This is a genomic window from Streptomyces sp. NPDC030021 (assembly GCF_055574035.1).
In genome coordinates this window covers 421,322-478,992 of the sequence record NZ_JBVIAH010000001.1, presented here as the reverse complement: position 1 = coordinate 478,992, position 57,671 = coordinate 421,322, and the positions used below count along the sequence as shown (strand labels likewise).

Annotated in this window: 44 protein-coding genes and 1 pseudogene (1 of these 45 cut by a window edge); 32 read left to right on the top strand and 13 right to left on the bottom strand. The window is 70.6% G+C overall.

Going from position 1 to position 57,671, the window contains the following annotated elements; genetic code table 11:
• Nucleotides 1-680 carry the 3' portion of an ABC transporter permease gene (locus ACZ4YL_RS02045; RefSeq protein WP_468113286.1) on the top strand. Its footprint begins 409 nt before the window's first position, so only the last 680 of its 1,089 coding nucleotides appear in the window; its start codon lies beyond the left edge, outside the window; its stop codon occupies nucleotides 678-680.
• Nucleotides 677-1,369 carry an ABC transporter ATP-binding protein gene (locus ACZ4YL_RS02040; protein WP_468113285.1) on the top strand — a complete coding sequence of 231 codons (693 nt, stop codon included), beginning with the start codon at nucleotides 677-679 and terminating at the stop codon, nucleotides 1,367-1,369. The genes ACZ4YL_RS02045 and ACZ4YL_RS02040 overlap by 4 nt, the downstream gene beginning before the upstream one ends.
• 140 nt (nucleotides 1,370-1,509) lie before the next feature.
• Here ACZ4YL_RS02040 and ACZ4YL_RS02035 read toward each other — a convergent pair whose 3' ends face one another.
• A complete protein-coding gene (locus ACZ4YL_RS02035; RefSeq protein WP_468113284.1) occupies nucleotides 1,510-2,313 on the bottom strand; it encodes an IclR family transcriptional regulator in 804 nt (267 codons plus the stop codon).
• A gap of 336 nt (nucleotides 2,314-2,649) precedes the next feature.
• Here ACZ4YL_RS02035 and allB point away from each other — a divergent pair, with 336 nt between their 5' ends.
• A complete protein-coding gene (gene allB, locus ACZ4YL_RS02030; RefSeq protein ID WP_468113474.1) occupies nucleotides 2,650-3,984 on the top strand; it encodes an allantoinase AllB in 1,335 nt (444 codons plus the stop codon).
• Between the two features lie 3 nt (nucleotides 3,985-3,987).
• A complete protein-coding gene (gene alc / locus ACZ4YL_RS02025) occupies nucleotides 3,988-5,106 on the top strand; it encodes an allantoicase (RefSeq protein WP_468113283.1) in 1,119 nt (372 codons plus the stop codon).
• Between the two features lie 207 nt (nucleotides 5,107-5,313).
• Here the strand turns inward: alc and ACZ4YL_RS02020 are convergent, their stop codons facing one another.
• Nucleotides 5,314-6,051: a 3-oxoacyl-ACP reductase family protein gene (locus ACZ4YL_RS02020; RefSeq protein ID WP_468113282.1), complete on the bottom strand. Its 738-nt coding sequence runs from the start codon at nucleotides 6,049-6,051 to the stop codon at nucleotides 5,314-5,316.
• Nucleotides 6,052-6,220: 169 nt separating this feature from the next.
• Nucleotides 6,221-9,319: a DNRLRE domain-containing protein gene (locus tag ACZ4YL_RS02015; RefSeq protein ID WP_468113281.1), complete on the bottom strand. Its 3,099-nt coding sequence runs from the start codon at nucleotides 9,317-9,319 to the stop codon at nucleotides 6,221-6,223.
• A 575-nt stretch (nucleotides 9,320-9,894) separates the two neighbouring features.
• On the opposite strand from ACZ4YL_RS02015, the gene ACZ4YL_RS02010 reads away from it, so the two are divergent.
• Nucleotides 9,895-17,196 (top strand): polymorphic toxin-type HINT domain-containing protein, encoded by a 7,302-nt coding sequence (locus ACZ4YL_RS02010; protein WP_468113280.1) that lies wholly within the window; start codon nucleotides 9,895-9,897, stop codon nucleotides 17,194-17,196.
• 39 nt (nucleotides 17,197-17,235) lie between these two features.
• Nucleotides 17,236-17,997 (top strand): barstar family protein, encoded by a 762-nt coding sequence (locus ACZ4YL_RS02005; protein ID WP_468113279.1) that lies wholly within the window; start codon nucleotides 17,236-17,238, stop codon nucleotides 17,995-17,997.
• A 195-nt stretch (nucleotides 17,998-18,192) separates the two neighbouring features.
• Here ACZ4YL_RS02005 and ACZ4YL_RS02000 read toward each other — a convergent pair.
• Nucleotides 18,193-18,480 (bottom strand): annotated as a pseudogene (locus tag ACZ4YL_RS02000) (tyrosine-type recombinase/integrase); the annotation flags it as partial.
• Between the two features lie 108 nt (nucleotides 18,481-18,588).
• Between ACZ4YL_RS02000 and ACZ4YL_RS01995 the strand changes: the two are divergent.
• Nucleotides 18,589-19,206 (top strand): dihydrofolate reductase family protein, encoded by a 618-nt coding sequence (locus tag ACZ4YL_RS01995; protein ID WP_468113278.1) that lies wholly within the window; start codon nucleotides 18,589-18,591, stop codon nucleotides 19,204-19,206.
• Nucleotides 19,207-19,214: 8 nt separating this feature from the next.
• On the opposite strand, the gene ACZ4YL_RS01990 is transcribed toward ACZ4YL_RS01995, so the two are convergent.
• Together ACZ4YL_RS01990 and ACZ4YL_RS01985 are read right to left on the bottom strand one after the other, a co-directional pair.
• Nucleotides 19,215-19,598: a hypothetical protein gene (locus ACZ4YL_RS01990; RefSeq protein ID WP_468113277.1), complete on the bottom strand. Its 384-nt coding sequence runs from the start codon at nucleotides 19,596-19,598 to the stop codon at nucleotides 19,215-19,217.
• Between the two features lie 135 nt (nucleotides 19,599-19,733).
• A complete protein-coding gene (locus ACZ4YL_RS01985) occupies nucleotides 19,734-20,105 on the bottom strand; it encodes a hypothetical protein (protein WP_468113276.1) in 372 nt (123 codons plus the stop codon).
• Nucleotides 20,106-20,237: 132 nt separating this feature from the next.
• On the opposite strand from ACZ4YL_RS01985, the gene ACZ4YL_RS01980 reads away from it, so the two are divergent.
• Nucleotides 20,238-21,155 carry a DMT family transporter gene (locus ACZ4YL_RS01980; RefSeq protein ID WP_468113275.1) on the top strand — a complete coding sequence of 306 codons (918 nt, stop codon included), beginning with the start codon at nucleotides 20,238-20,240 and terminating at the stop codon, nucleotides 21,153-21,155.
• Nucleotides 21,156-21,218: 63 nt separating this feature from the next.
• Here the strand turns inward: ACZ4YL_RS01980 and ACZ4YL_RS01975 are convergent, their stop codons facing one another.
• Complete coding sequence (locus ACZ4YL_RS01975; protein WP_468113274.1) at nucleotides 21,219-22,232, bottom strand: Gfo/Idh/MocA family protein; 1,014 nt, start codon at nucleotides 22,230-22,232, stop codon at nucleotides 21,219-21,221.
• A 195-nt stretch (nucleotides 22,233-22,427) separates the two neighbouring features.
• Between ACZ4YL_RS01975 and ACZ4YL_RS01970 the strand changes: the two genes are divergently transcribed.
• The 9 genes from ACZ4YL_RS01970 (at nucleotide 22,428) to ACZ4YL_RS01930 (ending at nucleotide 30,086) form a co-directional block, all read left to right on the top strand.
• On the top strand, nucleotides 22,428-23,438 hold the full coding sequence (locus ACZ4YL_RS01970; protein ID WP_468113273.1) for a sugar ABC transporter substrate-binding protein: 1,011 nt from the start codon (nucleotides 22,428-22,430) through the stop codon (nucleotides 23,436-23,438).
• Nucleotides 23,435-24,481 (top strand): ABC transporter permease, encoded by a 1,047-nt coding sequence (locus tag ACZ4YL_RS01965; RefSeq protein WP_468113272.1) that lies wholly within the window; start codon nucleotides 23,435-23,437, stop codon nucleotides 24,479-24,481. The genes ACZ4YL_RS01970 and ACZ4YL_RS01965 overlap by 4 nt, the downstream gene beginning before the upstream one ends.
• A complete protein-coding gene (locus tag ACZ4YL_RS01960) occupies nucleotides 24,448-25,419 on the top strand; it encodes an ATP-binding cassette domain-containing protein (protein ID WP_468113271.1) in 972 nt (323 codons plus the stop codon). Before ACZ4YL_RS01965 ends, ACZ4YL_RS01960 begins: the two co-directional genes overlap by 34 nt.
• Complete coding sequence (locus tag ACZ4YL_RS01955; protein WP_468113270.1) at nucleotides 25,416-26,588, top strand: ROK family glucokinase; 1,173 nt, start codon at nucleotides 25,416-25,418, stop codon at nucleotides 26,586-26,588. The genes ACZ4YL_RS01960 and ACZ4YL_RS01955 overlap by 4 nt, the downstream gene beginning before the upstream one ends.
• Nucleotides 26,585-27,175, top strand: a complete 591-nt coding sequence (locus ACZ4YL_RS01950; RefSeq protein WP_468113269.1) for a hypothetical protein — start codon at nucleotides 26,585-26,587, stop codon at nucleotides 27,173-27,175. Before ACZ4YL_RS01955 ends, ACZ4YL_RS01950 begins: the two co-directional genes overlap by 4 nt.
• A 21-nt stretch (nucleotides 27,176-27,196) precedes the next feature.
• On the top strand, nucleotides 27,197-27,829 hold the full coding sequence (locus tag ACZ4YL_RS01945) for an MBL fold metallo-hydrolase (protein WP_468113268.1): 633 nt from the start codon (nucleotides 27,197-27,199) through the stop codon (nucleotides 27,827-27,829).
• A 30-nt stretch (nucleotides 27,830-27,859) separates the two neighbouring features.
• The gene (locus ACZ4YL_RS01940) at nucleotides 27,860-28,645 is read left to right on the top strand and encodes an exodeoxyribonuclease III (RefSeq protein ID WP_468113267.1); all 786 of its coding nucleotides are present in this window, start codon (nucleotides 27,860-27,862) and stop codon (nucleotides 28,643-28,645) included.
• 102 nt (nucleotides 28,646-28,747) lie between these two features.
• Entirely contained in the window at nucleotides 28,748-29,188 is a 441-nt protein-coding gene (locus tag ACZ4YL_RS01935; protein ID WP_468113266.1) for a DUF6278 family protein, read from the top strand.
• Nucleotides 29,189-29,342: 154 nt separating this feature from the next.
• Nucleotides 29,343-30,086 carry an amino acid ABC transporter ATP-binding protein gene (locus ACZ4YL_RS01930; RefSeq protein ID WP_468113265.1) on the top strand — a complete coding sequence of 248 codons (744 nt, stop codon included), beginning with the start codon at nucleotides 29,343-29,345 and terminating at the stop codon, nucleotides 30,084-30,086.
• A 73-nt stretch (nucleotides 30,087-30,159) separates the two neighbouring features.
• On the opposite strand, the gene ACZ4YL_RS01925 is transcribed toward ACZ4YL_RS01930, so the two are convergent.
• Together ACZ4YL_RS01925 and ACZ4YL_RS01920 are read right to left on the bottom strand one after the other, a co-directional pair.
• Nucleotides 30,160-31,746, bottom strand: a complete 1,587-nt coding sequence (locus ACZ4YL_RS01925; protein ID WP_468113264.1) for a CocE/NonD family hydrolase — start codon at nucleotides 31,744-31,746, stop codon at nucleotides 30,160-30,162.
• A 137-nt stretch (nucleotides 31,747-31,883) separates the two neighbouring features.
• Nucleotides 31,884-33,053 carry a L,D-transpeptidase gene (locus ACZ4YL_RS01920; protein WP_468113473.1) on the bottom strand — a complete coding sequence of 390 codons (1,170 nt, stop codon included), beginning with the start codon at nucleotides 33,051-33,053 and terminating at the stop codon, nucleotides 31,884-31,886.
• A gap of 306 nt (nucleotides 33,054-33,359) precedes the next feature.
• On the opposite strand from ACZ4YL_RS01920, the gene ACZ4YL_RS01915 reads away from it, so the two are divergent.
• The 6 genes from ACZ4YL_RS01915 (at nucleotide 33,360) to ACZ4YL_RS01890 (ending at nucleotide 40,217) form a co-directional block, all read left to right on the top strand.
• Complete coding sequence (locus ACZ4YL_RS01915) at nucleotides 33,360-34,469, top strand: lipid II:glycine glycyltransferase FemX (RefSeq protein ID WP_468113472.1); 1,110 nt, start codon at nucleotides 33,360-33,362, stop codon at nucleotides 34,467-34,469.
• Complete coding sequence (murJ, locus tag ACZ4YL_RS01910; protein WP_468113263.1) at nucleotides 34,466-36,172, top strand: murein biosynthesis integral membrane protein MurJ; 1,707 nt, start codon at nucleotides 34,466-34,468, stop codon at nucleotides 36,170-36,172. Before ACZ4YL_RS01915 ends, murJ begins: the two co-directional genes overlap by 4 nt.
• A gap of 41 nt (nucleotides 36,173-36,213) precedes the next feature.
• Nucleotides 36,214-36,897 carry a response regulator gene (locus ACZ4YL_RS01905; protein WP_468113262.1) on the top strand — a complete coding sequence of 228 codons (684 nt, stop codon included), beginning with the start codon at nucleotides 36,214-36,216 and terminating at the stop codon, nucleotides 36,895-36,897.
• 6 nt (nucleotides 36,898-36,903) lie between these two features.
• The gene (locus ACZ4YL_RS01900) at nucleotides 36,904-38,349 is read left to right on the top strand and encodes an ATP-binding protein (RefSeq protein WP_468113261.1); all 1,446 of its coding nucleotides are present in this window, start codon (nucleotides 36,904-36,906) and stop codon (nucleotides 38,347-38,349) included.
• Nucleotides 38,346-38,888: a hypothetical protein gene (locus ACZ4YL_RS01895; RefSeq protein WP_468113260.1), complete on the top strand. Its 543-nt coding sequence runs from the start codon at nucleotides 38,346-38,348 to the stop codon at nucleotides 38,886-38,888. The genes ACZ4YL_RS01900 and ACZ4YL_RS01895 overlap by 4 nt, the downstream gene beginning before the upstream one ends.
• Nucleotides 38,889-38,957: 69 nt before the next feature.
• Complete coding sequence (locus ACZ4YL_RS01890; RefSeq protein ID WP_468113259.1) at nucleotides 38,958-40,217, top strand: cytochrome P450; 1,260 nt, start codon at nucleotides 38,958-38,960, stop codon at nucleotides 40,215-40,217.
• Here the strand turns inward: ACZ4YL_RS01890 and ACZ4YL_RS01885 are convergent.
• Nucleotides 40,177-40,902, bottom strand: a complete 726-nt coding sequence (locus ACZ4YL_RS01885) for a hypothetical protein (RefSeq protein WP_468113258.1) — start codon at nucleotides 40,900-40,902, stop codon at nucleotides 40,177-40,179. The two genes, ACZ4YL_RS01890 and ACZ4YL_RS01885, sit on opposite strands and share 41 nt — an antisense overlap.
• Nucleotides 40,903-41,003: 101 nt before the next feature.
• On the opposite strand from ACZ4YL_RS01885, the gene ggt reads away from it, so the two are divergent.
• The gene (gene ggt, locus ACZ4YL_RS01880) at nucleotides 41,004-42,803 is read left to right on the top strand and encodes a gamma-glutamyltransferase (RefSeq protein WP_468113257.1); all 1,800 of its coding nucleotides are present in this window, start codon (nucleotides 41,004-41,006) and stop codon (nucleotides 42,801-42,803) included.
• A 9-nt stretch (nucleotides 42,804-42,812) separates the two neighbouring features.
• Here ggt and map read toward each other — a convergent pair whose 3' ends face one another.
• Entirely contained in the window at nucleotides 42,813-43,580 is a 768-nt protein-coding gene (gene map / locus ACZ4YL_RS01875; RefSeq protein WP_468113256.1) for a type I methionyl aminopeptidase, read from the bottom strand.
• 64 nt (nucleotides 43,581-43,644) lie between these two features.
• On the opposite strand from map, the gene ACZ4YL_RS01870 reads away from it, so the two are divergent.
• The 8 genes from ACZ4YL_RS01870 (at nucleotide 43,645) to ACZ4YL_RS01835 (ending at nucleotide 51,956) form a co-directional block, all read left to right on the top strand.
• On the top strand, nucleotides 43,645-43,896 hold the full coding sequence (locus tag ACZ4YL_RS01870) for a helix-turn-helix domain-containing protein (protein WP_468113255.1): 252 nt from the start codon (nucleotides 43,645-43,647) through the stop codon (nucleotides 43,894-43,896).
• 106 nt (nucleotides 43,897-44,002) lie between these two features.
• Nucleotides 44,003-45,202, top strand: a complete 1,200-nt coding sequence (locus ACZ4YL_RS01865; protein ID WP_468113254.1) for an alginate lyase family protein — start codon at nucleotides 44,003-44,005, stop codon at nucleotides 45,200-45,202.
• An 82-nt stretch (nucleotides 45,203-45,284) separates the two neighbouring features.
• Complete coding sequence (locus ACZ4YL_RS01860; protein ID WP_468113253.1) at nucleotides 45,285-45,665, top strand: PPOX class F420-dependent oxidoreductase; 381 nt, start codon at nucleotides 45,285-45,287, stop codon at nucleotides 45,663-45,665.
• A gap of 99 nt (nucleotides 45,666-45,764) precedes the next feature.
• On the top strand, nucleotides 45,765-47,213 hold the full coding sequence (locus ACZ4YL_RS01855; protein WP_468113252.1) for a hypothetical protein: 1,449 nt from the start codon (nucleotides 45,765-45,767) through the stop codon (nucleotides 47,211-47,213).
• Between the two features lie 177 nt (nucleotides 47,214-47,390).
• Nucleotides 47,391-48,233, top strand: a complete 843-nt coding sequence (locus tag ACZ4YL_RS01850) for a nitrilase-related carbon-nitrogen hydrolase (RefSeq protein WP_468113251.1) — start codon at nucleotides 47,391-47,393, stop codon at nucleotides 48,231-48,233.
• Nucleotides 48,230-49,525: an aspartate aminotransferase family protein gene (locus ACZ4YL_RS01845; RefSeq protein WP_468113250.1), complete on the top strand. Its 1,296-nt coding sequence runs from the start codon at nucleotides 48,230-48,232 to the stop codon at nucleotides 49,523-49,525. Before ACZ4YL_RS01850 ends, ACZ4YL_RS01845 begins: the two co-directional genes overlap by 4 nt.
• Before the next feature lie 9 nt (nucleotides 49,526-49,534).
• Nucleotides 49,535-50,935, top strand: a complete 1,401-nt coding sequence (hydA, locus tag ACZ4YL_RS01840) for a dihydropyrimidinase (RefSeq protein ID WP_373041576.1) — start codon at nucleotides 49,535-49,537, stop codon at nucleotides 50,933-50,935.
• 19 nt (nucleotides 50,936-50,954) lie between these two features.
• Nucleotides 50,955-51,956: a TIGR03842 family LLM class F420-dependent oxidoreductase gene (locus ACZ4YL_RS01835; RefSeq protein WP_468113249.1), complete on the top strand. Its 1,002-nt coding sequence runs from the start codon at nucleotides 50,955-50,957 to the stop codon at nucleotides 51,954-51,956.
• Between the two features lie 115 nt (nucleotides 51,957-52,071).
• Here ACZ4YL_RS01835 and ACZ4YL_RS01830 read toward each other — a convergent pair whose 3' ends face one another.
• Together ACZ4YL_RS01830 and ACZ4YL_RS01825 are read right to left on the bottom strand one after the other, a co-directional pair.
• The gene (locus ACZ4YL_RS01830; RefSeq protein ID WP_468113248.1) at nucleotides 52,072-53,493 is read right to left on the bottom strand and encodes an NAD(P)/FAD-dependent oxidoreductase; all 1,422 of its coding nucleotides are present in this window, start codon (nucleotides 53,491-53,493) and stop codon (nucleotides 52,072-52,074) included.
• Between the two features lie 305 nt (nucleotides 53,494-53,798).
• The coding region (locus ACZ4YL_RS01825; RefSeq protein ID WP_468113247.1) for a beta strand repeat-containing protein at nucleotides 53,799-57,671 on the bottom strand (3,873 nt) is incomplete at its 5' end.

Sequence of the window (57,671 nt, the reverse complement as noted above, 5' to 3'; positions counted from 1 at the left end):
AGGCCGCGAAGGAGCTGGGCGGCCTGACCGCCGGGGCCAAGCTCAAGATCGGCCCGCTGGAACTGACCGTGGCGGGCGTGTCCGGGACCGCCGCCTACAGCCACACCCCGGTCGTCTGGACGGACCTCAACGACTGGCAGCGCGTCGGCAACCCCGGCACCTCCATCGACACCCTCGCCACCGTCGTCGCCGTCTCCGGTGGCGGCGGCGTGGACCTCGGCGCGGCGGACAAAGCCGCCGGGACCAAGGCGCAGACCGTGGACGAGGCCCTGGGCGCCATAGGCTCCTACCAGGCCGAGAACGGCTCGCTGCAGCTGATGCGCGGCTTCCTGTTCGTCATCTCCGCCCTCGTGATAGGCGCCTTCTTCACGGTGTGGACGATCCAGCGCAGCGGGGACATCGCCGTTCTGAAGGCACTGGGTGCCTCCACCCCGTACCTCCTGAAGGACGCCCTCGGCCAGGCAGTCGTGATGCTCGCCATCGGTACCGGGCTGGGCACCGCGCTCGCGGCCGGCTTCGGCGCGGTGATCAGCGGCGGCCCCGTGCCCTTCGTCCTCGACGCCGCCACCGTGCTCGTCCCCGCCGCGATCATGATCCTGCTCGGCGCACTGGGCGCTGCCCTGTCCATCCGGCGGATCACGGCCGTCGACCCGCTGACCGCCCTCGGGAGCGCCCGATGACCCTCCTCGTCCACGACGTCACGCTGACCTACCCCGACGGCGAGAGCCGGCTCACCGCCCTCGACGCGGTCGGCCTGGAGGTGCCCGCCGGCACGCTGACGGCCGTCATCGGCCCTTCCGGCTCCGGCAAGTCCAGCCTGCTCGCGGTCGCCGCCACCCTCGTTACCCCGGATTCCGGCCGGGTCGTCGTCGCGGGTCAGGACACCACGAAGCTCGGCCCCGCCGAGAAGTCGGCCCTGCGCCGGGAGAAGATCGGCATCGTCTTCCAGCAGCCGAACCTGCTGGCCTCGCTGACCGCCGCCGAACAGCTCCAGGTCATGGCGCACCTCTCCGGCCGCTCCTCGCGGGCCGTGCGCCGACGGGCGCTGGAGCTGCTGGACGCGGTGGGCCTGGCCGACAAGGCCGACAAGCGCCCCCACCAGCTCTCCGGCGGCCAGCGGCAGCGGATCAACATCGCCCGCGCCCTGATGAACGAGCCCGCCGTGCTGCTGGTCGACGAGCCGACCAGCGCGCTGGACCACGAGCGCGGCGCGGCCGTGCTCGACCTGCTGGTCACCCTGACCCGGGAGCGCTCCACGGCCACGGTGCTGGTCACGCACGACCACGCCCACCTGGAGCGGATGGACCGTACGGCGACGATGACGGACGGCAGCCTGACGCTGAGCCCGACCCCGGTGCCCGCGCCCTGAGCGGCGCCTGAGCGGCGTACGGAAAGGCGTACGGAAGGCGTACGGAAGGCGTACGGAAGGCGTACGGAAGGCGTACGGAAAGGCCCCGGCCGCCCCTTCGATGCGAGGGGGCGGCCGGGGCCTTCTGCGCCTGCGTGAACCTACGCGGGGCTCTGGTTGGCCAGGGCCACCGAGAGCTCGGCGGCCACACCCTGCAGGATCGGCACGAAGGACTCGGCCACGGCCTCCGTGACCCGGCCCGCCGGACCGGAGATGGAGATCGCGGCGGCGGTCGGCGAGTTCGGCACCGACACGGCGAGGCAGCGGACTCCTATCTCCTGCTCGTTGTCGTCGACCGCGTAGCCCACCTTGCGGACGTGCTCCAGCGCGTCGAGGAAGCCCTCGGGCGTGGTGATGGTCTTCTCGGTCGCCGCCGGCATCCCGGTGCGGGCCAGCAGGGCCCGTACCTCGTCGGCCGGGGTGTGGGCGAGGAGCGCCTTGCCCACGCCGGTGGAGTGCGGCAGGACCCGGCGGCCGACCTCGGTGAACATGCGCATGGAGTGCTTGGACGGCACCTGGGCGACGTAGACGATCTCGTCGCCGTCGAGGAGGGCCATGTTCGCCGTCTCCCCGGTCTCCTCGACCAGGCGGGCGAGGTAGGGGCGGGCCCAGGTACCCAGCAGGCGCGACGCGGACTCGCCGAGGCGGATCAGACGGGGGCCGAGGGAGTACCGTCGGTTGGGCTGCTGGCGTACGTAGCCGCACGCCACCAGCGTGCGCATCAGGCGGTGGATCGTGGGCAGAGGCAGACCGCTGGCGGCGGAGAGCTCGCTGAGGCCGACCTCGCCCCCGGCATCGGCCATGCGTTCGAGCAGGTCGAAGGCGCGCTCAAGAGACTGGACGCCACCGCTGGCGGCGGGGGTCTTCGAGGAAGCGTCGGTGGTGCTGGCGCTGGACGTCGGCACGGCGCGGTCCTTTCGGTGCTGGCAGGCAAGGGAGCAGCCTACCCGGCGGTCGGCGTCGGCCCCAGTGTTGGGGTCGAGGTCGTCTCCGCCGGTCAGAGAGGGTTTGTCCGGGTGGCGGACGTCCTCGGGAAGTTATCCGCCCGGTTCCCGGTGGTGGTAGCTACATTCTGTATAGCGAAATCTTAATTCCATCCTGTGGAAACATCCAATTGCGGTCCTGGTGTGTCAGTGGTCCGTCCGGACGCTCTTGACTGGGTACCGATCGCCGGGAAGACTCCGTCAACAGAACGTTGAATTTCGCTCTGTGGAAGTAGATGGGGAGGTTCGGTGGCCGACGTGGCTGTGGAACTGGTACTGCGCTCGACGCGCGTCATCACCCCCGAGGGGACGCGCGCCGCCTCGGTGGCCGTCGCCGGCGGGAAGATCGCGGCCGTGCTGGCGTACGAGGCCGAGGTACCGGCCGGAGCCCGGCTGGAGGACTTCGGTGACGACGTCCTGCTCCCCGGCCTGGTCGACACCCACGTCCACGTGAACGACCCGGGCCGCACCGAGTGGGAAGGCTTCTGGACGGCCACCCGCGCCGCGGCGGCCGGCGGCATCACCACGATCCTCGACATGCCGCTGAACTCCCTGCCGCCCACCACGACGACCGACAACCTGCGCGTCAAGCAGGAGGTCGCCCGTGCCAAGGCGCACGTGGACGTCGGCTTCTGGGGCGGCGCGCTGCCGGACAACGTCAAGGACCTGCGCCCGCTGCACGACGCCGGCGTCTACGGCTTCAAGTGCTTCCTGTCGCCCTCGGGCGTGGACGAGTTCCCCGAGCTCGACCAGGAGCAGCTGGCCACCTCCCTCGCCGAGATCACCGGCTTCGGCGGCCTGCTGATCGTGCACGCCGAGGACCCGCACCACCTGGACGCCGCTCCCGTCGTCCCGGGCCCCAAGTACGCCGACTTCCTCGCCTCCCGGCCGCGCGACGCCGAGAACACCGCGATCGGCAACCTGATCGCCCAGGCCAAGCGGCTGAACGCCCGCGTGCACGTCCTGCACCTGTCGTCCTCCGACGCGCTGCCGCTGATCGCCGCCGCCAAGGCCGAGGGCGTCCGCATCACCGTCGAGTCCTGCCCGCACTACCTCACCCTCACGGCCGAGGAAGTGCCGGACGGGGCCAGCGAGTTCAAGTGCTGCCCGCCCATCCGCGAGGCCGCCAACCAGGACCTCCTGTGGGACGCGCTCGCCGACGGCACGATCGACTGCATCGTCTCCGACCACTCGCCTTCCACCGCGGACCTGAAGACCAGCGACTTCTCCACCGCGTGGGGCGGCATCTCCTCCCTCCAGCTGGGCCTGCCCGCCATCTGGACCGAGGCGCGCCGCCGCGGCCGGACCCTGGAGGACGTCGTCCGCTGGATGTCCGCCGCCCCGGCGAACCTCGCGGGCCTCACCCGGAAGGGCGCCATCGAGGCCGGCCGCGACGCCGACTTCGCCGTCCTGGCCCCTGAAGAAACGTTCACTGTGGACCCGGCCGAGCTCCACCACCGCAACCAGGTCACGGCGTACGCGGGCAAGACCCTGCACGGCGTCGTGAAGTCCACCTGGCTGCGCGGCACGCAGATCGCCGACCACGGCACCCCGACCGAGCCCACGGGCCTCCTCCTCGAAAGGCAGAACTGACCAGTGGCGATTGAATCCTTCACCGGCAACGCGAACCCGTACGGAGGCGGCGACCCGTACGCGGACTACCGCACCGCGGACTTCCCGTTCACCCAGTACGCGAACCTCGCCGCCCGTGAGCTGGGCGCCGGTGTCATCGCCGCCAACGACGAGTTCTTCGCCCAGCGCGAGAACCTGCTGATCTCCGAGGCCGCGCACTTCGACCCCGAGGACTTCGGCCACAAGGGCAAGGTCATGGACGGCTGGGAGACCCGCCGCCGCCGTGGCGTCTCCGCCACCCAGCCCTGGCCGACCCCCGAGGACCACGACTGGGCGCTCGTACGCCTGGGCGCCCCCGGCGTCATCCGCGGCATCGTCGTCGACACCGCCCACTTCCGCGGCAACATGCCACAGGCCGTCTCCGTCGAGGCCACCAACTGGGCGGGCGCCCTCGCGCCGACCCCGGAGGAGCTCCAGGGCGACGACGTGAAGTGGACGACCCTCGTCGCCCGCACCCCGGTCGGCGGCCACGCGGCCAACGGCTTCGAGGTGGACGCCCCGCAGCGCTTCACCCACCTGCGCGTCAACCAGCACCCGGACGGCGGCATCGCCCGCCTGCGCGTCTACGGCGAGGTCCTGCCCGACCCGAAGTGGCTCGACGCGCTCGGCTCCTTCGACGTGGCGGCCCTGGAGAACGGCGGCTCCGTCCAGGACGCCTCCAACCGCTTCTACTCCCCGCCGGCCAACACCATCAACCCGGGCCGCTCCCGCAAGATGGACGACGGCTGGGAGACGGCGCGCCGCCGCGACAACGGCAACGACTGGATCCGCTACCAGCTCGTCGCCGAATCCGAGATCCGCGCCGTCGAGATCGACACCGCGTACCTCAAGGGCAACTCGGCCGGCTGGGCCTCCCTGTCGGTGAAGACGGGCGAGGAGGGCGAGTGGACGGAGTTCCTGCCGCGCACCCGCCTGCAGCCCGACACCAACCACCGCTTCGTCCTGGACGCCCCGGCGGTCGGCACGCACGTCCGGATCGACATCTTCCCGGACGGCGGCTTCTCCCGCCTGCGCCTGTACGGCTCCCTGACGGAGGCCGGCGCGGCGGCGCTGACCGCCCGCCACCAGGAGCTGGGCGGCTAGTCACGCAGCACGTGAAGCCCGCCCCGGGGGCCGACACCCCCGGGGCGGGTTTCGCCGTTCCGGCCCCCGTATTCCAGCCCCGCCGGCGTTTGAGGCGCGGGGTCCGGGGCGGAGCCCCGTGCAGCGGACCCGCACCGGCCCGCCGGGGTGTCGCGCCCCCGATCCCCGCCCGCACGCCCGGCGAGGGCACCGCACGCCCGGTGAGGGCTACGCGGCGTGCCCGCCGTCGACGGCGAACTCGGCTCCCGTCACGTACGCCGCCTCCTCACCCGCGAGGAAGGACACGACGGCCGCCACCTCCCGCGGTGCGCCGAACCGCCCGAGCGCCGTCATCGCCGCCTGCGGCCCCGCGTACGGTCCGTCGGCCGGGTTCATGTCCGTGTCCACCGGCCCCGGGTGCACGATGTTCGCGGTGATCCCGCGCCCGCCCAGCTCCCGGGCGAGCGCCTTGGTCAGTCCGGTCAGCGCCGACTTGCTCATGGCGTAGAGCGTCCCGCCCGGCCCCGGCACCCGCTGGGTCATGCAGCTGCCGATGGTGATGATCCGCCCGCCGGACCCGAGGTGCCCGGCCGCGGCCTGCGTCGTGAGGAACACCCCGCGCACGTTGACCGCGAGTACGCGCTCCACGTCGGCCGGGGCCAGCTCCGCCAGCGGCCCGAGCACGCCCACGCCGGCGTTGTTCACCAGCACGTCGAGCCGCCCGAACCGCCGTACGGTCTCCCCGACGGCATTCGCGACCTGGGCTGCGTCCCCCGCATCGGCCCGCAGCGCGACGGCCCGCCGCCCGAGCGCCTCCACCTTCCCGACGACCTCGGCCGCGGCCTCCGCGTCGCTGACGTAGGTGATCGCGACGTCGGCCCCGTCCTCGGCGAGCCGCAGGGCGACGGCCGCCCCGATCCCCCGGCTTCCCCCGGTCACCAGGGCCACGGTGTTGTTGCTGTCCATGCCGTTCCTCCCGCATCAGTTGGTTGCGAGTTCAATCAAATCCTCCCGGGACCCACCCCGCTGGCAGGAATCCGACCTCGCGTTCCGAGTGGGGGAGCGGGGACAGCAGAGCGCCCTGCCAGGAGTGATCTCCCGGCAGGGCGCTCGCGGTCACGGCTGTTCGTCCCGGCTACCCGATCGTCAGGAAGGTGTTCCAGCCGTCCTCGTCACGGCCGATGGGATTGCCGACGGTATTGGTCCCGCCTTGGAAGAGCCATTGGTTTCCGTTGTCCCCGACGGCCCAGATGTCGGGGATGCCGTCACCGTTGGCGTCGGGGGTGCCGAGGATCTTGGGGTAGGTGGCCCTGCCCCAGCCGGTGGTGGCGTAGGTGTAGTCCTCGCCGCCTTCGGAGTTCGCCTTGGACTCCAGGGACGTGAGGTCGACTCCGCCGTTGACTCCCGGCTTGCCCTTGCGCAGGGCCAGGCCGCGGTTGGCGTTGGTGTTGTCCCGGAAGATCAGATCCGGGACCTTGTCCCCGGAGACGTCGCGGACGCCGACGATGTCGCGGCCGGCCCAGCCGGTGGCCATCTTCTTGTAGGAGGCGAAGCTGGATCCGGTATAGCCGGAGAACGCCCAGAAGCCGTCGGCATCCAAGGCGAACATGTCGCCCAGGCCGTCGCCGTCGATGTCCTCGGTGACGACGAGCTGCCGGAAGATGGACGGATCGGGGGCGCTGAGGGGCAGTTGCATCTGCATGCGGCGGCCGACGTCGAACTGGCCGGTGCCGGTGCCGGGGTAGATGTAGAGCTTGCCGTCGGGCATCCGTGCGATCAGGTCCGTAAGTCCGTCGCCGGGGTACCAGTCGGTGGCGTGACCGATGAGCGCGGACTGGCCGGTGGCCGGATCCTTCCAGTAGCCGGGGGCCACTGGCTTGCCGTTGTCGACCGCGCCGGGGATGTAGGCGTCGGTGTCACCGACGCTGTCTCCCGCGTAGGTACGCAGATTGCCGTCCTTGTCGATGGCCAGGAGATCGGGGTGGCCGTCTCCGGTGACATCGCCGGGCGTGTCCTGGCCGGGCCTCGGCCGGACGAGGAAGCCGTAGGCGCTCTGGGTGGAGATGTTGCCGGACTTGCCGACGGTGCGGACGTAGAGGACGTTCGGACCGGAGGTGTCCACCTGGAGCGGAACGGAGACCTCGTCACCACCAGGGTTCGGCACGGCCTTCTGGTCGAAGAGGGGCCGGTTCAGGCTCCACTGGTACTCGCGGATGTCCTCCGCCTTGGCGCCGTTGCCCTTGATGGTGAAGGTCTGCCCGGGTGTGCTGGCAGGCTCCGTGCTCCACTCGTTGAAGTCGTCGCCTTGCGGCGGGAAGGCGGCGGAGGAGACGGCCGGGTTGGGCGGGACGGTGTGGCTGACGGTGAAGGTGCACCAGGCCCCGCTCCCGGATTCGTGCGGCCCGCTGCCCGACCCTGCGCCGTCCTTGTCCGTGGCGCGGGAGAGCCAGTAGTAGGTCTGCCCATCGGTGAAGGTGTTCCAGGGCACCTCGGCGGTGACGACGCCATCGCTGTTGGGTGAAAGCCACTGGTCGAAGACCGTCCCACCGTTGCCCCACACCTCGATCTGGACCTTGTCGAGGTTGCCGTCGCGGTCGGTGCCCTTCACCTGGAAGGTGACGTTGGTCTTGCCGATGCCGGTCCCCGGCCAACCGGTGAGGCACGGGCCGCCGGGGAAGGTCTGCATGTTCGCCGCGATCGGGGTGTCCGGGCGCGAGTTGTAGACGACCTCGATGTACGGAGCGGTCTCGCCGTTGGCGATGAACTTCTTCCAGTAGTACGAGTCCGACTCGTTCGGGGCGGCGAACCCCAGGGACAGCGCCCCCCAGCCGCTGGTGGCGGCTTCGGCGACGAGGCCCTTGATGTCGGGCGCGATCCAGTTGTCGGGGCACGAGCTGTTGTAGCCGTATCCCGCGTACTCCGAGGCGACCACTCTGCCCCAGTGGGCCGCGTTGTCGGTGTTCCTCCAGGTACTCGACGACGTGATGTAGGGGGTCGAGAAGACGAGCATCTGCTTGCTGTCACAGGACCACGAATAGGTCTGCAGTGCCCGGACGCTGGCCGAGACGATTTCGGAGCCGTGGAGCTGACTGCCGAAGTCGAAGTTGAAAATGGAACGAGAGGTGCCACCACTTGTGGACTCGTATCCGACGCGGGCTTCGTTCGTGCCGCTCGCGTTGTAATTCTGTCCGTTGTAGAAGCTTGAATTCTCTGCCGTCTTGTAAAGAAGGGTCCAGGCGTGCTTGTGCCCCTTGAAAGAGGGGTCGATGAAGACCGGATAGACCGTTTCCGGAGCATTGAGCAGCGCATTGTCCGGGGTGAGGGACAGCGCGTTGTCGGCAAGCGCCGCCGCGACGGGCTTCAGGCGCGCGCCCTCCGCGCCGGCCAGGCCGGACAGGGCCAGCGTCGGGTGCTGCTTGGCGACGGCGGTTGGCTTCCACGCCGGCTTGTTGTCAGTGGTGGCGACCTTGCCGCTGGAGTCCCACATCATCGGGGTCGGTGAGCCCGCGACCTCCTCGCCCTTGGCGTCACGGGCACTCAGCGCGTCCGACTCGTCATCCAGGTGGAACGTCATGTCGGGGCTGGCCAGACGGTACTTGAGCTGCCCCAGCAGCGGATCGGCCGCAGCCTGCTTGTCCTTGACGACGAGCAGGTGCGAGTAGCCGCCGTCCTGAGCGGTCATCACCAGGTCGATCCCGGGGCGGACGTTCTCGTACAGGGCGCGAGGGCCGTCGATGACGGGCGCGGGCAGGACACCGGGCCAGCTGACGGTCATGTCGTGGCCATCGGTGTTCAACCGGACCAGCTCCGTCCACACTTCACCGGGCGCGTCCCGCTGCAGCGCCACCCGGTTCACGCCACGCGCAGCACGCCCGTCGCCGCCCGCCTGCTCCTTCGAACCCCCGCCGAAGAAGACTCGGCCGTTGACCGCCTTGGCCGCGTAACCGCCCTCCACCCGCTCCAGGTTGGTGTCGATCGGCTTCCACTGCCCGTCCACGTTGGCCCGGAAGGCCGCACTGTGGATCTGCTTGCGGAACGACCCGTCAGGCCGCGCCCATGTCGTGGTGTTGGCGCTGCGCGCGGCCGTGACCTCGACCTCTTTGCCGCTCTCCTCCGCCATCCGTCGAGCCTGCGGCTCGGCGACCGGAGCATCCTCGCCGGGCCGGCTGTGCGACTTCCCGTCGCCGACCACGTGCACACCGACCGGCACCGCGACAGCAGCGGCGAGCAGCACGGCCAGACCCCCCAGGGCGCGGCGGCGCCTGAACCACCTGCGCGCGGGTACGGGGGCTTCTGCCGATCCAGCCCCTGTTAGCGGACTTTGGCCCGCGGAATCACTGACAGACACGACGTACTTCTCCCCCCTCGGGCGCCCGACTTCGCAGCCCTCGGCACTCACCAAATGATTTCGGTCATTGGCCTGAAAAACCTCAACGGCCGGCCCCGCCCGGCCGTTGAGGCGCAGGGCGTGCGAGCTGAGCATGAACCATCCCGCCGACTTCTTCATCCTTGGAATTCACCGCAGGGCGTGCCGTTAGTAGCCGATTTGCGCCGATTACCCCAAGGTATACACCTGGCAAAGTGACAAAGCCCACACCGATTATCGGAACTGTGGCTTTTCTGGTCCACTGGCCACAGAATCAGTGGCTAATTGTCAGTTTCCTGCCAGCCGTGTGCCATTGCCGTGGCGGCAGATCGTGGGGGGTCCGCATGTCGCCGTTCTCGGCGAATTTCCGCCTGCCCGGAAACAGAAAGGCGCGCGCAGTACGCGCGCGCCTTGCCGGGCGCACCGGCATCACACTCTCCGTGGTGCTGGTCGCAACTCTTCTACCCGCCCAGGCCTGGGCGGCACCACCGGGCGACCGCAGCGGCGTCGGGCTGCCGGGGCTCCAGAAAGACGTCAAGGTCAAGCCCGACGAGGCCGCCATGGACGCGCTCGGTCGATGGGTCGGTGATCCGCCCAAACCGCTCGAGGACTACACGCCGACCGCCGTGGCGCCGCCCGCGGAAGCCTCGGCCACCATCCCGCTGGCGCCTGTCCCCACTGCCGACTTCGTCCAGGTCGGCTCGCTCCCCGTCAGCATCGGCAAGGTTCCCGGGACGGGTGCCGCGCCGACGGGCACCTGGTCGGCGGCCGTCGAAGGCCGCACAAAGACCGAAGCCGCCGGCGTGGACGGCGCGATCATCAAGATCACGCCGCCCGTCGACGCCGTGAACCCGGTCGACGTCGCTCTGGACTACTCGAAGTTCCAGGACCTGTACGGCACCGAGTGGTCCTCACGCCTGAAGCTGCGGCAGTACCCCGCGTGCTTCCTCGATCATCCCGAACTGCCCGAATGCTCGGTCTCCGTAGACGTCCCGAGCTCGAACGACGCCGGCGGCAAGAAGGTCATCGCGACCCTCGACCCGGCTGCGACCCCCGTCCAGGGCATGCAGACCATGAGCGTTGGCGGCGCCGCCGGCGCCATGGCGGTCGTCGCCTCCGACGGAGCGGCGGGTGCGGGTGGCTCGTACAAGGCCACCTCCCTCTCGCCCTCGGGCAAATGGACCGCAGGCGGCAGCGGGGGCGGTTTCTCCTGGACCTACCCGCTGACGGTGCCCCGGGCGCCGGCGGGCCCCACCCCGTCCATCGCGTTCTCGTACTCCTCGCAGGCGGTGGACGGCAGGACGTCCGTGACGAACGGTCAGGCGTCCTGGGTCGGTGACGGCTGGGACTACAACCCGGGCTTCGTCGAACGCCGTTACCGCTCCTGCTCCGACGACCTGAAGGCTTCGTCGAGCGGCAAGCCGAACAACGACAACTCCGCGGACAAGAAGAAGGGCGACCTGTGCTGGGCCGGCGACAACGTCGTGCTGTCCCTCAACGGGTCGACGACCGAGCTCGTCCACGACGCCGCGAGCGGTGCCTGGGTCCCCGCCACGGACGACGGCTCCAAGGTCGAGCTCAAGACCGGCAGCGGCAACGGCGCGAAGGACGGCGAATACTGGGTCGTCACCACGCGTGACGGCATGCGCTACCACTACGGGCGCCACAGCGTCGGCACCCACGGGGACGGCTCGTCACCCATGACCGTGACCGACTCCGTCTTCACCGTCCCGGTCTTCGGCAACCACCCTGGCGAGCCCTGCTATCAGGCGGCCTACGCGAATTCCTCCTGCACCCAGGCATGGCGCTGGAACCTCGACTACGTCGAGGACATCCACGGCAACGCCATGATCATCGACTGGGCGAAGGAAGAGAACCGCTACGCCAAGAACGAGAAGGTCAACGAGAAGGACCGCGCCAAGGTCGGATACATCCGCGGCGGATACCCGACCCGCATCCTCTACGGACTCCGCGCCGACAACCTCGCCGGTGCCCCTGCGGGCCGAGTCGAGTTCGGTGTGGCGCAGCGGTGCTTCGAGGAGAGGAACGTCTCCTGCGCCGAGTCCTTGTTCGGTTCCAAGAATGGAATCGGATGGTATGACACCCCCGCCTCGCTGAACTGCAAGATGGACGCGGCGGCGTGCGAATCCTTCTCTCCCACGTTCTGGTCGCGCATGCGCCTGGACCGTGTCACCACCTATGGCCAGCGGACCGAGGGATCCACGGCGCTCACCAAGGTCGACCAGTGGGCCCTCAAGCAGTCGCTCCCCAAGCACCGCACGGACACGAGCCCTCCACTGTGGCTGGAGTCCATCACCCGGACCGCCTACGGCGCCAAGAACGACACCATCGGTGTCTCGCTGCCTCCGGTCTCCTTCAAGGCCAACGTAGTGGACATGCCCAACCGTGTCCTGAAGGCGGACACCAACGGGAAGCCCGACGCCGCACCGGACTTCGACAGGCTCCGGGTGGGGACCATCCTCACCGAGACCGGTGGCGAGATCGAGGTCAGGTACTCGGCCCCGTGCGCGAAGGGGACGACCGTCCCCGACCTGGCGAAGAACACCACGCGCTGTTTCCCCGTTCACTGGTCCGCGGACACGGGACTGGACCCGGACAAGGTCCCGCCGATCGAGCTGTTCAACAAGTACGTCGTGGACAGCGTGATCGAGAAGGACCGGGTGGCACAGCGCCCCGACCTCAAGACCAGCTACACGTACGAGGACGCCGCCTGGGCCAAGGAGGACGACGAGTTCAGCAAGCCCGATCGGCGTACCTACAGTCAGTGGCGCGGCTACGCCAGCGTCCTTACCACGACGGGTGCGACCGAGAACGCGGGCAAGGCCACCGCGACCGAGCAGGGCCAGACCCGCACCAGGTACTTCCGCGGCCTGTCCACCGACACCGCCAAGGTCACCGTCAAGGATTCCTCGGGAACGGAAGACCTGGGCGAGGACCTGCGCCAGTACCAGGGGCAGGTCGCCGAGACCATCACCTACAGCAAGGCCGGCGGCAGCGTCGAGAGCCGCGAGCTGACCTGGCCTCGGAGCATGGAGACGGCGAGGCGCAAGAGGACCGATACCAGCGACCTGGTTGCGTACCAGACGGGAACAGCCCGGACCGATGACATCGAGTCCATCGGTGGCGGCAAGTTCCGTATGCAGCGAACCCTCAACACTTATGAGGGGAAGGAGGCGTACGGTCTCCTCAAGATGACGCAAGCGGATGTCCTGGAAAACAAGGGCACCGGGTGGACCACCGTCAAGCAGTCCTGCACCAAGCCCAAGTACGTCCACAACCCCGCAAGCAACCTGATCGGTCTCAAGTCCGAAGTCATCGAGACGACAGGTGACTGCGCCGGCGGTGGTGTCGAGGCCGGCACGCGTCTCAGTGCCGCCCGCATCTCCTACGACGCGGTGAACGCTTTTGGCGCAGCGCCCACCAAGGGCCGCCCGTACCAGGTCGACAGCACTGACGCGGCAGGCACCGGCTGGACGACGTCCGGCCGCACCGAGTACGACGCGCTCGGCCGCGCGGTCAAGACCTACGACGCCGCGGGCAACCCGTCGAGCGTGGCCTTCAGCCCCGCGACGGGACCGGCGTTCTCCACCACGGCGACAAACGCCCTCGGGCACACCGTGACCACCAAGGTGGACCCGGGCCGCGGCAGCGTCCTTGAATCGACCGACGCGAACGGCCGCAAGGTCACCACCGTGTACGACGAGCTCGGCCGGAGCACCGAGGTCCGGACGCCTTCGCAGAAGCCCACCGACCCGGCGGCCTACACCTTCGAGTACCAGATCGCGGAACTCAAGACGCCGGCCGTCATCTCCCGCGCCCTCAAGGACAACGGTACCTACAGCACTTCCATCGCGATCTACGACGGACTGCTGCGTCCCCGCCAGAGCCAGACCGAGGGCCCGGGCGGCGCACGCCTGATCACGGACACTCTGCACAGTGCGAACGGAACCGTCAGCCAGACCAACAGCGGCTACCTTGCCGAAGGCAAGGTGAGCACGGAGCTCTACGTCCCCAAGTCAGTTACCGAGGTGCCCAGCTCCGCCCAGACCGCCTACGACGGCCTCGGCCGTGCCGTGCGCGTCACCAGACTGGAGAAGGGCGAAGCCCGGCAGTCCGCCATCACGCAGTACGGCGGCGAGTGGACCCTGACGCGCAGCGCCCTGTCGCCCACCGGGTCTGCCCCGCTGCCCGGCAGCCGCGCCGTCAAGACGTGGACCGACGCCCTGGGCCGCACCTCCGAGATCGAGCACTACACCGCCACCGACCTCAGCACTTCGACCAAGACCGGCTACACCTACGACATTCGCGGCAAGCTCGCCAAGGTCACCGACACGGCCGGCAACAACTGGACCTACACCCAGGACGCCCGGGGACGGATGACCTCGTCCGACGACCCCGACACGGGCCGGTCGACGTTCACCTACAACAACCTCGACCAGCAGGTCTCGACGACCAACGTCTACAACGTCACCCAGTACACCTCCTACGACGTACTCGGACGTAAGACCGCGGTGCGCGACGACTCCGAAACCGCCGACCCCATCGCCACCTGGACCTACGACACCCTCCCGGGCGGCAAGGGCCAGCCTGTCGCCTCCACCCGCAAGTGGGGCGCCGGCTCGTACAAGACCGAGGTCACCGGCTACGACAGCGAGTACCGGCCGACCGGATCGCGGATCACCATCCCAGACGTTCCTGCCACGAAGGGTCTGGCCGGCAGCTACGCCTACAGCACCACGTACACCCCCACGGGCAAGGTCCAGTCGACGACCCTCCCGGCCACGATCGGCGGCCTCGCCGCCGAGAAGTTGATCACCCGCTACAACGCCGACGGCATGGTGCAGACCATGTCGGGCCTGTCCTGGTACACCGCGGAAACGGTCTACAGCCCCTACGGCGAGATCCTGCGTACCGCCTCCGGCAGCGCACCAAACCGTGTATGGACCACGAACACCTACGACCCCCACACCGGACGGGTCGCCTCGGCGACCAGCCACAAGGAGACGCGCGACCCCGCGTCCGGCTCGAACCTCCTCTCATCTCTCAGCTACACGTACGACTCGGTCGGTAACCCGACCGCCATCAAGGACACCTACCCCGGCACCACCGCGCAGTCACCGGCCCTCGTCGACCGTCAGTGCTACAGCTACGACGCCATGGGCCAGCTCGTACGCGCCTGGACGGGCAAGACGGAAGGCTGCCCCACCAGTCCCACGGGCCCGGACCGCACGGAGGTGGGATCGGGTACGCCGAGTGATGCCTACTGGCAGGACTACCAATTCGACGCCATAGGCAACCGCACCAAGCTCACCGATCGCGACCCCGCCAACAGCGCCCTCGACGATGAGGCGACGTACACCTACGGCGTCGAGATCACGGGCGGCGCCCTGCCGAACCCGAAGAAGCAGCCCCACGCCCTGACCAAGGTCAACAAGACCACCAGGACGCCCGGCTCCACGGTCGACTCCCTGTCCACCTACACCTACAGCGCGGCGGGAAGCACCAAGACCCGCACCATCGACGGTGACACCCAGACCCTGAACTGGGACCGCCGCAGCAAGCTCCTCTCGGCGACCAGCCCCGGCATCGGTTCCGTCGCGGTCACGGGCCTCTCCGGCAAGTGCCTCGACGTCCAGGACGGCAACACCGCCGACGGCACTCCCGTCCAGCTGCTGTCCTGCAACGAGACCAAGCCCCAGCAGTGGCGCATCACCGGCGACACCGTCCAGGCCCTCGGCAAGTGCCTCACCGCCGAAAACGGCAAGGCCGTCCTGAAGGCCTGCACGCCGGGCGCGCAGAGCCAGAAGTTCACCTACCGCGAGACGGACAAGGCCCTCGTCACCGGCACCAACCAGTGCCTCACCGTCCCCAACGACAATGACGCCGATGGCAACGACCTGCACACTCTCACGTGCGCCAGTCCTGCCCCGACGGCGGCCCAGCAGTGGAGCTTCGGCAACCTCACCAGCTACCTCTACGACGCGTCCGGTAACCGGGTCATCCAGGAAACCGGAAGCGCCCGCACCCTCTATCTCGGTGAAACCGAGATCACCGTCGACAAGGCCGGCAAGGCCATGGACGCCGTCCGCTACTACAGCGGCCCCGGCGCCCCGACCACGGTCCGCCGCACCAACGGCAAGACCACCGGCCACACCCTGTCGCACCTGCTCACCGACCACCACAACACCGCGACCATCAGCGTCGACCAGAAGGCCGGCCAGCCGGTCACCCGGCGCAAGTCCGACCCCTACGGCAACCCCCGCGGAAGCCAACCCTCCAGCTGGCCGGGCAGCCGCACCTTCCTCGGCACCGGCAACGACGACAACACCACGGGCCTGACCCACATCGGCGCCCGTGAATACGAAGCCAGCACCGGCCGCTTCATCACCGTCGACCCGGTCATCGACATCACCGATCCGCTCCAGATGAACGGGTACACGTACGCCAATGGCAACCCGATCACCAATCTGGACCCGGACGGCCTGAAGTACTTCGAGGGTGACAGCGACGGCGGCTTCCAGGCCGAGGCCAGCAAGGTGGTGGAGGTCGCGCAGAGGCGCATCACGCAGCGTGCGGCTCGGGAATCCAACTATCGCCTCTGCTCACGCGATTCCGAATGTCGGGGGAGCAGTGGCAGGGGTGGTGTGACCACGCTGACGGCGAAGAAGAAGCCCTCGACCTGGACCAACATCTGGACGGGTCTGGGCCGGGGCTACGCCGGCCTAGTGGACATGACCACGCCGATGCAGAACCCCTATGTTGCGGATTTTTACGGTTATTCCAGGCGCAACCAGTTTAATCTGCTGCTCAAGTACCTCGGTGTTGAATCCGACGAAAACGCCACTGAGTCCATACTCGCAGAGGTTTTTGCTCCCATGCCGCCGGTGGCAGCGGGGCCCTCGGCCGCGCGAGCGGCGGGGCGAGCGGTGGGGCCGGCGATGACGCGAAGGGCGGCAGGATTCCTTGCGAGGCTGTTCGCCAAGAGCTGTACCAGAAACAGCTTTGTGGCGGGCACGAAGGTGCAACTCGCAGACGGAACCAGCAAGCCGATCGAGCAGCTAGCCACCGGCGACGAGGTGCGAGCTACCAACCCTGAAACCGGCGAAACGGGGGCAAGGCCTGTCACTGCCACCATCTTCACCGAGGACGACAAGAAGTATATTGACCTCAGTATCCAGACCAGCGATGGTGTCAAGACCATCACTACAACGGGCCATCACCCGTTCTGGTCTGAATCCGACCATGTCTGGAAGAACGCCGGAGACCTCAAGCCGGGCGAGAACCTCCGTACCGACGATGGCGAATCCGTTGCTGTAAGCGCGATCCGCACATACGAGACGTTCAACGAGACATACAACCTCACTGTCGCCGACCTTCACACGTACTATGTGCTCGCCGGCACAACGCCGGTGCTGGTGCACAACGACAACAATGTTCCTCGGTGGGCTGCAGACGAGGTTGCCAGGATTCAGGCCGGGCAGGGGATCCCACGCACGGAAAGCGTCACGGATCCTACTCAAAGGATTTATCGAGGGGAAGAATCGTCGAGGCACCTGGCCAAGTGGGGTCCTCACGAGCAGTCGGGTTTCCCGGGCTCGCCCGAATGGGAGGTTCGCGGGAAGGGTAATACGTACAGGATCGTCGGTCCGAACCGCTTTGGGGAGTATGGCTACACGGACCCGGTAGTCAAGTACGCGAAGATCACCGTTGTCACTCCCTGTTGATTCGACGTGTTCTCGGTGGAAGGCGGGTGACCGTTGTCGGTGAAATATTCTGTCCGGTTCGAGGAAAGTGACGCATTCGTATTCGCTTGCGATCTGGAAGGGTTTTTTGTCGGGCGCTACAGCGACGACGACTTCGGCGCGTTCCTTGAAGCCGAGAACGCCCGAGTCACCTTCAGGCTTGTGCGGCCGACCCTAGACGCGCCGATCGAGACGCTTAGGGGTGACATCGAGGTCCTTGTCCTCGACGCCGAAGGTCGGCCCATGGGGCGCTACCCGATGTGGGGCGCCAAGCTAGTAGTCGGAGATACGCCGGAATATCTAGTCGTCACGGCACAAACGGGGTTGCCTCCGCATGCCGAGGCCTGCAGGTTGTGGGACAGGTTTCGCGTTTCCCAACCGCGGCGTGGTGAATGGTGCACGCTTCAGGTCGGATCCCGTGAAGCGTGGCTAGAAGTAGCCGGGCTCAGGTACGCCGAATCTGCTTCTAAGGAGGAGTATTCGGTTCCCCCTCGAGAGATCGTTATGGGGGGTGATGAAATCAAGGATGTCGCGAGTTTCTTCTGCGCGATCGGCGAGGTTTTCCGTGGCCCAGGAGGGTATATCGGGCAGAGTTTTACCGAATTGGGAGAGTCTCTCGAGGATCATCTCCAAGGTGCCCCGGTTCGGCTGATTTGGCGGAACATTTCCGTCGCGCGTTCTTCCTTGTCTGCGGTAATGGATATTGCCGGCGGGCCGATTTCCAAATTCGATCTGCTTCTTGGGATTCTGTCGCGGAATAATGTTGACGTCATTCCTGGATAGTGCACGTGCCTCCTGGGGGCATTCGCCGGACTTCGTCTGGCGCGTTGCCTTAGAAACTCACGTCAAGATCGGAACGGGTCGAAGGGCGAGCGCACAAAGTCCCAGCTCACAACTCTGATGGCCACAAGGAGCCCCACCGAATTTCTTCTCGGTGGGGCTCCTTGCGTGCCTTGACGGCAGTAGTTGACGGCAACGTCAGCGGACGGGTGCTGCACAAAGCGGCGGGTCGTCGCCGTCGTCGGGGTCGGTGGCGGTCCCGGAGGCCCCACCGAGGGTGCGGCCGAGGAAATCGATGGCGTGGCGCTGGAGGCGGAGGCGGACGTGTGCGTAGACGGTGGCGGTGACGCCGTTGTGGGTGTGGCCGAGGAGTTCGTTGATGACGACGAGTTCGACACCCTGTTCCAGGAGCAGGGCGGCGGTCGAGTGCCGGAGGTCGTGAAAGCGGATGCGCCGGAGTCCGGCCCGGTCGAGGGCGCTGCGGAAGCGGTGGTGTTCGGCTGATCGGGCGGTCGGTTGCGTGGCGTGCCGATGACTTTTCGGGTGGGCGGGAGTCTGAACCCGTAGAGGCCATCGATCGAGGAGCGCAGAGCTATGGGGAAGCTGACACTGACCACCTTCGTGACGCTGGACGGCGTGATGCAGGCGCCCGGGGGGCCCGATGAGGATCAGAGCGGGGGGTTCGAGTACGGGGGGTGGGTCGCGCCGTTCGCCGACGAGGGGATGGGGGAGTTCATCACCGAGGTGTTCGGGCGGGCCGAGGCGTTCCTGCTCGGGCGGAAGACGTACGAGATCTTCGCCTCGTACTGGCCGGAGCACGACGACCCCGCCGACCCCGTCGCGGGCAAGCTGAACCGGCTGCCCAAGTACGTGGCCTCGACCACCCTCACGGAGCCGGCCTGGGGGCCGGTCACCGTGCTCGACGGGGAGCACCTGCAGGGCGAGATCGTGCGGGCCAAGGACGAGCTGGACGGGGAGCTCCAGGTGCACGGCAGCGGGCAGCTCGCGCAGTGGCTGCTGGCCCGGGACCTCGTGGAAGAGATCAACCTGCTGGTGTTCCCCGTGGTTCTCGGCGGGGGGCAGAGGCTGTTCCCCACCGGCGGGCTGCCGACCGCTTACGAGCTGGCGGCCTCCCGCACGACGTCGTCCGGGACGGCCATCCACACCTACCGGCCGACGGGCCGGGCTGCCTTCGGCACGATCGGCGACTGAGCGCGCCGTCAGACGAAGAGGAGTTCGACGTCCTTGTCCGCGCAGAAACGCAGCACGACGGCCAGCTGTCGGGCGTCCTCGATGAGCTGTTGGAGGAGCGGTTCGGCGGCCTCCTCCAGCCATGCGCCGGTGATCGCTTCCAGGCGGGGCAGCATCGCGGCGCAGTCGGCGGCCGAGAGGCTGTCACCGCCGGCATCCGGGTGATCGAGGAGCGGCTCCAGAGTGGTGGAGACGTCCCTCCAGGGCCGGTCGCCCCCGAAGCCCCACATCTCGGAGAGGTCGAACCCCTCGGCCCGTGCGAGCCGTTCCCGGAAGGCGTCGAAGCGGACGCAGGACCAGCTGACGTCCGGGCTGCTGTTGTCTCCGTCGCCCGGGCACAGGATCAAGCCCACGTACTCCCCCTTGCCTGCGAAGTGGACAGGATCGCCCGGACCGTGAGACGTCGGCAACTGAAATGACCGCCGGGCGGCTGGTGTGATCACGGCATCGGAGCCGTCCAGGACGGCCCCGGCGCGAGCCCGGACGGCCTACCGCGGGTCCAGCGCCAGCTGGACCACGCGGCCCTCGCGCAGGACCAGCAGGTCCGGGGCCTCGTGTTCGTAGAAGCGGATGCGGCCGACCGGGCCCGGCGGGCGGATGTGGGGGGCCAGGAGCAGCAGGAGGTCCTCCACCTCCGGGAGCTGTTCCTCGTGGATCTCCTGGCGGGCGGTCAGGGCCCACCCGCCGCGCTCGCCCGGCCCGAACTCGCCGACGAGCATGCCGCCGACGCGCCACGCCGGGCCCCGGGTCGAGAGGAGGCCGTCCGGCGATGTCAGCTGGCGCCGCACTTCCGCGAGCACGTCGTCGGGCGTGGTGTCGAGCAGGTCGAACGCCAGGTCCAGGGCGTAGAGATCAGCCATGGGCCCGATGCTACGGGTCCGGGGTCGCGGGCCCGGAAAGGGGTCGCCCGGCATGATCGGCTCCGGTACGGTGTGCCCGCACCCGTGCGAGCCGCCGACGTCTCCACCCCGATGAGCCGTTGGAGACCTCCGTTGACCGTGATCTCGCCCGCCCTCGAAGCCGCCCCGCGCCGGGCCTGGCTCGCCGATCTGCCCGTGCTGGCCGTCGCCGTCGTCTGGGGCGGCAGCTATCTCGCGGCCAAGGGCATCACCACCACCCACACCGTCATCGCCGTGCTCGTGCTCCGGTTCGCGCTCGTGCTGCCCGTGCTCGTCGTCGCCGGGTGGGCGCGGCTGCGCGCCCTGCGCCCCGCCCAGCTGCGCGGCGCCGGGCTGCTGGGCCTCGTACTCGGCGGGATCTTCCTCCTGGAGACCTACGGGGTCGTCCACACCTCCGCCACCAACGCCGGGCTGATCATCAGCCTGACGATGATCTTCACCCCGCTCGCCGAAGCGGCCGTCAGGAAGCAGAGGCCCTCCCTCGGATTCCTCGGCGCCGCCGCCGTCTCCGTCGCCGGGGTCGTGCTCCTCACCCAGGGCGCCGGCTTCACCGCGCCCAGCCTCGGTGACCTGCTCATCCTCGGCGCCGCCCTCGCCCGGACCCTGCACGTCCTGCTCATGGCCCGCATCGAGGCCGTCCAGGACGCCGACTCGCTGTCCCTGACCACCGTGCAGCTCGGCGCCGCCGTGCTCGTCTTCGCGCTGCTGGCCGCCGTGCCCGGGACCGGCGACAGTCCCTGGGCCGCCGCGGCCGACTTCGGGGCCGCCGAGTGGGCCGGGCTCGCCTTCCTCTCCGTCTTCTGCACCCTCTTCGCCTTCTTCGTGCAGATGTGGGCCGTACGCCGCACCTCGCCCTCCCGGGTCAGCCTGCTGCTGGGCACCGAACCCCTGTGGGCCGCCGTCGCCGGCATCGCCCTCGGCGGCGACCACCTCGGCCCCCTGGGCCTGGCCGGGGCCCTCCTGGTCCTCGTCGGCACCGCCTGGGGGCGGCGCGCCGTGACGACGCCCTGAGCGTGTCCGGAAACCGCCGCAGCCACAGGTGATCACCCGCCGTACTGTGGCCCCGTGCCCCCCTTACAGAGCCGGCAGGTCCGGGAGCTCCTCCAGCCGCACCCGGCGCCGCTCCCGGCGCGAGAGTTCGCAGGCCTCCGCGATCCGGAACGCCGCCAGCGCCTCCCGGCCGTCGCACGGGTTGTCGCCCGCGCCCCGCACCAGCTGGACGAAGGCCGCGAGCTCGGCCTCGTAGGCCGGGGCGAAACGTTCCAGGAAGCCCGTCCACGGCTTGCTCGCCGGGGGCGGGCCGTGCGGTTCGGTGGAGGCGATCGGCGTCCGGTCGTCCAGCCCGACGGAGACCTGGTCCAGCTCCCCGGCCAGCTCCATCCGCACGTCGTACCCGGCGCCGTTGCACCGGGTACCGGTCGCCGTGACCAGGGTCCCGTCGTCCAGCGTCAGCACGGCGGCCGCCGTGTCGATGTCGCCCGTCTCCCGGAACAGCGCCGGCCCCGCGTCCGACCCGGCCGCGTACACCTCGACCACCTCGTGCCCGGTCACCCAGCGGACCATGTCGAAGTCGTGGACCAGGCAGTCCCGGTACAGCCCGCCCGAGGTCGCCAGGTACGCGGCCGCCGGCGGCGCCGGGTCGGCCGTCATCGTCCGGACGGTGTGCAGCCGCCCCAGGGCGCCCGAACGGACCAGGTCCCGGGCCGTGCCGTAGCCCGCGTCGAAGCGGCGCATGAAGCCCACCTGGAGCAGCCCGCCCGAGGCCGTGACCTCCCGCAGTGCCGCAAGGGTCCGGTGCAGGTCCGGGGCCAGCGGCTTCTCGCAGAACACCGGCAGCCCGCCGCGGACCGCCCGTACGACGAGGTCCGCGTGTGCCTCGGTCGCGGACGCCACCACCACCGCGTCCACGCCCCAGGTGAAGACCTGCTCCACGGAGGGCGCGGCGGTGGCCCCGAGCCGGTCGGCCAGGCGCGCCGCCCGCGCGGGGTCGGCGTCCGCGAGCAGGAGCGAGCCCGCCTCCGGGTGGCGGGCCAGTGCCGCCGCGTGGAAGGACCCGATCCGGCCCGTTCCGATCAAGCCGATGCGCATGCACTCAACCTGACCCTGTCGGCGGAACCTGTCAATCCGCCCGCGCATGTCAACCTGACCGTGCGTGCCCCGATGACCCTTCATGGTCGACTGTGGCGGATACTGAGCGGCTGGACCGGAATGGAGCCGGAATGACCGGATTGGTGACCGGCTCGACGACGGACCGAATTGGTGACGAGGGAAGGGCGCGGCGACGTGGCTAGGGTTCGGACAGGGGTACGCGTCGTGGGCGCCGTGCTCGCGGCGGTACTGGGGGCCTCGCTCGCGGGCTGCAGCAGTACGGGCGGCAAGCGCGCCGAGGAGCGCGCGAGGGCCGCCGAGGCGGGCCGGCCGGCCGTCTCCACGCCGCGCTGGACCTTCGCGATGGTCACGCACGCGGGCGACGGCGACACCTTCTGGGACATCGTCCAGAAGGGCGCCAAGGAGGCCGCGGCCAAGGACAACATCAACTTCGTCTACGCCCACGACGACCAGGCCCAGCAGCAGGCACAGTTCGTGCAGAACGCCATCGACCAGAAGGTCGACGGGATCGTCGTCAGCCTGGCCAAGCCCGAGGCCCTCAAGGACGTCCTCGCCAAGGCCGTCAAGGCCGGCATCCCGGTGATCACGGTCAACTCCGGCTCCGCCCAGTCCGCCGCGTACGGGGCGCTGACCCACATCGGCCAGGACGAGGTGATCGCGGGCGAGGCCGTCGGCACCGAGCTGAACAAGCGCGGGAAGAAGCGGGCCGTCTGCGTCCTGCACGAGCAGGGCAACGTCGGCCACGAGCAGCGCTGCGCCGGGGCCAAGAAGACCTTCTCCGGGACCATGGAGAACCTGTACGTCGAGGGCACCAACATGCCCTCCGTCCAGGCGTCCCTCCAGGCCAAGCTCCAGGCGGACCCCTCGATCGACGCGATCGTCACCCTCGGCGCGCCCTTCGCGCCCACCGCCGTCAAGGCGAAGGACGCGGCGGGCAGCAAGGCCGAGGTCGACACCTTCGACCTCAACGCCTCGGTCGCCCGCGACCTGAAGTCCGGCGCCCTCGGCTTCGCCGTCGACCAGCAGCCCTACCTGCAGGGCTACGAGGCCATCGACCTGCTCTGGCTCTACCGCTACAACGCGAACGTGCTCGGCGGCGGCCGCCCGGTGCTCACCGGACCGCAGATCGTCACCGCCGCCGAGGCAGCCGAGCTGGAGGAGTACATCAAGCGGGGCAGCCGATGAGCACGGCGACCACCCCCGTCGGCGGGCGCGACGAACGGCTCGCCCCGACCTCCACCCTGCGCAAGCTGCTCGCCCGCCCGGAGCTGGGCTCGGTGGTCGGCGCCGTCGCCGTCTTCGTCTTCTTCTCCATCGTCGCCCCCAGCTTCCTGCAGGCCTCCAGCCTCAGCACGATCCTCTACTCGGCCTCCACCATCGGGATCATGGCCGCCCCGGTGGCCCTGCTGATGATCGGCGGCGAGTTCGACCTCTCCGCGGGCGTCATGGTCACGACCTCGGCACTGGTGAGCTCGATGTTCAGCTACCAGATGACCGCCAACGTCTGGGTCGGCGTCGGCGTGTCCCTGCTGGTCACCCTGGCCATCGGCTTCTTCAACGGGTTCATGCTGACCCGCACGAAGCTGCCCAGCTTCATCATCACGCTCGGCACCTTCCTGATGCTGACCGGCCTGAACCTCGGCTTCACCAAGCTGATCACCGGCACGGTCTCCACCAAGACCATCGCCGACATGGAGGGCTTCTCCTCCGCCCGCGCCCTCTTCGCCTCGCAGTGGAACATCGGCTCGGTCACCCTCAAGGTCACCATCCTGTGGTGGTTCGCCATCGTGGCCGTCGCCACCTGGATCCTGCTGCGCACCCGCGCCGGGAACTGGATCTTCGCCGTGGGCGGCGGGGCCGACGCGGCCCGCGCCACCGGCGTGCCCGTCGTGAAGACCCGTATCGGGCTCTACATGGGCGTCGCCCTGTGCGCCTGGATCTCCGGACAGCACATCCTCTTCTCGTTCGACGTGGTCCAGTCGGGCGAGGGCGTGGGCAACGAGTTCCTCTACATCATCGCGGCCGTGATCGGCGGCTGTCTGATGACCGGCGGCTACGGTTCCGCCATCGGCTCGGCGGTCGGCGCCTTCATCTTCGGCATGACCAGCAACGGCATCGTGTACGCCCAGTGGAATCCGGACTGGTTCAAGTTCTTCCTCGGCGCGATGCTCCTGCTGGCCACGCTGCTCAACGCATGGGTCCGCAAGCGGGCGGAGGCAACCAAGTGAACGCGACCGAAAAGACCGCGACCGGGCCCGGAGCGGCCACCGCCCTGGTGAAGCTGACCGACGTCAGCAAGTTCTACGGGAACATCCGCGCCCTCCAGGGGGTCTCCCTGGAGGTCTCGGCGGGCGAGATCACCTGTGTCCTCGGCGACAACGGCGCGGGCAAGTCCACCCTCATCAAGATCATCGCAGGGCTGCACCGGCACGACGCCGGCACCTTCGAGATCGAGGGGGAGGAGACCGTCCTCGCCAACCCCCGCGCGGCCCTCGACCACGGCATCGCCACCGTCTACCAGGACCTCGCCGTCGTCCCGCTCATGCCCGTCTGGCGGAACTTCTTCCTCGGCTCCGAGCCCACCAAGGGCCGGGGCCCCCTCCGCCGCCTCGACGTGGACCTCATGCGCGAGACCACCCGCACCGAGCTGCTGCGCATGGGCATCGACCTGCGCGACGTGGACCAGCCCATCGGCACGCTGTCCGGCGGCGAGCGGCAGTGCGTGGCCATCGCCCGCGCCGTGTACTTCGGGGCGAAGGTCCTCGTACTCGACGAGCCGACCGCGGCCCTCGGCGTCAAGCAGTCCGGAGTGGTCCTCAAGTACGTCGCCGCCGCCCGGGACGCGGGTCTCGGCGTGGTCCTGATCACCCACAACCCGCACCATGCGTACCTGGTCGGAGACCGTTTCGTCCTCCTCAAGCGCGGCACCATGGCGGGCAGCCACACCCGCGACTCGATCACGCTCGACGAGCTCACCCGGCAGATGGCGGGCGGCTCCGAGCTGGACGAGCTGAGCCACGAACTGGAGCGAGTGGCAGAATCAGGGGCAGGCGCCCCACACGCCACGGCCGCGACGGACGGCACAGCCGGCCGCAGCGGCCCGGCCGACGAGGCCGGCCGGACCCCCCGAACCACCGCACCGAAGAGGGACGACACGACTCGATGAGCACGTACCGGGACTTCACGCTCACCCACCGGGGGTCGGCGCGAGGCACCGTCCTGCGGACCATCGGGACCCGGGAGCGCCGGTCGCACCTGACGGCCCCGCGCGTCCCCACGGTCGGCATCGACATCGGCGGCACCAAGGTGATGGCCGGCGTCGTCGACGCCGACGGGATCATCCTGGAGAAGATCCGCACGGAGACCCCGGACAAGTCCAAGAGCCCCAAGGTCGTCGAGGACACCATCGTCGAGCTGGTGCTGGACCTCTCCGACCGGCACGACGTGCACGCGGTCGGCATCGGGGCGGCCGGCTGGGTCGACGCCGACCGCTCCCGCGTGCTGTTCGCACCCCACCTGGCCTGGCGCGACGAGCCCCTGCGCGACGCGCTCCAGTCCCGGCTCGCGGTCCCGGTCATGGTCGACAACGATGCCAACACCGCCGCCTGGGCGGAATGGCGCTTCGGCGCCGGACGCGGCGAGGACCACCTCGTCATGATCACGCTCGGCACCGGCATCGGCGGGGCCATCCTCGAAGGCGGCCAGGTCAAGCGCGGCCGGTACGGGGTCGCGGGCGAATTCGGCCATATGCAGGTCGTCCCCGGCGGCCACCGCTGCCCCTGCGGCAACCGCGGCTGCTGGGAGCAGTACAGCTCCGGGAACGCCCTGGTCCGCGAGGCCCGCGAGCTGGCCGCCGCCGACTCGCCGGTCGCGTACAACATCATCGCCCGGGTCGGCGGCAACGTCTCCGAGATCACCGGACCGCTGATCACCGAGCTGGCCCGCGAGGGCGACGCCATGTGCATCGAGCTGCTCCAGGACATCGGCCAGTGGCTGGGCGTCGGCATCGCCAACCTCGCCGCCGCCCTCGACCCGTCCTGCTTCGTCATCGGCGGCGGCGTCAGCGCCGCCGACGACCTGCTGATCGGTCCGGCCCGGGACGCCTTCCGCCGCCACCTCACCGGTCGCGGCTACCGCCCCGAAGCCCGTATCGCCAAGGCCCAGCTCGGACCCGAGGCGGGCATGGTCGGCGCCGCCGACCTCGCCAGGCTCGTCGCCCGCCGCTTCCGCCGCGCCACCCGCCGCCGGGTCGAGCGCTACGAGCGGTACGAGCGCTACGCGCAGCAGCTGGGGCGGCGCGACCCCGCCGCCCCCAAGGACCAGGACGAACAGTGAACCCGCCCACCCTGCCCCACCAGGCCTCCGCCCCCGACGCCGAAAGCACCCCGGCGCCCACCGCCGAGGACCGCAGGCACGTCGTCAAGCGCCGCTGGATCACCGCGATCATCATCCTGCTGCTGGTCGGCGTACCCGCGGGCTACCTGGCGATCTCCACCCAGCAGAGCCGCGAGAGCGGCCGCGACAAGGCCGCCAAGGTCGGCGCGTCCAAGGTGCGCCCCGGCTGGCCCTCCAAGGTGCAGCGCAGCATCTACGAGGTCCCGGTCCCGGACAAGGCCTGGCGCGTCGGCTTCCTGGAGACCAACAACTGGCGCACCAGCCGGCTGTACGTCCAGTTCGCCGTCACCCCTGCGGAACTGGACGGCTTCCTGTCCTCCCTCGGCATCAGCCGGGAGGACCTGACCCCCGGGGTCTCGGTCTCCGCGCACGACACCTCGATCGCCGGCTGGCACTGGAAGCCGGAGACCTCATGGCTGGGCACCACCCTCGAACAGGACGACCCCAGGCCCACCCGGGACGTCACCGTCGACCTCACCGATCCCAAGGTCTCCAAGGTCTACGTCGTCTCCTCCACCACCCCGTGACCACCCCCTAACCTTGGGATCATGAAGCTCACCAAGCGGCTGCATTCCTGCGTCCAGTTGGAGAAGGGCGGGCGCACGCTCGTCATCGACCCGGGCGCCTTCAGCGAACCGGACGCGGGACTGGGGGCGGACGCCCTGCTGGTCACGCACGAACACCCCGACCACTTCGAGGAGGGCCGGCTGCGGGCCGCCCTCGACGCCGATCCGGCGGTCGAGCTGTGGACCCTGCGCAGCGTCGCCGAGAAGCTCGCCCCCGCCTATCCGGGCCGGGTGCACACCGTCGGCCACGGCGACGCCTTCACCGCGGCCGGGTTCGAGGTCCAGGTCCACGGGGAGCTGCACGCGGTGGTCCACCCGGACATCCCGCGCGTCACGAACGTGGGCTACCTCGTGGAAGGTTCCCTCTTCCACCCCGGGGACGCGCTGACCGTGCCCGGTGTGCCCGTCGAGACCCTGATGCTCCCGGTGCACGCACCCTGGAGCAAGGTCTCCGAGGTGATCGACTACCTCCGCGAGGTCAAGCCGCGCCGGGCCCTGGACATCCATGACGCCTACCTCTCCGACATCGCCCGGCCGATCTACGACCACGCCCTGGACGCCCTCGGGGGCACCGACCACGGGCGACTCACCGCGGGGGACTCCGCCGAACTGTGACTGTCGGTGCCGGGCGGTAGGTTGGCAGGTATGCGTATCGCCACCTTCAACGTCAACTCCATCACCGCCCGGCTGCCGCGCCTGCTGGCCTGGCTGGAGAGCTCCGGTACGGATGTGCTGTGCATCCAGGAGACCAAGTGCTCGGCGGAGCAGTTCCCCTACGACGAGCTGCGTGAGCTGGGCTACGAATCGGCGGTCAACGCCACCGGCCGCTGGAACGGCGTGGCCCTGCTCTCCAAGGTCGGCCTGGAGGACGTGGTCCTCGGGCTGCCCGGCGGGCCCGACTACGAGGACGTCCAGGAACCCCGCGCGATCTCCGCCACCTGCGGCGGGGTCCGGGTCTGGTCGGTGTACGTGCCCAACGGGCGCGAGGTCGAGCACGACCACTACGGCTACAAGCTGGACTGGTTCCGCGCCCTGGCCACGGCCGTCGCCGAGGACGCGGCCGGTCCGCGGCCGTTCGCCGTGCTCGGCGACTTCAATGTGGCCCCGACCGACGAGGACGTCTACGACCCGGCCGTCTTCGCGGGCCTCACCCATGTCACCCCCGCCGAGCGGGCCGCCCTGGAGGCGCTGCGCGCCGCTGGGCTCTCGGACGTGTTCCCGCGCGCCCTGAAGTACGACCGTCCCTACACCTTCTGGGACTACCGGATGCTCGCCTTCCCCAAGAACAAGGGCATGCGCATCGACCTGGTCTACGGGAACGAGTCCTTCACCAAGGCCGTGACCGATTCCTACGTCGACCGCGAGGAGCGCAAGGGCAAGGGCGCGTCCGACCACGCGCCCGTCGTCGTAGACCTGGACCTCGCCCGGTAGCCGGTCACCGGTCACCGATAGTCGGTGGCCGGTGCCATCCGGGCCGACGGATCCAGGCGCGCCCTGTGGTCAGCGGGGGATCCTGGTGCGACGCTGGGCGGTATGAACATCCCTTTCCTGGGCAACTGGCTGAACCGACGCCAAACGGAACAGGGTGCGGGACTCGCCGCCGCCCTCGCGGACGACCCCGAGGGCGTCGCCGAGTTGTTCTCGGAGTGCGAGATGCTGCGCGTCCAGGCGCGGGCGGCCGGGCTCGAACTCGACGAGAGCCAGGCTTCGTTGGAGGCCCTGGACCAGCTGATGCCGCGCTGGCGGCGGGATCCCGAGGCGGTGCCCTGGCTCGGCAACGACGCCGGCTTCTACCTCGGGACCGTGATCATCCGGACGGTTCCGGGGGCCGCCTGGCGGGTGTGGCCCAACGGCCAGCCGGTGATCCGGCTGGCCTCGGGCCGGGAACTGAACGTGATCGAGTCGGGCCTGTCCTGGGCGATGACCGGATCCCCCGAGCTCAGCCAGGCGTACGCCGAGGCCTCCGAGGGCTGACGCCCCGGCGTGTCGCAGTCCCCCTCCCGTGCGAAGTGCCCTTCCGTGGCCGGATAGTTTGCGCTGACCCCGGCACACCGAGACCGGGACCGGCACCGGGACCGGCACCCGGGCCGTCACCGAGACCGACTCCGACAAGTGGGCAGGGCAGCACATGGCCGTCGAACCGTTGATCGAGCTGCGGGACGTCAACAAGCACTTCGGTGCGCTGCACGTACTGCGGGACATCAGCCTCACCGTCGGCCGCGGGGAGGTGGTGGTGGTCATCGGCCCCTCCGGTTCCGGGAAATCCACCCTGTGCCGGGCGATCAACCGGCTGGAGACCGTCGAGTCGGGCACGATCCTCATCGACGGGGAGGCACTGCCCGCCGAGGGCAAGGAGCTGGCCCGGCTGCGTGCCGAGGTGGGGATGGTCTTCCAGTCCTTCAACCTGTTCGCGCACAAGACCGTCGTCGCCAACGTCTCGCTCGCGCAGGTCAAGGTCCGCGGCCGCAAGCGGGGCGAGGCGGACCGGCGCTCCCGGGAGCTCCTGGAGCGGGTCGGCCTGGCCGACCAGGCCGAGAAGTTCCCGGCCCAGCTCTCCGGCGGTCAGCAGCAGCGCGTGGCGATCGCCCGCGCCCTCGCCATGGACCCCAAGGCCCTGCTCTTCGACGAGCCCACCTCCGCGCTCGACCCGGAGATGATCAACGAGGTGCTGGAGGTCATGCGGCAGCTCGCCCGCGAGGGCATGACCATGGTGGTGGTCACCCACGAGATGGGCTTCGCCCGCTCCGCCGCGAACCGCGTGCTCTTCATGGCCGACGGGCAGATCATCGAGGACCGCACCCCGGAGCAGTTCTTCACCGCCCCCGAGAGCGACCGGGCCAAGGACTTCCTCTCGAAGATCCTCAAGCACTGACGGCGCCGGCCGCCGTGTGCCGGGCGCCCGGCGGGCTGCTGCTGGGCGGCCCGGTCCCGGCAGCAGCCGTGGCTCACTGCTCGCGCAGCGGCACCGACAGGTAGCTCGGATCGGTGCGCGGCGAGGAGAAGGTCAGCTGCGCGCCGATGGGGTTGTGCTCGATGTAGAGCGGGTCGACCGTGTCGACGACGAGAGCGAGCCGGTGGCCCGCCGGGACGTCGTAGGCGGTGGAGAACAGCTCCAGGTCCACGCCGAAGGCCTGGCCGGGAGCCTTCCCGTGGAAGGTGTACGGGGCGTTGCTGACGAGCTTGCCGATGCCGAGCGGGCCGACGTCGTAGAGGTACGCGACGAAGGTGCCGTCGCCCTTGGTGGGGGTGACGGTGGTGTGCAGCTTCGCGGTGCCGCGGATCCGGCGCGCTTCGTCGTAGCGCTCCGACTGCCAGACGGCCGCGAAGGCCCGGGGGAGGAGCGGGACGGAGGCGATCGGCGGCGCCTTCACGAACTGGTCGAGGGCGCTGGAGAGGAGGAGGATGCCGCCGTTGGCGCCGGAGTCGACATTGGCGAAGAGGTGCTCGCTGTCGGAGAGCGCCAGCTTCTCGCTGCCCCCGGAGCCGACCGACTTCCAGTCGGCGTAGCCCTCGTACCCGTCGTTGCTACGGGACTTGATCTGCACCGGGGCCTCGGTGTCGACGCCGTTGCGCTCGCCCTTGAGGTAGCGGTCGAACCAGCGGTGCGCGTTCGTCCAGGTGTCGTTGGGCAGCCCCAGCAGGCCGGTGCCCTCGGCGGTGGCGTGGTCCCCGGGCCGGAACTCCAGGCGCTTGGGGCCGGTCAGCCGCTCGTAGAACTTCGCGTACTGGTTGGGCGGGAAGATGGTGTCGCCCCAGGCGTTGCCGAGCATGATCGCGGCGCCGTTGGCATTGATCCGGTCGACCTGCTCGGAGGCCGAACGCTTCCTGCCCCACTCGATCATCTGCTGCTCCTGGTCCAGCCGGGAGCCGAGGAAGTTGCCGAGGAGCGTCTTGAGTTCGGGTCCGGGGCGGCCGGTGAGGTACCCGGCGGCGCCGAGCATTCCGGCGGCCTGGAGGTGCTGGGTGCGGCCGGAGTAGATGGATTCGATGAGGTCGGCCCAGCCGCTCATCGCGACCACGGCCTTGACGCGCGGGTCGTGGGCGGAGGCCAGCAGGGTGATGCCGGCGGCGTACGAGACCCCGCCGAGGCCGATGCGGTCCGCGTCGGCGGGGGAGTTGGCGAGGGCCCAGTCGATGACGGCGCTGACGTCGGCGATGTCCGGCGGGCCGGCCACCTCGATGTCTCCGCCGGAGAGCCAGAAGCCGCGGGAGGTGTAACTGACCACGACATAACCGGAGTCGGCGAGCTTCCTGGCCTGGGCGATGTACTCGATCTGCGGCAGGCCCCAGCTGGTGGGCAGCACGATCAGCGGGTACTTCCGGCCGCTCTCGGCCCCGGCCGGGGTGAAGACGTTGCCCTTGAGGGTGATTCCGCCGGAGCCCGGGATGTCGTGGAAGCGCAGCTGCGAGGAGGCGTCGGCGGTAGCTGCCGCGGTGGTGGCGGGAGCCGCCTGGGCCTGATGGGGGGCCAGGCCCAGGACGGCTGCCGCCAGCAGGGTCGCCACGGCCGCTGCGGTGGTGGTGCGTTGCATCTGTCGCTCCTCGCGCGTGCGCCGGGATTGTCAAAGTGACCCGACGGTAACCGGAGCGTGTTACCGAAAGTAACCCGTGGGTAAGTTACGCACTGGTAACGATTGGGTGAGGGCTGTGGAACGCCCGCGGCCGGCCGTCAGCCGTTCTGCGGGGTGCCGGACAGGGCGCTCTTGGCCTTCCACTGGTCCCACGACAGGTTCCACTCGCCGTAGCCGTTGCCGATCTCCGCCTGGCCCTTCGAGCCCTCGCCGACCACCTCGAAGAGGTCGCCGACCTGGGACTGCCCGAAGAACTCCTTGGCGTCGGCGTCGCTCATCCCCACGCAGCCGGAACTGCTGTTGGCGCGCCCGAAGTTGCCGGAGTTCCACGGGGCGGCGTGCGCGTACATGCCGGACCAGGTTAGCCGCATCGAGTAATCGACCATCTTGTCGTAGGCGTTGTCCAGGCCCACCGTCTGGGAGTCCATCCGGATGGTGCCCTCCTTCGTCATGATCACCATTTTTCCGGACCAGGAGGCCTTCTTGCCTCCGGGGGTTCCGGCCGAGATCGGGATCGTCCTGAGCGCTTGACCGTCCTGGGTCACCGACATCTTCTTGGTGTCGAGGCTGACCTGGACCCGGCGGTCCTTGCCGATCTTGAACTCGGTGTTGTAGTCCCGGGCGAACAGCCCGCCGCCCTTGCCGGAGTCCACGCCGTTCAGGTGCATGTCGACCTTCACGTCCGTGCCGGACTTCCAGTAGTCCTTGGGCCGCCAGTCGACACGGTCCTTGCCGTCGTGATCCTTGATCCAGCCCCAGGAGCCCTCGGCGTTGTCCGAGGTGGTGACCTTGAGCTGCTTCTCGACCTCGGCCTTGTTCGTCACCGGGTTGTCGAAGACGAGGGACACGGGCATCGCCACGCCCACCGAGCTGCCCTTGGAGATGTTGATCGAGACCTTGTTCACCTTGTCGGCGGGTCCGGTCTTGAACTGCGTGGTGGCGCTCTGGCTCTCGGTGTTCTGCGCCTCGACCTTGTACTCCGCGGCGGGCGGGGCGTTGCGCTCCGAGGTCCAGGTCTTTCCGTCGTCGGAGATCTTCCCCGGCAGTTCCGCGCCCTTGGCGTCGGTCACCTTCACCTGGGCCAGCTTGCCCTCGGCGACGGTCACGGTCACCGGCTGGCCCGCCTTGACCTGATCGCCCGTGAGGTTGACCGCGACCGCCATGGGCGCCTTCGGCTTCAGCTCGGCCTTGCCCTTGTCGTCACCGCCACCGTCGCTCCCGCCCGAACAGGCGGTCAGCGAGGCGGCCAGAAGTGCGGTGCCCGCCATGGCGGTGCGGCGTATACGGCTCAACGAAGGGCCCTTTCCAGGAGCGGGGGTGGTGAACGTCCGCAAAAGAGGATGCGAACGACTCGACTTTAGGTTCCGCAATCGGCGGAAAAAGTCGTCCTTTCTCTTGTGACGTCGACCGCAGCGAAACGGTCATCATCCGGTCACAATCGCCGCGCACTTCGGTCACGGGTGGCTGTGAGAGTCCTGTGAGAGACCGTCAGGACGACAGGAAGGCCGTCTGCCGTGTGTGCACTGCTCGTGACCCCCGCCCAGCAGAACCATGACCAGGACCGGGAGCTCCGGGTGCGTGCCCTGTCGGTCTCCGAATACCAGGCGTTCCTTTCCCGCCACGGCGGGGCGAGTTTTCTCCAGTACCCGTCCTGGGCCCGCGTAAAGGACCTTTGGCGCTCGGAAAGGGTCGGGTGGCACTATCCGGACGGTCGGATTCAGGGTGCTGGTCTCGTTCTCTACCGGCAATTTCCCGGCACCCGCAAATACTTCGCCTACCTCCCCGAGGGGCCCGTCGCCGACTGGTCCGATCCGCACATCGACCGCTGGCTGACCCCGCTCATGCGCCACCTGCGCTCCTCCGGCGCCTTCGCCGTCCGCATCGGCCCCACCCCCGCCTACCGGCGCTGGGACGCGGCCACCGCCAAGTCCGCCTCCGGGCCGGGCCGGCAGATATCCGACGTGCTCGCCACCGAGGTCGACCCGGTGGGCGCCGCGCTCGCCGACCGGCTGCGCACGCGCGGGTGGACGCGGTGCGGCGGCGAGGACGACGGCGACGCGCAGCCCCGTCATGTCTTCCGCGTGCCGCTGGCCGGCCGCACCCTCGACGAGGTGTGGGCGGGCCTCAACCAGGAATGGCGGCGCAACGTACGCAAGGCCACGAAGTCCGGCGTGGAGACGGTCATCGGCACCTTCGCGGACCTGCCCGAGTTCTACCGGCTGCTGCGCATCACCGAGGAGCGCGACGGCTTCCGGCTCGGCCGCTCCCTCGCGTACTACGAGCAGCAGTACCAGGTCCTCAACGAGGAGGCGCCCGGCCGGATGCGGCTCTACCTGGGCGTCCACCAGGGGGAGATCCTCGCCGCCCACACTATGATCACCGCCGGGAAGCGGGTCTGGTACCAGACGGGCGCGTCCGCCGACCACCGCCGCGAGGTACGGCCCAGCAACGCCCTGCAGTGGCGCATGATGTGCGACGCCCACGCCCTTGGAGCGGAGGAGTACGACATGCGCGGGGTACCCTCCACCCTTGACCCCGACGAACGTTCCTTCGGGCTGCTGCGCTGGAAGCTCGGCACCGGCGGACAGGTCGTCGAGACGCTCGGAGAGTGGGAGATACCGATGGACGGAGTCGCCAACACGGCGCTCTACAAGGCGTTCCAGGCGTACCTGGCCCGCCGGTGACGGCCACCGACACCGACAGCGGCACCGACACGGGCACCGACACCGGCACCAGAGCGGCCGCCGCCCCCGGAGCCGCCGACGCGCCCTCCGGGAAGACCTCGGTGCTGCGCAGCGGCGCGCTCATGGCGGCCGGTTCGATCGTCTCCCGCGCCACCGGCTTCATCCGCTCCGCCGTCGTCGTCGCGGCGCTGGGCACCGAACTCCTCGGCGACAGCTACGGCGTCGCCAACACGGTCCCGAACATCATCTACATGCTGCTCATCGGAGGCGCGCTCAACGCCGTCTTCGTACCCGAGCTCGTCCGGGCCGCCAAGGAGCACGCGGACGGCGGATCCGCCTACACCGACCGGCTGCTCACCGCCTGCACCGCCGCCCTCGTGGCGCTCACCACCGTCGCGGTCCTCGCCGCCCCGCTGATCGTCTCGGTGTACACCGACTACGACGGGGCCCAGGCGAGCACCACCGTGGCCCTGGCCCGGTACTGCCTGCCGCAGATCCTCTTCTACGGGCTCTTCACCCTGCTCGGGCAGGTCCTGAACGCCCGCGGCCGGTTCGGCGCGATGATGTGGACCCCGGTCCTCAACAACCTCGTCATCATCGGCGTCTTCGGGCTCTTCCTCTACCTCTCCCACGACGCGGCGGCCGGCCTCACCGCCGCCGAGACCCGGCTCCTGGGCCTCGGCACCACCATCGGCATCGTCATCCAGGCCCTCGCCCTCGTCCCCTCGCTGCGCGCCGCCCGCTTCCGCTGGCGCCCCCGCTTCGACTGGCGCGGCAGCGGCCTCGGCCGCCCGCTGCGCAACGCCGGCTGGCTGGTCATGCTCGTCCTCACCAACCAGATCGCCTACTGGGTCGTCACCCGGCTCTCCACCACCACCGGACAGCACGCCGTGGACGCCGGACTCGCGGGCGGCGCCGGCTACTCCGCCTACAGCAACGCCTACCAGCTGTGGATCGTCCCGCAGGGCATCATCACCGTCTCCCTCGTGACCGCCCTCATGCCGCGGATGAGCGCGGCCGCCACCGAGGGCGACCTCGGCGCCGTGCGCCGCGACATCTCCTACGCCCTGCGCTCCAGCGCCGCCCTCGTCGTGCCCGCCGCCGCGCTCTTCGCCGCCCTCGCCCCCTGGGTGATGGGCAGCGTCTTCGAGTACGGCCGCACCGATGCCGCGGACATCGAGGTCATGGCGGGCATGCTCATCGCCTTCGCGCCCGGCCTGATCGCCTACTCCGCGCAGTACGTCCTCTCGCGCGGCTTCTACGCCCTCTCCGACACCCGGACCCCCTTCTTCCTGAACCTGGTCATCGCCGGGCTCACCGCCGGACTGTCCGCCGCCGCCTACTTCCTGCTGTCCCCGCGCTGGGCCGTCACCGGCATGGCCGCGGCCTCCTCCGTCGCCTTCCTCGCGGGCGCCGCCGTCACCGCCTGGACCCTCACCCGCCGGCTCGGCCCGCGCGCCGGCACCCGTACCGAACGGCGCGCGACCGCCGTACGGACCCACCTGCGGCTGCTGGTCGCCTGCACACCGGCGGCCGCCGCCGGGTACGCGGCCGCCCGCGCCGCCGACCCGTTCGGCAACTTCGCCGCGGTCGGGGCGGGAACCGCCGCGCTGGCCCTCGTCGTCGTCATCCTCGCCGGGCCGCTGCGCCTGACGGAGATCACCGACATGCTGGACTCCCTGCGGCGCAGGATCGGCCGCTGACGGGAGGCAAGGCCCCGCAACACCTTTGGGATACTGACCGGATGCCACGCGTACTGCTGATCGAGGACGACCCTTCCATCCGCGAGGGGGTCGGCCTCGGCCTGCGCCGCCGGGGCCACGACGTGAGTGCCGCCGAGACCGGCGAGGAAGGACTGGCGCTGATGGGCGGCTTCCGCCCCGAGCTCGTCCTGCTCGACCTGATGCTGCCGGGAATCAACGGCGTCCAGGTCTGCCGCCGCATCCGCGAGACCAGCCAGGTGCCGATCATCATGCTCACCGCCCGCGGCGACGACTTCGACATAGTCGTCGGCCTGGAGGCCGGCGCCGACGACTACATCGTCAAACCCGCCCGCACCGAGGTCATCGAGGCCCGCATCAAAGCCGTACTGCGCCGGCTCAGCGACCCCGTGGGCACCCGCCCCGGGGTCGAGCACCACGGTGAGCTGACCGTCGACCGCGCCGGGCTGAGCGTCGCCAAGAACGGCGAGCGCGTGCCCCTCGCCCCCAGCGAGATCAAGCTCCTGCTGCACCTGTCGGCCTCGCCCGAGCAGGTCTTCTCCCGCCAGCAACTCCTCGAATACGTCTGGGACCACAGCTACCACGCCGACGCCCGGCTCGTGGACGCCTGCGTGCGCCGGCTGCGCACCAAGGTCGAGGACCCCGACGCGAGCCCCCGCTACATACAGACCGTGCGCGGCTTCGGCTACCGCTTCGGTCCCCTGTAGGCGACCGTGAGACGCATCGCGCCGCTGGGCCTGCGCACCCGACTGATCGCGGCCTTCCTGCTGGTCGCCGCGATCAGCGCGGTGACCACCGCCGCCCTCACCTACCAGCAGGCGCGCAACGCGATCCTCAAGCAGACCCAGGACACCGCCATCAGCACCCTGCGGGACCAGGTCGAGCAGCAGGAGTTCCGTCTTCCGCTGGACCAGCAGGAGCTCCAGCGCATCGTCATCGAACTCGGCAAGCGCGGCAAACCGCACCCGTGGATCATCTTCGGCGAGTACGGCAGCGTGCGGGTCTCCACCAATCCCGGCACGCCGACCTCCAGCGTGATCACCGACAACCTGCGCGAGAAGGTCCGCCGCCACGACTACACCGCCTTCCAGCGGGTCGAGGACGCGCGCGGCAACCCGTGGCTCACCATCGGCGTCCCCGCCCTCTTCGAGCACAACGGCTTCACCGAATCCACCGGGGCCGTCATCTACGCCAGCGTCCCGCTCTCCACCGAGAAGCAGACCGTGGAGGCCATGGTCGACGCCGCCAAGCAGGGCGCCGTCCCGGGCCTGGCCATCGCCATCGTGCCCGCGCTGCTGGCCGCCCGCAGCGTGCTGCGGCCGGTCCGCGACATGCGGCGGGCCGCCCAGCACCTCGGCCGCGGCCGCCTCGACACCCGGATCGAGGTCCGGGGCGCCGACGAGCTCGCCGGGCTCGCCCGCACCTTCAACGAGACCGCACGCGCCCTGGAGCAGTCCGTGCGCGAGCTCCAGGACGCGGAGGTACGCGCCCGCCGCTTCGCCTCCGACGTCTCCCACGAACTGCGCACCCCCCTTGCCGGAATGCTGGCCGTCACCGAGGTCCTCGACGAGGACGCCGAACACCTCGACGCCGACACCGCCAAGGCCCTGCGCCTGGTCAGCGCCGAGACGGGCAAGCTCGCCGTCCTCGTCGAGGACCTGATGGAGATCTCCCGCTTCGACGCCCGGGCCGCCGAGCTCAACCTCGACGACGTGGACATCGCCGAAGCGGTGCGCAAGACCCTGGAGCGCCGCCACTGGGTCGACGACCGTATCGTCGCCGAGCTGCCGGACCAGGTGCGCGCCCGGCTCGACCCGCGCCGCTTCGACGTGATCCTCGCCAACCTCGTCGGCAACGCCCTGCGGCACGGCGGCGCCCCCGTGCGCATCACCGTACGGACCGCACCGGGCGAGGACGGCGAACGGCTGCTGATCGACGTCGCCGACAGCGGCCCCGGCATCGCCCCCGAGGTGCTGCCGCACATCTTCGACCGCTTCTTCAAGGCCGACGCGGCCAGGACCCGTTCCGCCGGCAGTGGTCTCGGCCTCGCCATCACCCTGGAGAACGTCCGCCTGCACGGCGGAACCCTCCTCGCGGCCAACGGGTCCGCCGGGGGAGCGGTCTTCACCCTCGACATGCCGCTGGAGGCCCACGTATGACAGGGCGCAGGACGAGGACGAGGTCCCGGGCGGCCGTGGCCACGGCGGCGCTGGTGAGCTGCGCCCTGCTGCTCACCGGATGCGGGATCAAACGCAGCGGGGTCATCGACAGCGGCCACGCCGCCACCGTCAAGGTCGCCGATGGCAAGAAAAGCACCTATGTCTACTTCCTCTCCAAGGAGGGCGACCGGCTCGTCCCGGCCCCGTTCAGCCTGCTGGCGGGCTACGACCTCAATCCCGTGGTGCTGCTGCGCCTGCTGCTGGAAGGCCCCCGCGGCCGGGCCGACGAGGCCGGGCTCACCACCGGTCTGCCCCAGCTGCCCGCCAGTCAGGGGACGGAGAAGCTCGCGGTGAGCCCGTACTCGCACGAGGGGATCACGGTCCGGGTGCCGTTCGCCGTGGGCAACCTGTCGGCACTGGCCCGCATGCAGCTCGTGTGCACCATCGGCGTCTCCGCCGTGAAGGACACCCTCAGCCCCGTCACCCTGCAGGGCAGCGACACCACCCTCGCCCCTGCCGAATGCGACCTGAAGCGCTGACGGGCTCGTAGGTACCCGGCCGCGGCCGCGCCCTTGCGGTCAGGGCCGCGCACCCGTCACGGTGGCCCCATGGACCACGCCGCGGACGTCCCCGACGTCTTCGACCCCCGCATCTACGCCTCCGGCATCCCGCACGAGCGCTACCGGCTGCTGCGCGAGCGGCACCCCGTGGCCTGGCAGGCGGAGCCGGAGATCCAGGGCTGGCCCGCCGGCCCGGGCTTCTGGGCCGTCACCCGGCACGCCGATGTCGTACGGGTCCTGCGCGACCACCGGACGTACTCCTCCTGGCTGGGCGCCACCCAGATCCGCGACCCCGACCCGGCCGACCTGCCCTTCCTGCGCCGCACCATGCTCAACCAGGACCCACCCGAACACGGCCGGCTGCGGCGGCTGGTGTCCCGCGCCTTCACCCCCGCCCGCGTCGACGCCTTCGCCGGGCGGGTACGGGAGCGCGCCCGCGCCCTGCTCGCCGCCGCCCGCCAGGACGCCGAGGACGGCGCCGCCGACCTCGTACGCGCCGTCACCGACGAGTACGCGCTGCTGAACCTCACCGACCTGCTGGGTGTCCCGGCCGCCGACCGGGCCCTGCTGCTGGAGTGGACCGTACGGATCATCGGGTACCAGGACCCCGACGACGCCCCGCCGCCGCGCCTCGGCCCGGACGGCACACCGCTCAACCCGCGCTCCCCGGCCCTGCTCGGCGAGATGTTCGCGTACGCCCGCGAACTGGCCGACCACAAGCGCGCCCACCCCGGCGACGACGTGATGACCGCCCTCGCCGGGGCCGGACTCGACCCGGCCGAACTGGAGATGTTCTTCTTCCTGCTCACCGTGGCGGGCAACGACACCGTACGCAGCGCCGCCCCCGGCGGCCTGCTCGCACTGGCCGGGGCCCCGGACGCCTACCGGCGGCTCGCGGACGGAACCGTCCCGTTCGACCGGGCCGTCGACGAACTCCTGCGCGTCCACCCGCCGGTGCTCAGCTTCCGCCGCACGGCCGCCGTCGACACCGAGCTGGCCGGGCGCTCCATCCGCGCCGGGGACAAGGTGGTGGTCTTCCACGCCTCCGCCAACCACGACGAGCGCGTCTTCACCGACCCCGGCCGCCTCGACCTGGCGCGGACGCCCAACCCGCACGTCTCCTTCGGGGAGGGCCCGCACGTCTGCCTCGGCGCCCACTTCGCCCGGCTCCAGCTGCGCATCCTCTACGAGGAGTGGTGTGCGGCCATGCCCGCGCCGGAACTGGCGGGACCGCCCCGGAGGCTGGTCTCCAACTTCATCAACGGGATCACACGGCTGCCGGTTCGGGTGTCAGGGCGGCCCGGGTGACATCGGCCGCGAGCTCGGTCACATCGGGGCCGTAGGCATCGGAGTTGACCACCTTCAGCACCAGGCAGAAGGGATCCTTCCCGTACGTGCGGGCCAGCCGCTCGTGGTTGCGGGCGAGATAGCGGGCGGCGGCCTGGTTGCTGACCGCCGTCTGCCCGGAGAGCAGGAAGACGGGGCGGCCGCCCTGCGCGCCCGTCAGCCTGGCCAGCAGCACGTACTCCACCCGCCCCTTGGCCCACCGGTAGCTCTCGCCGCCCACCTGGATCGCGCCCCGGTCCTCGTGCTCCTGGGTGTCGACGTTCACCCGTACCCCCGGCAGCATCGAGGCCAGGTGCGCCACCGTACGGGAGTTGGACGTCGGGCCGCCGACGCAGAACTCGGCGCGCTCGCCGAAGCCCTGACGCGCCTCGTCGTGCGTGACGATCTGGACGTTGGCCCCGCAGTCCTTGATCAGCGCGGATATCTCCAGCAGCGCGAACGCGTCGTTGCGGTGCACCGACGACTCCTTGCCGCCCATCTGCCGGTTGACCACGAACAGGCACTCGGCGCCGGCCGGCAGTCCGAAGAACCCCTGCTTGCGGCGCAGTGTACGGCGCCACAGGTAGGTCCGGGCGAACCAGCCGAACCCGCCGCTGACGGCGGTGGCTATCACCCCGAGCACGATGTTGCGCACGTCGTCGTTCATGCGGCGGATGGTAGCGGCCGGGCGGCCTTCCTGACGCGGGGGGTGCGGTGAAGTTACGCTGCGCGAACCAGACCTGACCGGCCGTCGACCGGAGGAACCGCATGCGTGCTCCCGCCGCACGTCAGTTTGCGCTCGTCGCCCTCGCCGGGGCGCTCGTCTCCACCGGGGCCGCGGCCCCGCCCACCACGACCACCTCACCGGCCAAGGTGCCGGTCGCCGCCGGCTACGGCGGGGCCGTCGCCAGCGTCGACGCCGACGCCACCGCCGCGGGCATCGGCGTCCTGCGCTCCGGCGGCAACGCCGTGGACGCGGCGATCGCCACCGCCGCCGCGCTCGGGGTGACCGAGCCCTACTCGGCGGGCGTCGGCGGAGGCGGCTACCTCGTCTACTACGACGCCCGCTCGCACCGGGTGCACACCATCGACGGCCGCGAGACCGCCCCCGCCACCGCCACCGAGGCACTGTTCCAGGAGAACGGCCTCCCCATCCCCTTCGCGGAGGGCCAGACCAGCGGCCTCGGGGTCGGCGTGCCCGGCACCCCCGCCACCTGGAAGAGCGCCCTCGACGCCTGGGGCACCCGCCCGCTCGGCGCGCTGCTGAAGCCCGCCGAGAAACTGGCCCGCGAGGGCTTCACGGTGGACAGCACCTTCCGGGCCCAGACCGAGCTCAACCAGGACCGCTTCAAGGACTTCCCGGCGACCTCGAAGCTCTTCCTGCCGGGCGGCGCCCTGCCGGTGGTCGGCTCCACCTTCAAGAACCCCGATCTTGCCACCACCTACGCCGAACTCGGCCGCAAGGGGACCGGCGCCCTCTACCGCGGACCCCTCGCCGAGGACATCGTCCGGGCGGTGCGCACACCCCCGGTGGACCCGGCGGCCACCCGCAAGGTCCGCCCCGGCGACCTGACCACCGCCGACCTGCGCGCGTACGCGACCAAGCGGCAGGACCCGACCCGGGTGAGCTACCGCGGCCTGGACGTCTACAGCATGGCGCCCTCCTCCTCCGGCGGCACCACCGTCGGCGAGGCGCTGAACATCCTGGAGCGGACCGACCTCTCGAAGCTGTCCGAGACGCAGTACCTGCACCGCTTCATCGAGGCCTCGCGGATCTCCTTCGCCGACCGGGGCCGCTGGGTCGGTGACCCGGCGGCGGTGGACGTGCCCACGCGTGAGCTGCTCTCGCAGCGGTTCGCCGACTCGCGCGGCTGCCTGATCGCGCCGGACCGTACGCTGACCAGCCCGCTGGCCCCCGGCGACCCGCGCCACCCGGCGGCCTGCGGCGGCTCCGGCCAGGCCGCCCCGACCACGTACGAAGGGGAGAACACCACGCACCTGACGGTCGCCGACCGCTGGGGCAACGTGGTCTCCTACACCCTGACCATCGAGTCCACCGGCGGCAGCGCGATCACCGTTCCCGGGCGCGGCTTCCTGCTCAACAACGAGCTGACCGACTTCTCCTTCGCCCCGGCTTCGCCCGGCGTCCCGGACCCGAACCTGCCCGGCCCCGGCAAGCGGCCGCGCTCGTCCATGTCCCCGACGATCGTGCTGGAGGACGGCCGCCCGGTGCTCGCGGTGGGCTCCCCGGGCGGTGCCACCATCATCACCACCGTGCTGCAGACCCTGATCGGCCACCTGGACCGGGGGCTGCCGCTGGTCGACGCGATCGCCGCGCCGCGGGCCAGCCAGCGCAACCAGACCACCACCGAGCTGGAGCCGGGCCTGTGGAACAGCCCGCTGCGCGCGGAGCTGGAGGCGATCGGCCACGCTTTCCGGCAGAATCCGGAGATCGGCGCCGCGACCGGCGTGCAGCGGCTGCCGGACGGCCGCTGGCTGGCGGCGGCCGAGACCAGCCGCCGGGGCGGCGGCTCGGCGATGGTGGTCCGCCCGTACGGGAAGCCGTAGCGCCCTTCCCTAGAGGGCGGTGAGGATCCGCGGACCGTCGGCGGTGATCGCGACCGTGTGCTCCGAGTGGGCGGCGCGGCTGCCGTCGACGGTGCGCAGGGTCCAGCCGTCCGCGTCGCAGGTGTAGTCGTCCGTGCCGCCCGCGATCAGCATCGGCTCGATGGCGAGGACCAGGCCGGGGCGCAGCTTCATGCCGCGTCCCGGCGGGCCCTCGTTGGGCACGCCCGGGTCCTCGTGCATGGTGCGGCCGATGCCGTGGCCGCCGAAGCCGTCCGGCACCCCGTACCCGGCGGCTCGGCAGGTGGCACCGATCGCGTGGGCGATGTCGCCGATCCGGTTGCCGGGCACGGCGGCGGCGATCCCGGCCGCGAGGGCCGCCTCGGAGGTCTCGATCAGCCGGAGGTCGGCGGGGCGGGCCCGGCCGACCGTGAAGCTGATGGCCGCGTCGCCGGCCCAGCCGCCGAGCAGCGCCCCGAAGTCGGCGCTGACCAGGTCGCCGTCCTGCAGCAGTTGCTCGCCGGGGATGCCGTGCACGATCGCGTCGTTGACCGAGAGGCACACCGAGGCGGGGAAGGGCACCGGTGCGAACCTCGGCCGGTAGCCCAGGAAGGGCGAGGTCGCGCCGGCCTCGCGGAGCACCTCGCGCGCCACCCGGTCCAGGTCCAGCGGGGACACCCCCACGTCGGCGGCCTCCCGTACGGCGGCCAGGGCGCGGGCGACCACCCGGCCCGCGGCCCGCATCTCGTCGATCTCTCGGTCCGTCTTCAGTTTCACCATGCCAATAACTATACCGGTATAAGAATAACGGGATAGTTATTGGTGTGCGGGGTAGGATGACGGCATGGTCCGTACCCCCCTCACCCCCGAAGAGCGCGAGCGCGGCGAGCGGCTCGGCATCCTGCTGCGCGAGGCTCGCGGCGACCGGAGCATGGTCGAGGTCGCGGCCGGCGCCGGGCTCTCCGCCGAGACCCTGCGCAAGATCGAGACCGGCCGGGCACCCACCCCCGCCTTCTTCACGGTCGCCGCCCTCGCCGCGGCCCTCGGTCTCTCCCTGGACGACCTGCTGCGCCGCTGCGCCGTCGTCCCGGCCTGAGCCCGGGCCGTGTCCGGGCCTGCCGTTCGGGCGGGCCCGGCGGCCAGACGGCCCAATCGGCGGTGGGACCTCCGGAGCGCGGGGCAAGCGTGAAGGCGTGCCAGCCATGAACGCATCCAAGCGAGTCGGTTTCGCAGTCGTCGGCGCCCTCCTCGCGGGCGGCCTGCTGCTCGCGGCGTGTGCCGTCCCCGAAGGCCGCCCCCGCGCGGGCGACGTGGTCTTCCGCCACCCCGGCGTCGTCGTCAGCCACGGCCAGCTCCGGCAGGCGAAGCAGATGGTCGCGGCCGGCAAGGAACCCTGGCTCTCTGCGTACCGGGCCCTCCTGGGCAGCCGATACGCCTCGCTCGACTACACCCCGCACCCGGCCGGCGTGGTGCCCTGCCCCTTCAACAGCGGACCGCAGTCCTGTCTCGACGAACGGCAGGACGCGATCGCCGCCTACACCCACGCCCTGCTGTGGTCGGTGAACGGCAGGACCGCCCACGCGCGCAAGGCCGTACAGATCATGGACGCCTGGTCGGCCGTGATGAAGAAGCACCGCGAGGACAACGCCGGACTCCAGGCCGCCTGGTCCGGATCCAGCTGGGCCCGGGCCGCCGAGATCGTGCACGCCGACTACCCGAACTGGGAGGAGCCCCGGGTCACCCGGTTCAAGGAGATGCTGCGCAAGGCCTACCTGCCGGCCGTCCGCGCCCAGGTGCCCGCCTACAACGGCAACTGGGAACTGGCCATGACCGACGCCGCCGTCTCCATCGCCGTCTTCCTGGAGGACCAGGCGATCTTCCGGGAGTCCCTGGAGCGGTTCCGGGCGCGCGTGCCGGCGTACTTCTACCTCCGGATGGACGGCCCGCGCCCGATGGCCCCGCCGTACGCCGCCATCGCGACGGCCGCCCAGGTCAAGGCGTACTGGTTCGACCAGGGCACCTACGTCGACGGCATCGCCCAGGAGACCTGCCGCAACCTGATGCACGTCGGCTACGCGCTCGCCGCGTCCGCGCACATCGCCGAGACGGCCTGGCACCAGGGCGTCGACCTGTACGGCGAGCAGTCCGCCCGGCTGCGCACCGCGCTGGAGTTCCATGCGAAGTACCAGCTCGGGGCCGAGGCCCCGCCGTGGCTGTGCGGGGGCAAGGTGGAGCGGACCATGGGGCCCGACCTGGAGGTGGCCCTGCACCACTACGAGACGCGGACCGGCGCGAAGCTCCCGTACACCCGCGCCCTGGTCGAGAAGACGCGGCCGGCCGGAACGGACGAGCTGTTCGTGGCCTGGGAAACGGTCAGCCACGGAGAGACCCCGCCCGCCTGACATCCCCTGGGTGTCTTGCCGGTCGGGCCGGGCTCGCGGCCTGATCCGGCCCGACCGACAAGACACCCCCTAGGGTGCGGTCATGGATCTCGAAGAGCTCGGCAGGGCGCGGTACGTCAGTCTCACCACCTTCCGCAAGGACGGCACGCCCGTGGCGACACCGGTGTGGGCGGTCGCCGACGGGGGTGAGCTGTACGTGTGGACGCGCAGCGATTCGTGGAAGGTCAAGCGGATCCGCAACAACGGGCGGGTCACCGTCACCGCCTGCGACATGCGCGGGCGCGTCGGGGAAGGGGCGCAGACGCGGGAGGGCGAGGCCCGGCTGCTCGACGAGGCGGGGCTGGGGCGGGTGCGGAAGCTGATGTCGCGCAAGTACGGCTGGCAGTTCTGGTTGGTGGACGTGCCCGCCGCCCTGGCGCGCCGGGGCCGGCGTCCGCACACCGCGATCGCCGTCAAGCTTTGAGACTCCCGTAGCCCGCCCGTAACACAGGTGGGATCCAATGCGGTCATGGAGACCGCGACTTCGCTGGCGATCAGTCAACTCTCGGGATACTTAAGGGGATTGACGCAGAGGCTGGATCCCGGGGCAGGCTGGTACGGGGAGTTCCTGCGCCGGGATCCGGAGGGGATGAAGGCCTGTCTCGACGGGGCGGCGATGCCCCCGTGGGACGTGGTGGAATCGCTGCTCCGGGACCTGGCCGGGGCGCGCGGGGCGGAGTTCGCGGCGCGGGAGACCGTATACGCGGCCCAGCTGAGGGCGGCGGCCGTAGCGGTGTGGGACCGGCTGCCGGGCGGCGAGGGGGAGCTGCGGACCCTGATCGCGGCGGCGGTGGCGCAGCGGGCCGAGGCGCAGACGGCCCTGCGGAGCCTGACGGTACGCCTCGGCAGGGCCGCCGACCGGACCGGGACGGACGCCCTCACCCGGGAACTCTCCTGGGCCCAGGACGACGTGGCCCGCGCCGTGGCCCGGCACGAAGACCTGGCTGCCCGCCTGCGGGCCCTGCGGGCGGGCCCCGACGGGCAGTGGCCGGCGCGGCCGGAGACCGCGGAGTGGCTGCCCGGGGTGCCCCGGCAGCGGACGGCGCGCGCCGAACCGAGCGCCGGGCCGGGCAACGGGCCGGGCGCCGAACCGGGCAACGGGCCGGTCGCCGGGCCGAACGCCGCGCCGCAAGCGCCCGCCGCCGAGGAGCCCCCCGCGCGCGCCGAGGCACCGGTCGGCCGGGCCGAGGGGCGGTGGCTGCGCGGTGCGCGACGCTCCGGCGGCGCCCGGTACGCGGGCTCGGCGGCTCCCGAGGCCCCGGCCTTCACCCCGCCGCCGGGACACCCCGGCGGGGACGGCACGCCGGGTTCCGGTCCCGGCGCCGCGCTCCCCGCGCCGCGCGGAGCCCGCTTCGGCATCCCGGACGCCCCCGCACCCGAGGCCCCCGGCACCGCCGAGCCCGCGCCCCGCCCCGTCCCGCGTCCCGAGCACCGGGCCGGGCCTTCGGCGGGCGTCCCCGGAGCCGTCGCCGCCGCCCTGCTCGCCCTGCGCGCCCAGGGCCGCAGCGGTGAGGCGCACGCCCTGCTGTGCGAGGCCGCGGCCCGGCCCGCCGAACACCTGCCCGCACTCGCGGCCGAGCTGACCGGGGCGGGGCTGGCGGCCGACTGGGCCACCCTGCTGTGGGAGGCGGCCTCACTCCCGCCCGAGCGGCTCGCGGCGGCCGCGGCCGCCCTCGGCGCCGCCGGCCGGGAGGCCGACTGCGACGCCCTGCTGCGCCAGGGTGCCGCCCGCCCGGCCGCCGAGGTCGCGGACGCGGCGCTCGCCCTCGACGGGGCCGGCCGGATCCGCGAGGCCGACGCCCTGCTCGGCGCCTTCGTCAGGGTGCGCACCGCCGAGGAGGCGGCGGGCCTGGCCCGGCACGACCCGCAGTGGTTCGCCCCGCGACTGCTCCGGGCGGCCCGGGGGCTGCCCGGGCCCCGGCACCGCGACCTGGTCCACGCCCTGCGGGTGGCGGGCCTCGCCGGTGCGTAGGGGTTCCTAACCCGCCCGTCTCCTGACCGCATTCGACCGCGGGGCGACGTAACGTGATCGACTACTCCAACCGCGCACGGCGGTCTTGCCCCACGCTGTGACGAGGCCTACGTTCTACTCCCTACGCATACCGTCTACGTGCGTAGAACCCGGCGTTCCCGTCGCGAGGAGCAGCTCATGGCCCAAGTCGTCCGCGCCGCGCTGGTCCAGGCCACCTGGACCGGAGACACCGAGTCGATGATCGCCAAACACGAGGAGCACGCCCGCCGGGCAGCAGCCGAGGGCGCGCAGATCATCGGCTTCCAAGAGGTCTTCAACGCCCCCTACTTCTGTCAGGTCCAGGAGCCCGAGCACTACGGCTGGGCCGAGGCCGTCCCCGACGGCCCGACCGTACGCCGGATGCAGGACCTCGCCCGCGAGACCGGCATGGTGATCGTCGTACCGGTCTTCGAGCTGGAGAGCGAGGGCTTCTACTACAACACCGCCGCCGTCATTGACGCCGACGGCAGCTACCTGGGCAAGTACCGCAAGCACCACATCCCCCAGGTCAAAGGCTTCTGGGAGAAGTACTACTTCCGTCCGGGCAATCTCGGCTGGCCCGTCTTCGACACCGCCGTCGGCCGGATCGGCGTCTACATCTGCTACGACCGCCACTTCCCCGAGGGATGGCGCCAGCTGGGCCTGGCCGGCGCCCAGCTGGTCTACAACCCCTCCGCCACCTCCCGAGGCCTGTCCGCGTACCTGTGGCAGCTGGAGCAGCCCGCCTCCGCCGTCGCCAACGAGTACTTCATCGCCGCCATCAACCGCGTCGGCCAGGAGGAGTACGGCGACAACGACTTCTACGGCACCAGCTACTTCGTCGACCCGCGCGGCCAGTTCGTCGGGGAGGTCGCCAGCGACAAGGACGAGGAACTCGTCGTCCGCGACCTCGACTTCGACCTGATCAAGGAGGTCCGCGACCAGTGGGCCTTCTACCGCGACCGCCGTCCCGACGCCTACGGAGGGCTCGTACAGCCGTGACCAACCCGACCCCGCTCCACAGCCGCCACCGCACCGTCCTGCCCGACTGGCTCGCGCTCTACTACAAGCACCCCATCGAGCTCACCCACGGCGACGGCCGCCATGTCTGGGACGCGGACGGCAACCGCTACCTCGACTTCTTCGGCGGCATCCTCACCACGATGACCGCGCACGCCCTGCCCGAGGTCACCAAGGCCGTGTCCGAGCAGGCCGGACGGATCATCCACTCCTCCACCCTGTACCTCAACCGGCCGATGATCGAGCTGGCCGAGCGGGTCGCCGCCCTCTCCGGCATCCCCGACGCCCGGGTCTTCTTCACCACCTCCGGCACCGAGGCCAACGACACCGCCCTGCTGCTCGCGACGACGTACCGCCGGTCCAACCAGATCCTGGCGATGCGCAACAGCTACCACGGCCGGTCCTTCTCCACCGTCTCGATCACCGGCAACCGCGGCTGGTCCCCGACCAGCCTCTCGCCGCTGCAGACGTACTACGTCCAGGGCGCGGTCCGCACCCGCGGCCCCCTCGCCCACCTGGACGACGCCGCCTTCACCGCCGCCGCCGTCGAGGACCTGGAGGACGTACTCGGCCAGGCCCGCGGGGGAGTGGCCGCCCTCATCGCCGAACCCATCCAGGGCGTCGGCGGCTTCACCTCCCCGCCCGACGGCCTCTACGGCGCCTTCCGCGAGGTCCTGAACCGCCACGGCATCCTGTGGATCAGCGACGAGGTGCAGACCGGCTGGGGCCGCACCGGCGACAACTTCTGGGGCTGGCAGGCACACGCCCAGAACGGCCCGCCGGACATCCTCACCTTCGCCAAGGGCATCGGCAACGGCATGTCCATCGGCGGGGTCGTGGCCCGCGCCGAGGTGATGAACTGCCTGGACTCCAACTCCATCTCCACCTTCGGCGGCTCCCCGGTCACCATGGCGGCCGGCGTGGCCAACCTCGCGTACCTGCTGGAGCACGACCTCCAGGGCAACGCCCGCCGCGTCGGCGGCCTGCTCCTGGAGCGGCTGCGCGGCATCGCCGCCACCGTCCCCGCCGTACGGGAGATCCGGGGCCGGGGCCTGATGGCCGGCCTCGAACTCACGAAGCCGGGCACGGACGAAGCCGACCCGGACGCGGCCGCCGCCGTCCTGGAGGCGGCCCGCGAAGGCGGCCTGCTGCTCGGCAAGGGGGGCGGGTACAACACCAGCGTGCTGCGCATCGCGCCGCCGCTCTCCCTCACCGTCGCCGAGGCGGAAGAGGGCGCCGAGATCCTCGAACAGGCATTGCGCAGCATCCAGTAGGGGGATCACATGAGCATCCGCACCCTGATCCGCGGCGGCCTCGTCGTCACCGCCTCCGACGAAGTGCACGCGGACGTCCTGATCGAGGACGGCCGCGTGGCGGCGCTGGCCGCACACGGCTCGGCGGCCGCCGGAGCCTGGACGGCCGACCGCACGATCGACGCGACCGGGAAGTACGTGATCCCCGGCGGGGTCGACGCGCACACCCACATGGAACTTCCCTTCGGAGGCACCTCGGCCTCCGACACCTTCGAGACCGGAACCAGAGCCGCGGCCTGGGGCGGCACCACCACCATCGTCGACTTCGCCGTGCAGAGCGTGGGCCACTCCCTGCGCGAGGGACTCGACACCTGGTACGCCAAGGCCGACGGCAACTGCGCCGTCGACTACGCCTTCCACATGATCCTCTCGGACGTCAACGAGAGAACGCTCAAGGAGATGGACCACCTCGTCGGCGAGGGGGTCACCTCCTTCAAACTGTTCATGGCCTACCCCGGCGTCTTCTACAGCGACGACGGGCAGATCCTGCGCGCCATGCAGCGCGGCGCCGCCAACGGCGGGCTGATCATGATGCACGCCGAGAACGGCATCGCGATCGACGTCCTCGTCGAACAGGCCCTCGCGCGCGGGGAGACCGACCCCCGTCACCACGGTGAGGTCCGCAAGGTGCTCCTCGAAGCCGAGGCCACCCACCGCGCCATCCAGCTGGCGCGGGTCGCGGGCGCCCCGCTGTACGTGGTCCACGTCTCGGCGGAGGAAGCGGTGGCGGAGCTCGCCGCCGCCCGCGACAAGGGCCTCCCGGTCTTCGGGGAGACCTGTCCGCAGTACCTCTTCCTGTCCACCGACAACCTGGAGGAGCCCGACTTCCAGGGCGCCAAGTACGTCTGCTCCACGCCGCTGCGGCCCAAGGAACACCAGGCGGCGCTGTGGCGGGGCCTGCGGACCAACGACCTCCAAGTGGTCTCCACCGACCACTGCCCCTTCTGCTTCCGGGGCCAGAAGGAACTGGGCCGCGGGGACTTCTCGAAGATCCCCAACGGGCTGCCGGGGGTGGAGAACCGTATGGACCTCCTCCACCAGGCGGTCCTGGACGGGCACATCAGCCGCCGCCGCTGGATCGAGATCGCGTGTGCGACCCCGGCCCGGATGTTCGGCCTCTACCCGCAGAAGGGCACCATCGCGCCGGGCTCCGACGCCGACATCGTGCTCTACGATCCGCACGCCGAGCAGGTCATCTCCGCCGAGACCCACCACATGAACGTGGACTACTCGGCGTACGAGGGCAGGCGGATCACCGGACGCGTCGACACCGTGCTCTCGCGCGGCGAACTCGTCATCGACCAGCGCGAATTCACCGGCCGGGCCGGCCACGGGGCCTTCGTCCCCCGCTCCACCTGCCAGTACCTGTAAAGCGTCAAGGAGCCGCCCCATGGACTTCGGCCTCGTCCTGCAGACCGACCCGCCCGCCTCCCAGGTCATCAGCCTCATGAAGCGCGCCGAGCGCAACGGCTTCCGCTACGGCTGGACCTTCGACTCCGCCGTGCTGTGGCAGGAGCCGTTCGTCATCTACAGCCAGATCCTGGAGCACACCCGCAAGCTGCACATCGGCCCCATGGTCACCAACCCCGGCACCCGCACCTGGGAGGTGACCGCCTCCACCTTCGCCACCCTCAACGACATGTTCGGCAACCGCACCGTCTGCGGGATCGGGCGCGGGGACTCGGCGATGCGCGTCGCCGGGCGCAAGCCCAACACCCTGGCCCGCCTGGGCGAGGCCATCGACGTCATCCGGGACCTGGCCGAGGGCCGCGAGGCCCTGGTGGACGGCAACCCGATCCGCCTGCCGTGGGTCCGCGACGGGAAACTCCCCGTCTGGATGGCGGCGTACGGGCCGAAGGCCCTGGCCCTGGCGGGGGAGAAGGCCGACGGGTTCATCCTCCAGCTCGCCGACCTCTACCTGACCGAGTGGATGGTCAAGTCGGTCCGCGAGGCCGCCGTCGCGGCCGGCCGCGACCCGGCGGAGATCACCATCTGCGTGGCGGCGCCCGCGTACGTGAGCGAGGACCTCGCGCACGCCCGCGACCAGTGCCGCTGGTTCGGCGGAATGGTCGGCAACCACGTCGCCGACCTCGTCGGCCGCTACGGCGAGCACTCCTCGATGGTTCCCGACGAGCTCACCGAGTACATCAAGGCCCGCCAGGGCTACGACTACAGCCACCACGGCCGGGCCGGGAACCCGTCCACCGACTTCGTCCCCGACGAGATCGTCGACCGCTTCTGCCTGCTGGGGCCGGCCGAGGCGCACATCGAGAAGCTGCGGGCCCTGCGCGACCTGGGCGTCGACCAGTTCGCCGTCTACGACATGCACGACGCGCGGGAGGCCACGATCGACGCCTACGGCCAGCACATCATTCCGGTGCTGCGCGACTGACCTGCCGCACCCGCCCAGCAAGCCGCCTCCCCCGCCGGGCACACCGCCCGTGCGGGGGAGGCGGCTCGCTCTGCCGGTCGCGGTCGCGGCCGGAGGGGTGTTGGCGAGGCCGGATTCAGGTCCGTGAGGTCTCTCGGTGCGGCAGGCCGTCCAGGAGCTCGCGTTCGGCCGAGCTGAACTGAGGGTGGTCGAGCCGAGGACGCAACGGGCCGATGAGGGCGGCCAACAGCACGCCGGGTCTGACCAGGGAAGCGGGCGGAGCCTGGAGCGCCAGGACGTCGGTCAGGGCCGTGGCGGCACGGAACGATCCGGTCGCCGTGCGGGACAGGCGGCTGACGTAGCGGCGGAGAAGGCGGTCGGTGAGCTTCGGGCGCTTGCCCCGGGTGGTCGTGAAATGGATGTCCTGACCGGTGGCAAGGGCCCAAGCGGTGTTCACGGGCCGGGCGATGGCGCGCTGCGCGCGGTGGGCCAGGTCGAGGGTCGGGCCGGTCGCGAGCAGGTCGCGCAGCGCGAGGGCGCCCAGCGCTGCCACCGACATGCCCTGTGCGTAGACAGGGTTGAAGGTGGCGACGGAATCCCCCAGTGCCACCAGGCCGTCGGGCCGCGCGCCGAGCCGTTCGTAGTGGTAGCGCCGATTCGCGGTGCTGTGGGTGACGCTGACATCGCCGAGCGGTTCGGCGTGCTGCAGCAGGTCGGCCAGGATGGGGTGGCGCAGCGTACGGGCGAAGGGCTCGAAATGCTCGGCGGCGCGGGTGGGCTCCCCGCCGGGGGCTCCCATCAGGCTGACGTGCCAGCGGTCGCCGTCGATCGGCAGAATGCCGCCGGCCTTGGCGGGCTGCCGCAGAAGCGGGTCGGCCTGCACGCCGACGACCGGCCAGCCGCGTGTGGGGACCGGGGCCCGGTAGAGGCGGCTCGCATAGACCATGCCGGAGTCGAGACGCTCCTCGGTGAGGCCGGTGAGTCCGAGCCGGGCAAGCCACCGGGGCAGCCGGGAGGCCCGGCCGGAGGCGTCGATGACCAGGTCGGCCCGCAGTTCCGCCTCGATGCCGTCGGCACCACGCAGTCGTACGCCCTTGACGGCATGGCGGTCGCCGAGCAGCCCGACCACCTTGGTGTGCGTACGGACGGTGACCCGCAAGTCCTTCAGGACCTCCTCGCGGACCACGAGGTCTGTCAGGTCCCGGCTCGCGGTGATCACGTAGTGGGTGGCGCGCTGCCAGCGCCGGTACCAACCCTCGGGCGAGTAGATCACCATGTCGGTGGTCACCGGTATGCGGTGGGCGCCCGCGGCCATCAACAGGTCGATGCTGCCCGGCAGCAGGGCGTCGATGGCCTCTGCGCCGCCGGCCTGCAGCCAGTGGATATGGGCGGCTTGGGGAACCCCGGTGCGCGGTTCGGGCCCTGCGGGCAACTCGTGGGCCTCGAGGATCTCGACGGAATCGACATGTTCCTTGACCGCTGCTGCCGCGAGCATGCCGGCGAGGCTGCCCCCGATGATGACGACACGCCTGGGGGCGTGGCTCGTGGCTCGGCTCATGGCGGGCTGCCTTCTGCGCGGGCGCGATGGTGCGCATGGACGTTCCGGACCGCGGGCGAAGCGAGCGCCAGGAACAGCGGAACCGGGTCCCCGGCGCGCAACTCCCATGTCGAAGTAGCGTCTTGCAGGGACTCGGTATGCGTCCACTGCCGCTCGCGAGCGGCCCGGATCATGGTCGCATCCGCGGCGACCGCCGCGGAAGAACCACCCGTCCACATGCGTCCGGGGCGGCGGCCGACGGCCGCCGCCCCGGACAGCCGGCCCGCCCCGGCCCGTGGCGGGCCGGAGCGGTGACCGGTGTTCGGTCAGGGAAGGAGCGGGACGAGGACGAGTGTCAGCGGCGCCGTCACGGAGGAAGCGGCGTAGCAGCTCGTCCCCGCGAAGGACGCGGTGTAGCTCGTCGCCGTGATCACCGTGCTGGGAACCGTCAGCGTCGGCGGGGCCAGTGTCGCCACCCCGCCGGCGTTGGTGAGCGCGGTCCCGAGGACGACGGGCCCGAGCGTCGTGTTCGCCCTGAAGGTGACCAGTTGTCCCGGGAGCGGAGCGGCGGTGGAGGTGACCTTGAGCGTGGCGCTCATCGACTGGATGACGAACGTGCCGTTCGTCCGCAGGCGGATCTGCGCCGGGGCCGCCGTCAGCGTCGTGGGAGCCGGGTTCACGGTCAGGTTGGCCGACGTTGCCGAGGGACTGTGGCAGGTACCACCGTTGTAGACGGCGGTGACCGTGCCGCTGGCGCCCGCGGTGGTGGTGACGCAGGCCGTGCCGCCGGCGTTGAGTGTCACGGTCTGGACGAAGCCGCCGGGTCCGGTGAAGGTGACCGTCCCGGTGGGCGTACCGCTGCCCGGAGCGACGGTGGTGACCGTGGCGCAGAACGTCACCGGGCGGCCGCAGACTGCGGGGTTGGGGGTGATGGTGAGCGCGGTCGTGGTCTGGGCGTTGTTCACGGTCACGCCCGTCGCGCCCTTCGACGGCTTGAAGCATCCGTCGCCGTTGTACGCGGCCGTGACTGAGCCGCTGGTGAGGCTGCTGGTGGTGACGCAGGCCGTGCCGCCCGCGTTCAGGGGCACCGTCGTGTTGAGTCCGCCGGGGCCGGTGAAGGTGACGGTTCCGGTGGGGGTGCCGCTGCCGGGTGCCACTGCGGTGACCGTGGCGCACACCGTCACGGACTGGCCGCACACCGAGGGGTTGGGGGTGACCGTCACCGACACCGCACTGGCCGCCTGGTTGACGGTCACCGGCGCAGTGCCGGTCGACGAGGAGAAGCATCCCGCGCCGTTGTAGACGGCTGTGACGGTGCCGCTGGTGAGGCTGCTGGTGGTGACGCAGGCTGTGCCGCTGGCGTTCAGGGGCACCGTCGTGTTCAGTCCGCCGGGGCCGGTGAAGGTGACGGTTCCGGTGGGGGTGCCGCTGCCGGGTGCGACCGCGGTGACGGTGGCGCACACCGTCACGGACTGGCCGCACACCGAGGGGTTGGGGGTCACCGACACGCTGGTGGTGCTGGATGCCTGGTTGACGGTCACCGGCGCGGTGCCGGTCGATGAGGAGAAGCATCCGTCGCCGTTGTAGACGGCTGTGACGGTGCCGCTGGTGAGGCTGCTGGTGGTGACGCAGGCCGTGCCGCCCGCGTCCAGGGGCACGGTCGTGTTCAGTCCGCCGGGGCCGGTGAAGGTGACCGTTCCGGTGGGGGTGCTGCTGGCCGCTCCCGTGACCGTCGCGCACACCGTCACGGACTGGCCGCACACCGAGGGGTTGGGGGTCACCGACACGGTGGTGGTGCTGGCGGCCTGGTTGACCGTCACGTCGAACGGACCCTCCGAGCCGGCGAAGCAGGTGTCACCGTTGTAGGTGGCCGAGTACGTGCCGCTGGTGAGGCTGCTGGTGGTCAGGCAGGCCGTGCCGCCTGCGTCGAGCGCCAGTGTCACGTTCAGTCCGCCGGGGCCGGTGAAGGTGACGGTGCCTGTGGGGGTGCCGCTGCCGGGTGCGACCGCGGTGACGGTGGCGCACACGGTCACGGGCTCGCCGCATACCGAGGGGTCGGGGGTCACCGTTACCGAGACCGCGCTGGATGCCTGGTTGACGGTCACCGGCGCGGTGCCGGTCGACGAGGAGAAGCAACCGTCGCCGTTGTAGACGGCTGTGACGGTGCCGCTGGTGAGGCTGCTGGTGGTGACGCAGGCCGTGCCGCCCGCGTTCAGGGGCACCGTCGTGTTGAGTCCGCCGGGGCCGGTGAAGGTGACGGTTCCGGTGGGGGTGCCGCTGCCGGGTGCGACCGCGGTGACGTTGGCGCACACCGTCACGGACTGGCCGCATACGGACGGGTCGGGGTCCACGGTCACCGAGACCGCGCTGGATGCCTGGTTGACGGTCACCGGCGCGGTGCCGGTCGACGAGGAGAAGCAACCGTCGCCGTCGTAGACGGCCGTGACCGTGCCGGTCTCCAGCTCGGTCGTGGTCAGGCAGGCCGTGCCGCCGGCGTCCAGGGGGACGGTCGTGTTCAGCCCGGCCCCGGTGAAGGTGACGGTTCCGGTGGGGGTGCCGCTGCCGGGTGCGACCGCGGTGACCGTGGCGCACACCGTCACTGTCTCGCCGCACACCGACGGGTTGGGTTCCACCGTCACCGAGACCGTGCTCGACGCCTGGTTGACCGTCACGTCGAGGGTGTCGGTCGATGTGGTGAAGCATGCGTCGCCGTTGTAGACGGCTGTGACGGTGCCGCTGGTGAGGCTGCTGGTGGTGACGCAGGCTGTGCCGCCGGCGTCCAGGGGTACGGTCGTGTTGAGTCCGCCGGGGCCGGTGAAGGTGACGGTTCCGGTGGGGGTGCCGCTGCCGGGTGCGACCGCGGTGACGGTAGCGCAGACCGTCACGGTCTCACCGCACACCGAGGGGTTGGGGTCGACGGATACGGTGGTGGTGCTGGCGGCCTGGTTGACCGTCACGTCGAAGAGACCGTCCGAGCCGGCGAAGCAGGAGTCGCCGTTGTAGGTGGCCGAGTACGTGCCGCTGGTGAGGCTGCTGGTGGTCAGGCATGCGGTGCCTTCTGCGTCCAGCGTCAGTGTCACGTTCAGTCCGCCGGGGCCGGTGAAGGTGACCGTTCCGGTGGGGGTGCCGCTGCCCGGCGCGACTGCGGTGACGGTGGCGCACACCGTCACGGTCTCGCCGCACACCGACGGGTTGGGCTCGACCGTCACCGCCACCGTGCTGGCCGCCTGGTTGACCGTCACGTCGAAGGTGCCCGTCGACGGCAGGAAGCAGGTGTCACCCGTGTAGGTGACGGTGACCGTGCCGGTCTCCAAGGCGGTCGTGGTGACGCAGGCCGTGCCGCCGGCGTCCAGCCCCGCGACAAGAGTGCTGCCGTCGGGCAGCAGGAAGGTGACGGTTCCGGTGGGGGTACCGCTGCCGGGTGCCATTGCGGTGACGGTGGCGCACACGGTCACGGTCTCGCCGCACACCGACGGGTTGGGCTCCACCGTCACCGACACCACGCTCGACGCCTGGTTGACGGTCACGTCCAGTGAGCCCGTCGACGGCAGGAAGCAGGTGTCACCCGCGTAGGTGACGGTGACCGTGCCGGTCTCCAAGGCGGTCGTGGTGACGCAGGCTGTGCCGCCTGCGTCCAGGGTCACCGTCTCGTTGAGCCCGCCGGGGCCGGTGAAGGTGACGGTTCCGGTGGGGGTGCCGCTGCCGGGTGCGACTGCGGTGACGGTGGCGCACACGGTCACGGACTCGCCGCATACCGACGGGTTGGGCTCCACCGTCACCGACACCGCACTGGATGCCGGGTTGACCGCCAGATCCACGGTGCCGGTGGACGAGGAGAAGCATTCATCGCCGTTGTAGGTGGCGGTGACCGTGCCGGTCTCCAGTGCGGTCGTGGTCAGGCATGCGGTGCCGCCGGCGTCCAGGGTCACGGTCTCGTTGAGCCCGCCGGGGCCGGTGAAGGTGACGGTTCCGGTGGGGGTGCCGCTGCCGGGTGCGACTGCGGTGACCGTGGCGCAGACCGTCACGGCTTCGCCGCATACCGACGGGTTGGGCTCCACCGTCACCGACACCGTGCTCGACGCCTGGTTGACGGTCACCGGCGCGGTGCCGGTGGACGAGGAGAAGCATTCATCGCCGTTGTAGGTGGCGGTGACCGTGCCGGTCTCCAGTGCGGTCGTGGTCAGGCATGCGGTGCCGCC

What these genes read in the sequence shown, in the direction of transcription:
- ACZ4YL_RS01985 (WP_468113276.1), bottom strand. Translation starts at nt 20,105, where the DNA reads ATGGCTGATCTCTACGCCCTGGACCTGGCGTTCGACCTGCTCGACACC.
- ACZ4YL_RS02020 (WP_468113282.1), bottom strand. Translation starts at nt 6,051, where the DNA reads ATGGACAGCAACAACACCGTGGCCCTGGTGACCGGGGGAAGCCGGGGG.
- ACZ4YL_RS01870 (WP_468113255.1), top strand. Translation starts at nt 43,645, where the DNA reads ATGGTCCGTACCCCCCTCACCCCCGAAGAGCGCGAGCGCGGCGAGCGG.
- ACZ4YL_RS01835 (WP_468113249.1), top strand. Translation starts at nt 50,955, where the DNA reads ATGGACTTCGGCCTCGTCCTGCAGACCGACCCGCCCGCCTCCCAGGTC.
- ACZ4YL_RS01930 (WP_468113265.1), top strand. Translation starts at nt 29,343, where the DNA reads ATGGCCGTCGAACCGTTGATCGAGCTGCGGGACGTCAACAAGCACTTC.
- ACZ4YL_RS01975 (WP_468113274.1), bottom strand. Translation starts at nt 22,232, where the DNA reads ATGCGCATCGGCTTGATCGGAACGGGCCGGATCGGGTCCTTCCACGCG.
- ACZ4YL_RS01965 (WP_468113272.1), top strand. Translation starts at nt 23,435, where the DNA reads ATGAGCACGGCGACCACCCCCGTCGGCGGGCGCGACGAACGGCTCGCC.
- ACZ4YL_RS01955 (WP_468113270.1), top strand. Translation starts at nt 25,416, where the DNA reads ATGAGCACGTACCGGGACTTCACGCTCACCCACCGGGGGTCGGCGCGA.
- ACZ4YL_RS02040 (WP_468113285.1), top strand. Translation starts at nt 677, where the DNA reads ATGACCCTCCTCGTCCACGACGTCACGCTGACCTACCCCGACGGCGAG.
- ACZ4YL_RS01865 (WP_468113254.1), top strand. Translation starts at nt 44,003, where the DNA reads ATGAACGCATCCAAGCGAGTCGGTTTCGCAGTCGTCGGCGCCCTCCTC.
- ACZ4YL_RS01850 (WP_468113251.1), top strand. Translation starts at nt 47,391, where the DNA reads ATGGCCCAAGTCGTCCGCGCCGCGCTGGTCCAGGCCACCTGGACCGGA.
- ACZ4YL_RS01935 (WP_468113266.1), top strand. Translation starts at nt 28,748, where the DNA reads ATGAACATCCCTTTCCTGGGCAACTGGCTGAACCGACGCCAAACGGAA.
- ACZ4YL_RS01860 (WP_468113253.1), top strand. Translation starts at nt 45,285, where the DNA reads ATGGATCTCGAAGAGCTCGGCAGGGCGCGGTACGTCAGTCTCACCACC.
- ACZ4YL_RS01830 (WP_468113248.1), bottom strand. Translation starts at nt 53,493, where the DNA reads ATGAGCCGAGCCACGAGCCACGCCCCCAGGCGTGTCGTCATCATCGGG.
- ACZ4YL_RS01945 (WP_468113268.1), top strand. Translation starts at nt 27,197, where the DNA reads ATGAAGCTCACCAAGCGGCTGCATTCCTGCGTCCAGTTGGAGAAGGGC.
- ACZ4YL_RS01920 (WP_468113473.1), bottom strand. Translation starts at nt 33,053, where the DNA reads ATGGCGGGCACCGCACTTCTGGCCGCCTCGCTGACCGCCTGTTCGGGC.
- ACZ4YL_RS01960 (WP_468113271.1), top strand. Translation starts at nt 24,448, where the DNA reads ATGGGTCCGCAAGCGGGCGGAGGCAACCAAGTGAACGCGACCGAAAAG.
- ACZ4YL_RS01925 (WP_468113264.1), bottom strand. Translation starts at nt 31,746, where the DNA reads ATGCAACGCACCACCACCGCAGCGGCCGTGGCGACCCTGCTGGCGGCA.
- ACZ4YL_RS01905 (WP_468113262.1), top strand. Translation starts at nt 36,214, where the DNA reads ATGCCACGCGTACTGCTGATCGAGGACGACCCTTCCATCCGCGAGGGG.
- ACZ4YL_RS01940 (WP_468113267.1), top strand. Translation starts at nt 27,860, where the DNA reads ATGCGTATCGCCACCTTCAACGTCAACTCCATCACCGCCCGGCTGCCG.
- ACZ4YL_RS01895 (WP_468113260.1), top strand. Translation starts at nt 38,346, where the DNA reads ATGACAGGGCGCAGGACGAGGACGAGGTCCCGGGCGGCCGTGGCCACG.
- map (WP_468113256.1), bottom strand. Translation starts at nt 43,580, where the DNA reads ATGGTGAAACTGAAGACGGACCGAGAGATCGACGAGATGCGGGCCGCG.
- ACZ4YL_RS01890 (WP_468113259.1), top strand. Translation starts at nt 38,958, where the DNA reads ATGGACCACGCCGCGGACGTCCCCGACGTCTTCGACCCCCGCATCTAC.
- ggt (WP_468113257.1), top strand. Translation starts at nt 41,004, where the DNA reads ATGCGTGCTCCCGCCGCACGTCAGTTTGCGCTCGTCGCCCTCGCCGGG.
- ACZ4YL_RS01885 (WP_468113258.1), bottom strand. Translation starts at nt 40,902, where the DNA reads ATGAACGACGACGTGCGCAACATCGTGCTCGGGGTGATAGCCACCGCC.
- ACZ4YL_RS01995 (WP_468113278.1), top strand. Translation starts at nt 18,589, where the DNA reads ATGGGGAAGCTGACACTGACCACCTTCGTGACGCTGGACGGCGTGATG.
- hydA (WP_373041576.1), top strand. Translation starts at nt 49,535, where the DNA reads ATGAGCATCCGCACCCTGATCCGCGGCGGCCTCGTCGTCACCGCCTCC.